At 57.9% G+C, this 47,882-nt stretch carries 38 protein-coding genes (1 of these 38 cut by a window edge); 23 read left to right on the forward strand and 15 right to left on the reverse strand.

Annotation, left to right across the window (positions count from 1 at the left end; translation table 11 throughout):
* Positions 1 to 872, reverse strand: partial view of an ABC transporter substrate-binding protein gene (locus PZA18_RS08500; RefSeq protein WP_284100387.1) — the 5' portion only. The gene continues 199 nt to the left of window position 1, outside the view; only the first 872 of its 1,071 coding nucleotides appear in the window; it begins with the start codon at positions 870 to 872; its stop codon lies beyond the left edge, outside the window.
* Positions 873 to 1,182: 310 nt separating this feature from the next.
* On the opposite strand from PZA18_RS08500, the gene PZA18_RS08505 reads away from it, so the two are divergent.
* From PZA18_RS08505 to PZA18_RS08525, 5 genes are all read left to right on the forward strand, one after another.
* On the forward strand, positions 1,183 to 1,929 hold the full coding sequence (locus PZA18_RS08505) for a hypothetical protein (protein ID WP_284100388.1): 747 nt from the start codon (positions 1,183 to 1,185) through the stop codon (positions 1,927 to 1,929).
* Complete coding sequence (locus PZA18_RS08510; RefSeq protein ID WP_284100389.1) at positions 1,926 to 3,965, forward strand: MFS transporter; 2,040 nt, start codon at positions 1,926 to 1,928, stop codon at positions 3,963 to 3,965. The genes PZA18_RS08505 and PZA18_RS08510 overlap by 4 nt, the downstream gene beginning before the upstream one ends.
* A gap of 329 nt (positions 3,966 to 4,294) precedes the next feature.
* Complete coding sequence (locus PZA18_RS08515; RefSeq protein WP_284100390.1) at positions 4,295 to 4,726, forward strand: CBS domain-containing protein; 432 nt, start codon at positions 4,295 to 4,297, stop codon at positions 4,724 to 4,726.
* Entirely contained in the window at positions 4,727 to 5,437 is a 711-nt protein-coding gene (locus PZA18_RS08520) for a pyrimidine 5'-nucleotidase (RefSeq protein ID WP_284100391.1), read from the forward strand.
* A gap of 61 nt (positions 5,438 to 5,498) precedes the next feature.
* Positions 5,499 to 6,098: a 6-pyruvoyl trahydropterin synthase family protein gene (locus PZA18_RS08525; RefSeq protein WP_284100392.1), complete on the forward strand. Its 600-nt coding sequence runs from the start codon at positions 5,499 to 5,501 to the stop codon at positions 6,096 to 6,098.
* A gap of 43 nt (positions 6,099 to 6,141) precedes the next feature.
* Here the strand turns inward: PZA18_RS08525 and PZA18_RS08530 are convergent, their stop codons facing one another.
* The gene (locus PZA18_RS08530) at positions 6,142 to 7,257 is read right to left on the reverse strand and encodes a VanZ family protein (RefSeq protein WP_284100393.1); all 1,116 of its coding nucleotides are present in this window, start codon (positions 7,255 to 7,257) and stop codon (positions 6,142 to 6,144) included.
* Positions 7,258 to 7,493: 236 nt separating this feature from the next.
* On the opposite strand from PZA18_RS08530, the gene PZA18_RS08535 reads away from it, so the two are divergent.
* From PZA18_RS08535 to PZA18_RS08555, 5 genes are all read left to right on the forward strand, one after another.
* Positions 7,494 to 8,258 (forward strand): adenylate/guanylate cyclase domain-containing protein, encoded by a 765-nt coding sequence (locus PZA18_RS08535; protein ID WP_284100394.1) that lies wholly within the window; start codon positions 7,494 to 7,496, stop codon positions 8,256 to 8,258.
* A gap of 185 nt (positions 8,259 to 8,443) precedes the next feature.
* Positions 8,444 to 9,766: a deoxyguanosinetriphosphate triphosphohydrolase gene (locus tag PZA18_RS08540; protein ID WP_284100395.1), complete on the forward strand. Its 1,323-nt coding sequence runs from the start codon at positions 8,444 to 8,446 to the stop codon at positions 9,764 to 9,766.
* A gap of 155 nt (positions 9,767 to 9,921) precedes the next feature.
* On the forward strand, positions 9,922 to 10,860 hold the full coding sequence (gene hemC / locus PZA18_RS08545) for a hydroxymethylbilane synthase (protein ID WP_284100396.1): 939 nt from the start codon (positions 9,922 to 9,924) through the stop codon (positions 10,858 to 10,860).
* A 1-nt stretch (position 10,861) separates the two neighbouring features.
* Entirely contained in the window at positions 10,862 to 12,808 is a 1,947-nt protein-coding gene (gene hemDX, locus PZA18_RS08550) for a fused uroporphyrinogen-III synthase HemD/membrane protein HemX (RefSeq protein WP_284100397.1), read from the forward strand.
* A complete protein-coding gene (locus PZA18_RS08555; protein ID WP_284100398.1) occupies positions 12,805 to 14,007 on the forward strand; it encodes a heme biosynthesis HemY N-terminal domain-containing protein in 1,203 nt (400 codons plus the stop codon). The genes hemDX and PZA18_RS08555 overlap by 4 nt, the downstream gene beginning before the upstream one ends.
* Positions 14,008 to 14,117: 110 nt before the next feature.
* On the opposite strand, the gene PZA18_RS08560 is transcribed toward PZA18_RS08555, so the two are convergent.
* The 5 genes from PZA18_RS08560 to PZA18_RS08580 form a co-directional block, all read right to left on the reverse strand.
* Positions 14,118 to 14,723, reverse strand: a complete 606-nt coding sequence (locus PZA18_RS08560; protein WP_284100399.1) for a DinB family protein — start codon at positions 14,721 to 14,723, stop codon at positions 14,118 to 14,120.
* Between the two features lie 188 nt (positions 14,724 to 14,911).
* Positions 14,912 to 15,364, reverse strand: a complete 453-nt coding sequence (locus PZA18_RS08565) for a SixA phosphatase family protein (RefSeq protein ID WP_284100400.1) — start codon at positions 15,362 to 15,364, stop codon at positions 14,912 to 14,914.
* Positions 15,365 to 15,384: 20 nt separating this feature from the next.
* On the reverse strand, positions 15,385 to 17,454 hold the full coding sequence (ppk1, locus tag PZA18_RS08570) for a polyphosphate kinase 1 (RefSeq protein WP_284100401.1): 2,070 nt from the start codon (positions 17,452 to 17,454) through the stop codon (positions 15,385 to 15,387).
* A 151-nt stretch (positions 17,455 to 17,605) separates the two neighbouring features.
* Positions 17,606 to 17,878, reverse strand: coding sequence for an oxidative damage protection protein (locus PZA18_RS08575; RefSeq protein WP_284100402.1), 273 nt, complete (start codon positions 17,876 to 17,878; stop codon positions 17,606 to 17,608).
* A 150-nt stretch (positions 17,879 to 18,028) separates the two neighbouring features.
* A complete protein-coding gene (locus PZA18_RS08580) occupies positions 18,029 to 18,286 on the reverse strand; it encodes a hypothetical protein (RefSeq protein WP_284100403.1) in 258 nt (85 codons plus the stop codon).
* A gap of 280 nt (positions 18,287 to 18,566) precedes the next feature.
* On the opposite strand from PZA18_RS08580, the gene PZA18_RS08585 reads away from it, so the two are divergent.
* The 10 genes from PZA18_RS08585 (at position 18,567) to PZA18_RS08630 (ending at position 31,717) form a co-directional block, all read left to right on the forward strand.
* Positions 18,567 to 21,062 (forward strand): hypothetical protein, encoded by a 2,496-nt coding sequence (locus PZA18_RS08585; RefSeq protein ID WP_284100404.1) that lies wholly within the window; start codon positions 18,567 to 18,569, stop codon positions 21,060 to 21,062.
* A gap of 291 nt (positions 21,063 to 21,353) precedes the next feature.
* Entirely contained in the window at positions 21,354 to 21,908 is a 555-nt protein-coding gene (locus tag PZA18_RS08590; protein WP_284100405.1) for an outer membrane beta-barrel protein, read from the forward strand.
* 278 nt (positions 21,909 to 22,186) lie between these two features.
* Entirely contained in the window at positions 22,187 to 24,673 is a 2,487-nt protein-coding gene (locus PZA18_RS08595) for a hypothetical protein (RefSeq protein WP_284100406.1), read from the forward strand.
* A 190-nt stretch (positions 24,674 to 24,863) separates the two neighbouring features.
* The gene (locus PZA18_RS08600) at positions 24,864 to 26,900 is read left to right on the forward strand and encodes a site-specific recombinase (RefSeq protein WP_284100407.1); all 2,037 of its coding nucleotides are present in this window, start codon (positions 24,864 to 24,866) and stop codon (positions 26,898 to 26,900) included.
* A gap of 132 nt (positions 26,901 to 27,032) precedes the next feature.
* On the forward strand, positions 27,033 to 27,587 hold the full coding sequence (locus PZA18_RS08605; protein ID WP_284100408.1) for a GbsR/MarR family transcriptional regulator: 555 nt from the start codon (positions 27,033 to 27,035) through the stop codon (positions 27,585 to 27,587).
* A gap of 5 nt (positions 27,588 to 27,592) precedes the next feature.
* Entirely contained in the window at positions 27,593 to 27,991 is a 399-nt protein-coding gene (locus tag PZA18_RS08610) for a thiol-disulfide oxidoreductase DCC family protein (RefSeq protein WP_284100409.1), read from the forward strand.
* Positions 27,992 to 28,031: 40 nt separating this feature from the next.
* Positions 28,032 to 29,297: an SDR family oxidoreductase gene (locus PZA18_RS08615; RefSeq protein ID WP_284100410.1), complete on the forward strand. Its 1,266-nt coding sequence runs from the start codon at positions 28,032 to 28,034 to the stop codon at positions 29,295 to 29,297.
* 1 nt (position 29,298) lies between these two features.
* The gene (locus PZA18_RS08620; protein WP_284100411.1) at positions 29,299 to 29,784 is read left to right on the forward strand and encodes a DUF2269 family protein; all 486 of its coding nucleotides are present in this window, start codon (positions 29,299 to 29,301) and stop codon (positions 29,782 to 29,784) included.
* Positions 29,781 to 30,224 (forward strand): cell division protein, encoded by a 444-nt coding sequence (locus PZA18_RS08625; protein ID WP_284100412.1) that lies wholly within the window; start codon positions 29,781 to 29,783, stop codon positions 30,222 to 30,224. Before PZA18_RS08620 ends, PZA18_RS08625 begins: the two co-directional genes overlap by 4 nt.
* 14 nt (positions 30,225 to 30,238) lie before the next feature.
* On the forward strand, positions 30,239 to 31,717 hold the full coding sequence (locus PZA18_RS08630) for a TIGR01777 family oxidoreductase (protein ID WP_284100413.1): 1,479 nt from the start codon (positions 30,239 to 30,241) through the stop codon (positions 31,715 to 31,717).
* Between the two features lie 145 nt (positions 31,718 to 31,862).
* Here PZA18_RS08630 and PZA18_RS08635 read toward each other — a convergent pair whose 3' ends face one another.
* Entirely contained in the window at positions 31,863 to 32,261 is a 399-nt protein-coding gene (locus PZA18_RS08635; protein ID WP_284100414.1) for an RHS repeat domain-containing protein, read from the reverse strand.
* A gap of 837 nt (positions 32,262 to 33,098) precedes the next feature.
* Between PZA18_RS08635 and PZA18_RS08640 the strand changes: the two genes are divergently transcribed.
* Positions 33,099 to 34,229, forward strand: coding sequence for a lytic polysaccharide monooxygenase (locus PZA18_RS08640; protein WP_284100415.1), 1,131 nt, complete (start codon positions 33,099 to 33,101; stop codon positions 34,227 to 34,229).
* A 198-nt stretch (positions 34,230 to 34,427) separates the two neighbouring features.
* On the opposite strand, the gene xrtQ is transcribed toward PZA18_RS08640, so the two are convergent.
* Positions 34,428 to 35,804, reverse strand: coding sequence for an exosortase Q (gene xrtQ, locus PZA18_RS08645; protein WP_284100416.1), 1,377 nt, complete (start codon positions 35,802 to 35,804; stop codon positions 34,428 to 34,430).
* Positions 35,805 to 35,808: 4 nt separating this feature from the next.
* The gene (locus PZA18_RS08650; protein ID WP_284100417.1) at positions 35,809 to 37,821 is read right to left on the reverse strand and encodes a VIT domain-containing protein; all 2,013 of its coding nucleotides are present in this window, start codon (positions 37,819 to 37,821) and stop codon (positions 35,809 to 35,811) included.
* Between the two features lie 234 nt (positions 37,822 to 38,055).
* On the opposite strand from PZA18_RS08650, the gene PZA18_RS08655 reads away from it, so the two are divergent.
* Complete coding sequence (locus PZA18_RS08655) at positions 38,056 to 38,523, forward strand: hypothetical protein (RefSeq protein ID WP_284100418.1); 468 nt, start codon at positions 38,056 to 38,058, stop codon at positions 38,521 to 38,523.
* 529 nt (positions 38,524 to 39,052) lie between these two features.
* On the opposite strand, the gene PZA18_RS08660 is transcribed toward PZA18_RS08655, so the two are convergent.
* The 5 genes from PZA18_RS08660 to PZA18_RS08680 all read right to left on the reverse strand — a co-directional run bounded on the left by PZA18_RS08660 (position 39,053) and on the right by PZA18_RS08680 (position 47,399).
* The gene (locus PZA18_RS08660) at positions 39,053 to 41,797 is read right to left on the reverse strand and encodes a TonB-dependent receptor (RefSeq protein ID WP_284100419.1); all 2,745 of its coding nucleotides are present in this window, start codon (positions 41,795 to 41,797) and stop codon (positions 39,053 to 39,055) included.
* Positions 41,798 to 42,351: 554 nt separating this feature from the next.
* Positions 42,352 to 45,096 carry a TonB-dependent receptor gene (locus PZA18_RS08665; protein WP_284100420.1) on the reverse strand — a complete coding sequence of 915 codons (2,745 nt, stop codon included), beginning with the start codon at positions 45,094 to 45,096 and terminating at the stop codon, positions 42,352 to 42,354.
* A 639-nt stretch (positions 45,097 to 45,735) separates the two neighbouring features.
* Positions 45,736 to 46,464, reverse strand: a complete 729-nt coding sequence (locus PZA18_RS08670; RefSeq protein WP_284100421.1) for an aquaporin — start codon at positions 46,462 to 46,464, stop codon at positions 45,736 to 45,738.
* Positions 46,465 to 46,481: 17 nt separating this feature from the next.
* Positions 46,482 to 46,961, reverse strand: coding sequence for an arsenate reductase ArsC (locus PZA18_RS08675; RefSeq protein ID WP_284100422.1), 480 nt, complete (start codon positions 46,959 to 46,961; stop codon positions 46,482 to 46,484).
* Positions 46,962 to 47,054: 93 nt separating this feature from the next.
* Positions 47,055 to 47,399 (reverse strand): ArsR/SmtB family transcription factor, encoded by a 345-nt coding sequence (locus tag PZA18_RS08680; RefSeq protein ID WP_284100423.1) that lies wholly within the window; start codon positions 47,397 to 47,399, stop codon positions 47,055 to 47,057.
* Positions 47,400 to 47,571: 172 nt separating this feature from the next.
* Between PZA18_RS08680 and PZA18_RS08685 the strand changes: the two genes are divergently transcribed.
* Complete coding sequence (locus PZA18_RS08685; protein WP_284100424.1) at positions 47,572 to 47,838, forward strand: hypothetical protein; 267 nt, start codon at positions 47,572 to 47,574, stop codon at positions 47,836 to 47,838.
* Positions 47,839 to 47,882 lie beyond the last annotated feature (44 nt).

Below are 47,882 nucleotides of genomic sequence, written 5' to 3' on the forward strand. Positions count from 1 at the left end.
ATCGTCTCAATCGCCCTTCCCTCATCCAAAATCTGCGCGGCCTTGTATGCCGCAAAGCGCCCCACGTTGGGGCCGGCACTGAACAACCCGAACAATGCCCTGGAGGTTCTCACCGCACTTTCAGTTGCCGAGAAAGTCGGCAGATTGACCTCCAGAGCCGTGGCGGTAACCACGTCACGGTTGGTTAACGAAACAAAGGTATCCGGACCCATATAAAGAAAATCTGCCTTTTCAGCCGCAATCTTGCGCACCAGATCTGGCAACACCTTCGGGTCTGGCTGGCCATCAGGACCAAGCGCCACGGGTTCGGACAACAGCACAAACTGGTTTTTTGCGGCTTCCTTTTCGAGTTCCTTCTTCACATTGACTGCATTGGGCTCTTTGGGGTTGTAAATAAACCCCAGGCGACTGAACTTGCGATAGGTCGCGATGGCCTTCAGCTGAACCGGAAGCGGCGCCAGATGGCTGGCACCCGTTAAGTTGCGCCCCGGCTTCTCGGCACTATGCAGTAACTTGCTGCCTATCGGATCAGACACTGTCGTGAATACGATTGGTATGTCCCGAATATATTTCTGTGGTGCATCAGTATCGTAGGTACCTGCAATAGCCAGCGTCGTTGGTGTTCCCCAAGTGTAGACAAGGTCCGGCTTGGCAGCCCGTACATCACTCACCAGCTTGGCACTGTCCTCGGCCTTACCACTCCAGCGAATCGAAACATACTCAATCTGCAAGCCACGTTTCTTGAGATAGTCTCTAAACGCTGCTTCAATCGTGTTTTCGGCACGCGGCACCGCAATCACAATTCGAAACTGGCGTGCGCCTTCGGCCCAGGCAGACTGACTGACAATCAGACCTGTCAGCAAAAACAGCACGAAATACCTCGCGCGTCGGGCAATTTGTACAATTGACAACAAAATCACGGCAAACTCTCCGGTTTCCTGCTTGGCGCCGTTTGGCGCCATAAGCAGGGGCAAACTATAGTCACATCGTTATTATTTACCCTCCAGTATAAGCAGGGAACCCAATCCCCGGAGACACATCCCCACTATGAATGCCGCGCAAGCTGTTTCAGCCCCCGCACGCGCGACTGGTCGCAAAGGTATTTTGCTTGCCATCTGCTTCGTCGCACTGGTATGCCTTGGACTCGCTACTCTATTGATTTCATTAAGAATAGAGAAAGCCATGGATAACCTGACCGAGTCGCGTCTCAACATTGTTGGCGACCAGCTGGAAGACTCGGTTGAAGCTGGATTTCGTCTAGGTCTAAAGTTGCAAGATATGACCGAGTTACAACGTCTCGCCATCGAGCAGATCGGTAACGACCCTCATCTGACTGCCATCATGATTCTTGACGACAGTCTGTTACGCGCTTCGACTGACCCCACCAGCAAGAAAATTCGCGCGATTACCCAGGCAGATGTCATCCAGAGCCGCAAACTTTCAGTCGGAAACTCGCAAAGCCTCGACAGAATCCCACCCGATTGGCTGTTGCGGCTATCGAAGGACAACGCCGAAAATGCCACCTTCGATAAACGGATCGGCAATCTCGCGGTTCACGGTGCCTTGGCGCGCGATGCACAAGGTAGGCCCGCAGCGACCATCTGGCTCATATACGACCGTATTGAAACCGTGAGCTCTGGCAATGCGCTGGCTACCCTGCTCTGGAAAGACAGCTTGATTGGCGTTGGCGGTGTCGTGCTGGTCGGCGCAGCGGTCGTGGCCCTGTTCAGCGGACTGATGCGTCACCTGCTATCAACGGCTCAAGCCGAAGTACAGCGTGATGAAGGCCCCGCCGAATTACCCGCCATTCCGGGTTTGCCGCTATCTACCGCGCTCAATCAACTTGATCACGCTGAACAATCTCTTGCTGAAGCCGAGGCTGAAATCTCCCGACTGCAAAACAGCGCCTCGACGGGCAAAAAAATATGACGAGACAAATCCTGCTTTCCATGTCCAGCCGTCTTCTGCTTGCCACCTTATTAGCCAGTCTATTGGGCGGGTTGATATTCCTGGTAATCGAAGCGCGCCAGGCAGGTAGCCCCTTAATCGCAAACTCCATCGAGAAAAACTCGCTGGTGATTGGCCGGTCACTACAAAGCCAGCTCAACCGGGCCTTGAATCTGGGCATTCCGCCAGATCAGCTGTTTGGTGTAGAAGAATCCTTCGCCCACGAACTGGAGTCGCGTCATGAGCTCGAATTCATCGCGTTGACAGGCTCCGATGATCGCCAGCTCGCTGTCATCGTGCGCTATGAGCGAGACGTTGCTGCAGTGAGGGAATACCTGTCTTCGGGACAGGAAACCCGTAGCCAGTCGCGTTACCGTCATCTGACGCTACCGCTGATCAGTGGAGACCTACAGCTGCAGATCGGCTTTCCTGCCGACTACATCGACCGGCAAGTCGGTGACATCATGTTCGATCTGGCGGTTGCGGTATTAGTAGCGATAGTGCTGGTACTGGAATGCCTGCGCTTTTTCGCCCGCCGTTGGCGCAAACAGCCGCTGACCATCTTGGGCTCCTTGCTGCGCTCGATTAAACGCGGCGATTTGAGTCGGCGCGCCAATCTGTCCGGCAACCATAGCGTTGCCCATATCGCCGCCTACTTTGATCAGCGCCAGGACCAGCTGCGCAAACGCTATGAAGTGCTACGGCATAAAGTCTCCCTGCTGGGAGAATCCGGACACCACGCCACCGATCAAGCCATGGCACGGCTTGATCGCCTGGCGGTCCAATACAGCCTGGGATATCGCGGTGCGCTCGCCCCACCCGATGCCACCATAGGCATACGCCTGATCATTTTTCTGATCGCTCTCTCTGAAGAGCTGAGTCGTCCCTTCTTTGCAGTCTTTGCTGGTGAGCTGGTGGGGCCAGACGCTCCACTCTCCTCTGCCGCCATGATCGGCATCCCGATTACCGCCTTCATGCTGGTCTGGGCACTGTCCCAGCCGCTGGGGCCGATGCTGGCCCAAAGGGTAGGTTTACGAAAAGGCATGCTGCTATCCGGTCTGCTGGCTGGCGGCTGCCTCGCCTTGACCGGCTTCGCTCAGCGTTGGGAAGTGCTGGCCGTTCTACGTGGGCTGACGGGGTTGGGTTACGGTCTGATGCTGATCTTCGGCCAGGCAGCCGTTATTCGCGCCACATCGCTGGAAACGCGCGCCAGAGGGCTGGCTGAAGTCGCTGCCGCCGTAGTGGCTGCCGGGGTCTGCGGACCAATGCTGGGTGGTGCCATTGCCGACAAGTTTGGTTACGAAGCGGCCTTTGTCGCTTGCGCGTTGTGTGCCATCTCTGCGGCCATGCTGACGCTTCGGGTTCTGCCGCCGCAGCTGAGCCAAACCGAGCTTTCGTCCCCGCCCGGACTGCGCACAATCTTGAAATACCTGAAAGACCGCAAATTCGGTGGCTTGATTGTGTTCTCTGCCGTTCCAACCAAATTTGCCGCGACAGCGATTCTGGTAGTGCTCGCACCACTTGCCATGGCAGATGCCGGGGCCTCCAAAGCCGCAACAGGCCGGATGATCCTGCTGTACTTCCTCAGCTTCATGTTGGTCGCCGGTTGGGCAGCCCGCATGTCGGATCGCATGGGGCGTCGCAAGCCCTTCCTGTTGCTGGGCGGCATTGGTTCAGCTTTGGGATGTATCGCAGCAGTCATGATCGATGGCCAGCTGGGCATTGCCTTGTGTTGCGCCTTGCTCGGAGCATCACAAGCGTGTATCAGCGCACCACAGCTGGCGCTCGTCACCAGCCTGGTCCGACGCGATAGGGATAGAAGTGAAGCGGAAATGGGCCTGGGTGTATTCCGTCTGCTGGAACGCATCGGCAGTGTACTGGCGCCTTTTGCCGCAGCATTATTGGCCACGCGCTTTTCCCGCATGGAAGCGATCGGTGCCATTGGCGCCATACTGTTCGTCTGCGCCATCCTCACATCGCTAGCCCTGATACGCCATCGGGAAGGCCGACAGGCCTGATCCAGCCCCCAAGCCATCAACAATGGCCTTCAAGAAATCAAGGATAACGGGGCGGTGCCTATACCGCCCCCCCTGCCCCTGCAGACCACACGAGCCAGAGCTGCCTCTATACCCACTCGACAGGTCCAACACCGTGTACTGAACATCCCCTGCCGTGCAAGCCAGAGCGTGGCTGCTATAGTGAAGCTGTAGTGGCTCGCCTGACATTTGCCTTGAGTACACCGGCAACGACTGGGGAGCACACCGTAAGCCCACTGCATCGCCACGCTTAGGGCAGGCGTCGCGACGCTGACTCTGATCTGCCAGCCAACACACGGAGGACCTAACGAATGAAGACCGCGCGTCAACTATTGCAAGAAAAGCACAGGCAAGGCGTATTCGCGGTGCGCCCGGAGGCGACGGTCTACCAAGCCTTGCAGCTGATGGCAGAAAAAGACATTGGCGCTGTTCTGGTTATGGATGGCGACAAACTGCTAGGTATTTTTTCGGAGCGCGACTATGCGCGTAAAGTGGTACTGCAGGGGAAAACCTCAGCCGGAACGCCTATCACCGAAATCATGACCCGGCGGGTGGTATTTGCCAAACCATCACAAACTGTGGATGAATGTATGGCCATCATGTCGGAGAAACGCTTCCGACACTTGCCGGTCATGGATGGCAACACCGTCCTTGGCGTACTTTCGATCACCGATCTGGTGCGTGAAACCATTGCAGAACAGCAATTCCTGATCGCCCAGCTCGAAAACTACATCATGCACTGAATGCCTTTACCTTCTCGCACCAAGCGGCAGACTCGCCGTAGTCTGCCGCCCGTCTGGCTGTTCGATCTCGACAATACCCTGCACGACGCCAATACCGATATTTTCCCCGCCATCAATCGGCAGATGGTCAACTACCTCGCCGAGCATCTGCAAATTGAAGAAGCGCACGCCGACAGGCTGCGACTCGAATACTGGCAGCGCTTCGGCGCCACCCTGCATGGTGTGGTGCGTAGCCATCGCCACATTGATCCAGAACACTTTCTGCGCCACACCCATGTGCTCCCACATCTCAGGCAGCAGATCCGGCCGATGCACGGCGTGCGTGCGGTGTTGGACCGGCTGCCTGGCCGCAAGCTGCTGTTCACGAATGGTCCGTTGATCTATGCCGTGTCCGTCCTGCGCGCCCTGCAGATTGAGGACATTTTTGACGGCATAGTCGCCATTCAACACTCGGCCTACCACCCCAAACCCCAAGCGATTGCTTATCGCCGCCTGCTCAAACGGTATCGACTAGACCCGCGTCGCTGCATCATGGTGGAAGACACATTGGAAAACCTCGAAACCGCGAAGCGGCTGGGGATGCGCACTGTCTGGATCAGCCGGGAACTGCGATCGGGCACCTGGGCAGACCATAAAATCCGCCATCTGCGAGAGCTGCATCAGTTGCTTCCCCATACCCGGAATATGGTTTTTCCAGAAAAAACAAGGTGATAAAGTTGTATCCCTTGCTATTCCGTGCTAAAAAGCGCGGCCCTTTTCACAGACTATCGCCATGCTGATCCGTAAGCTCTTTCGTTTTGAAAACGCCCACATTGTCCGCAACTGCAGCACTGACCGCTGCCGACGGTCGATTCACGGCCATAGCTACAAGATTGAAGTGCTGCTGGAAGCCCATGCCTTTGATCAGGGGCAGATGGTCTACGATTTTGGCCTGATGAAGGGAACGATACGCGATGTCATCGACGGTTTTGACCATGCGATCTGCTTCTGGGATCGCGACGATGCCGAGTACATTGCCTGGGCCAAGCACTACTCGGCACGCTGGATTTCGCTGCCAGTGTCACCGTCAGCCGAGCAGTTCTCGCGCATGTTTTTTGTGATGATCGATGCCATTCTCAAGAACACCGACATGAGTAATGGCGAAGCCGACGTGCACCTGCATTCGGTCATCGCACATGAAACCGAAACCGGCTATGCGCAGTGCTTTCGCGAAGATGCCTACAACCCGCGCATGGGAGAGATCAGGTTGACTGATATTGTTTTTTCCGAGCAGGTCAAAGCCGAATGGAAAGACCCCGCCATGCTGGACCGGCTTTTGCGCGGCGACCGTTTTGTAAACCCTGCCCATCCCTTACAGATCCCGCCCCAGTAAACCTCTGCACCGGCTCCTTGGCGCGAAATGCGGCGGGGAGCCATCAATCGAGAATCACTTCCTTACGGCGCCACTCGCTGACGGCAAAACTCAGCAAGAAGCAGACCGCCGCATAGGGCCACCACTCGGACACCATTTGCGTCAAACCAGACAGATGCAATAGATGGCCATAGTTCCAACGAAACAGCTTGAGAGTTGCCGACAGCACCTCGGTCAGCGGCCAGATCGCCGCAACCATCTGAGCCGCCGCCAGCGACAAAGCCGCCACTAGCGCCCGCCAATTGCGACGGAGCCGGGTCAAAGGGACAAGGATCAGCAAACCCAGCAACGCCCCGGTCACCACATTCAGATTCAACCAGGCCATGAATTCACCTGGCTTGAGCATCAGCCCTGCCGCAGCAACCTTGATCGTCAATGACCCCAGCAGCAGCCCCAGAACCGTCGCCCAGGGATGGCGACGGGGCCTCACCAGCACCAGTCCAAACAAGGATACGCCAACCAGATTGAGCGTGACGCCGCCAGCTTCCAGCAGGCGCAGGAAGATCTCCGGATCGTGCAACGGAGAGACAAAAGGCTGCGGCAGCCCAGCTGGCTGCACCACAATTCCCAGTATTGGCACCGATGGATCCAACTGCGTCAGAAACCACAGGGCAAACAGCACAATACCCAGATCCGCCAACCCACCCGCCACAAACCACTGTTGACGCAGAATCTGCCAATGTCTGACCCACTGCGCGCGGTGCATCCAATACGCCGCCAATCCACCCAGAAATGTTCCGGCAGTGTTGGTCAGCATGTCCAGATTCGAAGCGATGCGACTAGGTAGAAACTGCTGGGCAAACTCAATCGAGCCACTGAGCATGGCCCCAGCCACCACGGCCAGGGCCAATGAATACCAGCGCGCGCGCAACAGCATGACCCAGGCGTAGCCGATCGGCATGTAGGCCAGAACATTCAAGGCATTGTCGGCAAGGGTCTGATAGAAAGGCAGCGGGTAAGCGAGAAAGGCCAGCACCGGCTCGCCGGTAAAGCGCCAGCCGGAAAACGGGTACAGACTGACCACCAGCACGACCAAATGGTACGCAACCAGAAAGTAGCGCGACACTAGAGACGTCTGCTCGCCGCGCGCAAGGTAGGAGATGGAGAACCGCCAGCGCATGGGGCCACAGCTTAGCACGGGCCGACAGGCTGGCGGGTAGGTCGTCCCATCCTCCGCTTGTCCTGGCCCGACACACGGCAGGCCAGCCGCCCACATTTGTCAGACACGGCTGCTATCCTGAAACATCGACACTGTTGATGCTATGGGTCAGCGGCCATGTGCCTCCCCAACATCACCAAGTTCGTGGCAATTCGCCCCTCTCCCAGCGTTTCTGCTTGATTACCCAGGAGTGCTTGATGAACGAGCGTAAAAGAAGAGCCCTCCTCTCCCCCACCATCGAACGCCTTCTGCAGCAGCACAACCCATCTATTGATGAGGGCTATCGAAGGGTGTGGGAGACCGAAGCCAAGCGCAACGCCAATTTCCTGCGTAATATCCTGCCAGATCGAATTGCCAGCCGACTCAAAACACCGGATTCCATCGTGGCGGAAGGACACCCGGATGTCAGCATCCTGTTTGCGGACATCGTCAATTTCACTCATCTGTCAGGCGAGCTGACGCCACAAGCCGTGGTGGAAATGCTCGATGGCTTTTTCACGCCTATCGATCTGCTCTGCGAACGACATTCGCTTGAGAAAATCAAGACTGTTGGCGATGCCTATATGCTGGCAGGCGGCCTGGAAACCGACCCTGCTTTCACCCATACCCAGCGCGTTCTGGATGCCGCTTTCGACATCATCACCCTGGCACAGCAACACCCCCCGGTGGCCGGTGCCCCCTTTGGTGTAAGGGTAGGCATTGCCACCGGCCCGATCATTGCAGGAGTGATCGGCCGCAAAAAGGTGACCTACGACCTTTGGGGCGACACCGTCAATATCGCGTCACGCATGTGCAGCGAGGCCGAGCCGATGCAAATCGCCATGGATGAGCTGACCTACCTCAGCCTCTCCGATCAGATTGGCCAGCTGACAGCGGAGCAAGTGGAAATCCGTGGCAAAGGGTCGATGAAAATCTATCGAATTTCTCCTCCCAGCAGCCCAGGCTCGATTGCAACCGGCTAGATTCCGTTGACGCCAGGTTTGCAGATTGTGTTTCGCCGGAAAACGGCCTGGCTTTGCATTGCAGCACCCAAGTGCTGGTGAGTCTTATCCGGAGTCGCGCAAAGGCGGATTTTTGTCGTGAAGGCAGCCCTCACTTACCATTGCTGGCCGTACACGCAACAAGAGGCAGAAATATGGCAACCCGGATGAGTTGGGAACGTTTGCTATCCGCCGACCGGCTCGGTATACCGCGCCGCACCGTCGCCGAGCGCTCGGACAGTAGTCGTACCGACTTTCACAAAGACCATGATCGCATCGTTTTCTCCAGCCCGTTTCGCCGCCTTGGCCGCAAAACCCAAGTCCACCCGATGACCGAAAACGATCATGTCCACACCCGTCTGACCCACTCGATCGAAGTCGGCAGCGTCGGGCGCAGTCTGGGCATCATGGTTGGTCAACAAATTCAGGATCGTCTGCCGGGCCATATTACCCCCTACGACCTGGGCGCCATCGTCCAGGCAGCCTGCCTGGCCCACGACATTGGCAACCCCCCGTTTGGCCATGCAGGCGAATATGCGATTCGCGACTGGTTCCGGCGTGAATCCCATGCCTATCTGCTGCAAAACCTGTCCACTGCCGAGCGCAAGGATGTGCAGACCTTTGAAGGTAACGCCCAAGGCTTTCGCGTGGTTACCCAGCTGGAAAACCATCGCTTTCAGGGCGGCATGCGGCTCACCTACGCCACACTGGGTACCACCCTCAAATACCCGTGGACCTCAGAACATGCTGGCCGCAAGGAAAAATTCAGCATCTATCAGGCAGAAAAGCCCTTGCTCGAAGAAGTCGCCAACGAACTGGGTTTGCCCGAGCGACATGCCAATCGCTGGTCCCGCCATCCACTGTCTTACCTGATGGAGGCGGCCGACGACATCTGCTACGCCATTCTGGATCTTGAAGATGGCATCGAAATCGGCATGTTGCCTTATCAGGTTGTCGAGCCCATCCTGTTCAAGCTTTGTGGGGGCGATGATGATCTGCTCAGGCTGGAAGTCGCTGCGGCGCCATCTTATCGCCGCAAGATTTCGCTGCTGCGCGGCAAGTCGATAGATCGATGCGTGCGAGAAGTTTCCTCCGCCTTCCTGCGCCAACATGACACCCTGCTCAACGGTGAATTCGAAGGCGACTTGCTCGCATCCTGCCCAGGCTTCGTGATCGAGGGTATCAACACCGCCAAGAAGCTAGCTCGGGAACAGATCTTCAAGAATCGCCGCAAAGTCGAGATTGAAGTTGGCTCGTTCACCTGCCTGGATATCCTGCTCGACGCCTTCTGCGACGCCACCTATCAGCTAAAGAACGGGCCCCAGCTCAGCTTTCGTAACCGCCGCATCCTCGACCTGATGGAATACAACGCCCCCCAACCGGAATGGCCGCTATACCACTCCTATCTGCGGGTGCTCGATTTCATTGGTGGCATGACCGACAACTACGCCACCTACCTGGCACAACAGGTCGGTGGAATGGGTCGTTGATCACCTCGCAACCCAGGCCCTGGCCACCCCGGATCAGCCAGTGCCGGATGCTGGGTGCTGTTGCGTTGATTAGACAGCCGGGCAAGCGCCAGATGCGACGGCAAGGCGGCGTGTTAGAATCCGGCGATCATGCTGAAACCTAAGGACTGCGCGCCGTGCCCGCCCATTCGCTCCCTCGTCGCCTGGTAATTGCTACCCGTGAAAGCGCACTGGCGCTGTGGCAAGCACGCCACATTCAAAACCGCCTGCAAACGCTGTACCCCGCTCTTGAAATCAAGCTACTGGGTATGACCACGCAAGGTGACAAGATTCTCGACCAATCACTCTCGAAGATCGGGGGCAAAGGTCTGTTCGTCAAAGAACTCGAAACCGCACTCGCCGACGGCCGGGCCGACATGGCCGTGCACTCGATGAAAGACGTACCGATGCGTTTGCCTGATGGCTTCATCATTGCCGCCATCACCGAGCGTGAAGACCCGCACGATGCGCTGGTATCCAATCGCTACCAGCGCCTGCAGGATCTCCCTCCCGGCGCCATTGTCGGTACCTCCAGCCTGCGCCGCGAAAGCCAGCTGCGGGCGGCGTTTCCTCACCTGCAGGTACAGCCTTTGCGCGGCAACGTGCAAACCCGTCTGGCCAAGCTGGATGCCGGACAGTACGACGCCATCGTGCTGGCTGCTGCCGGATTGAAACGCCTGGGCCTGTCAGACCGCATTGCCTGCATCCTCAGTTCGGACGAGAGTCTACCGGCTGTAGGCCAGGGGGCATTGGGTATCGAAATCCGCACCAACCGTCCCGAACTGGCCAGCCTGCTCGAACCCCTGAATCACCCTGCCACGGCCGACTGTGTTACGGCCGAACGGGCCATGAGCCTTCGTCTGAACGGCTCCTGCCAGGTACCGCTTGGCTGCTTTGCCGAAGTCGTTGAAGATCACTTTCTGCGGGTACGCGGCTTTGTAGCCAAACCCGATGGTTCGCAGATACTGCGGGCCGAAGCCAATGGCAGTCGTCAATCCGCCCCAGCCCTGGGTCGCCAGGTTGCAGACCTGTTGCTGACCGAGGGCGCACAACCGTTAATTCAAGCCCAGGACTGATATGCCAGCCCCGACCGAATTACCGCTCACCCATCGACGTTTTCTGGTTACCCGACCGGCCGCTCAAGCCGAGCATCTTGCCGGGCTTATCCGAGCCGCTGGCGGGCAGGCCATCATCCTGCCGATGATCGAGATTGCGGCGACCGAAGCCCCTGCCGCGCTGGATTCGGCTCTGGCAAGACTCGAAGAATTCGACTTTGCCGTATTCGTCAGCACCAATGCCATTGCCGAGGTCGGACGCAAGTTACCTGATGTCTGGCCAGCCAATGTGGTCGCCGCCGTGGTCGGCCCCGCCAGCGCTGAAGCCGCACGGGAACTGGGAATCGGGGGGGTCATCGAACCCACCGAACGCTTCGACTCGGAAGGTTTGCTGGCAAGGCCAGAGCTGGCGGACATGAAAAACAAGAAAGTTGTGGTCTTCCGGGGCAATGGCGGACGGGAACTGATTGTCGAAGAATTATCCGCCCGTGGTGCGATCGTCGAAGTGGTGGAAGCCTATCGCCGCCTGCCACCCAAAGTGACCGCAGCCGAACTCGAAGCAGCCCTGAGTGACGGATGCGATGGCATCATCGTGACCAGCAGCGAGTCGGTTCGTAATCTCTACCAGATCAGTAACGACCACACCCGGCCGCAACTTTGCGCCGCGCTCACCTTTGCCCCCCACTCCAAAGTCGCCGACACTGCACGGGATTGCGGGGCTGGCCGCGTGGTACTGACCGCAGCGGGAGATGCAGGCATCGTCGCCACCCTCGAAGAATTTTTTGCAGCACCCGATATTGAGACTGCCGTATCCGGGCCTGATTTGCCGCCGGTGACCCTACCGGCCCCCGCCCTTAGTCTCGACAAGGTCAGCAGCACCGATACGTCGGCCACGGATTCGCCGCACAGCTATGCGCCGCCCCCTCCTCGCTTCGACAAACCGGCAGACGAGGCCAAGGCCCAGCCGACGGCGGATAAGCTGTCCCGTCGCCGGGTGCAGCTACCCCTGTATGTTGCAGCTGGTGCGGTCGTACTGAGCGCGGGCTTGTCGGTATGGCACCATCGCAACCAGACCGATTTGCGACTGGAAACCGGCACCCAACTCAATCAAGTCAGAAAATCCATTGCCGATGGCCAAGCCACCGCTGGCATGCACGAAAACCGTGAACGTGCGCTGGAAGCCCGCATCGCCGCCCTTGAAAGCCGGCTGGCCGAGTCACAAAGCCAGCAGGTGGCACTGGAGGCCATGTATCGCGACCTGACAGGGGATCGCGAAGACGCCGTCCTGGCAGATGCCGAACAAACATTGCAACTTGCCAACCAACAGCTGCAACTCGCCGGCAATGTCAGCCTGGCCCTGACTGCGCTGTATGGCCTGGATGAACGGCTGCAGGGTTTTGGCAAGCCCAACTTCATCGCCTTGCGCAAAGCACTGGCACATGACATCGACGCTCTCCGGCGCCTGCCTTACGTCGATACGGTTGGCCTGGCCGCCAAGATCGATACTTTAGCCGGCACGATTGACGCGCTGCCGTTGCAGATTGATCTACGCAGCGAAGGGGGTGAGCCACCCAGCTCCATCGCTGCCGATGCCAGCTTCTGGCAGCGACTGAAAGCCGACGTAGCACGGGAACTGCACCAGATCATCAAGATCCGGCATATGGATAAACCAGACGCGATGCTGATGACACCTGAGCAGAATTTCTCTTTGCGGCAGCACGTCAAACTGCGCCTGCTCAATGCCAGGGTAGCCTTGCTGCAGCGGGACGAAACCAGCTATCAAGCCGACATCAAGGCCGCCGAACGGTATCTGAAGCAATTCTTTGATGGTCGTGCACAATCGACCCAGGCCACGCTGGCAGGAATCAAGACCCTGCGCGAGACAAAGCTGGTGGTCGAGTACCCCAACCTTGCTGATAGTCTGGCCGCCGTGCGAGACAGCCGGCCCAAGAGCGGAGGGAATCAGTGAGAATCCTGATCTGGGCCATTGCCCTATTCGCCATTGCCGTCGGTCTGGCGCAATTTGCCCAGATCAACACCGGCTATGCCTTGCTGTTTGTCCCGCCCTACCGCGTCGAGCTGTCGCTCAATACCTTCGTATTGTTGATTCTGGCGGTCATTGGCCTTGGTTACGGCGCCTTGCGCCTGGTGGACTGGGTCTTGCTGCTGCCTAACACTGTCCGCCGTTATCGTGGCGAGCGCCGGATCAAAGAGGCTCGCGCACTGCAGCAGGACGCGCTGCTAGCCTGGTTTGAAGGCCGCTATATCCGCGCGGAGAAGTCGGCACAAAAAGCACGCGAGCTGGAGACCGAACCCCGCGCACAGCTGGTGAACTCACTGATTGGCGCCAAGGCAGCGCACGCCTACCGCAACTTTGAAACCCGCGACCGTTATCTCGAAGAAGCTCGCAGTGCCAGTAAGGACAATAGTCTGGCACTCGCCATGATTGAGGCAGAGTTGCTATACGAACAACGGCGCAGCCAGGATGCGCTGGCGGCCGTCGAGCGGGCATTGGCCATTTCGCCCAGACTGACTGCGGCACTGCGATTGGAGTTGCGCATCCGGCAGCAACTAAACCAGCCGGAGCGCGTACTGGAACTGGTTTCCCAGCTCGAACGCAGCGACGCGCTGGATACTGAGCAGTCATCGCGCATCCGCATCTATGCCCGGATAGCCCAGATTGAACGTGGCCAGATGAGCCCGAGCGAACTGAAGGACTGGTGGAGCAAGATTGACGAGAAAGAACGGGTGGACCCTCGCCTCGCCTCGACCGCAGGTCGTTGTTTTGCAGAAATCGGCGAAGGCAAAATCGCCCTGGAAATCGTCGCAGAAGCCATCCAAGCCAATCCCGATAGCGGTTTGATTGAACTATATGGACGGCTGGCCAATCTGGGTGGGCGCGAAATCGACACGCTGGCCCAGCTGCAACAGGCGGAAAGCTGGCTAAAGACGCGGCCCGATGATCACGTCCTGCTCCTGGCGCTAGGCCGTCTCTGCCGTGCTCGCGGATTGTGGGGCAAGGCCCAGAACTATCTGGAAGCCAGCATTGCCGTACAACCTTCGGTTGTAGCCCATGCCGAGCTTGCACAGCTGCTCGAGCACATTGGCCAACCAGATCAGGCAGACCGCCATTTCCGGCGTAGTCTCGCTCTGGCGCTTGATCGCTGAGCGACAGGCAGATGACCTGCGGAGAATGTCACCTCCGCCCAGTTATCGGTTGCACACTTAACAAAGGCTCCATCAGGAGCCTTTGTGCCTATTCGGATGACAGACCTGCTTCACGGCGCAACCGCTAAGGGTTTGGTAGCAAATTCGGTAAGGATCACCACCATTCTCTGGCGATGATCGCGGTCATGCTCGATCAGCATCTCTGTCAGATCAAACACATCCACCTCCTGCCCGAGTGCCAGCAACCTGCCTTTGCGTGCATAGCCTGCGGCATTAAGCCGCCCTAGACGGGTCACCAAGGTCTGACGGACATCCACAAAATCACGAATCGCTGCAGGTGCAGGCTGACACATATAGGCACGCTCTGTCGGCCAGTTGCTGACATCAACGCTGGCGAATAAGGGAATGTCCTCTGCCAGGGTTCTTGCAATACGCAATCCGTATAACTCGCAGTCGCAATCCCGTACATGCCATAGATGTTCGAGCAACGTCAGATCGTCGTGCTCAGGCTGACGCGACAACAGATGGCCGGGTAGCGAAAGATAAATACTTTCGATAAAGCCAATCATCTCTGCAAGTTGATTGACAAGCCGCAGCCGCTGGCTTTCAAAGCCCTTGTCCGGGCATAAATCGTTGTGCAAATCTTTGGCCTTGAAAATAGGGTTGTCGCGGATTTCGGCGGATAAAACAGCTGGCCAGCTCGCCGACGTACTCACACCGAGACCCTTCTACAGAAACTGACCAGCCTCAAAGCCTGGCATGGCACAGCATGAAGGGCCGGGTCGAGTTTTGGGTCATGGCGTCGTTAGGGGTCGTTTATTTAGCTCGCTAAACCTCACTCACCCTGCCTCGCCCTGCCCCAAAACTCGGCCCGGCGCGACCGGAAACAAAACGTCAACTGAGCCTAGAGTTGATCGGGTGTCATCAGCAGTTTGAGCACCGTCTGCCGCTCGCCATCACGCAGGCGGCTCTGTAACCACCAGATTGAGCCCTTTTTTACACTCCAGTCCGCCTCCAGCCCGGTCAGCAAACGTGACGCAACCCGGCCGATGGTGGGTTGATGACCCACCAGCACCACCTGCCCCCCGGCATGTGGCCAGTCCGCCACCGCCAGATAATTGGCGGCGGGCACATCCGGGTTCAGGCGCAGATCAATCTTGAAGTGCTCTGACAGCCCTTCTGCGGTTTCCTGCGCCCGCAGAGCCTGGCTGGCGATCAGGCGAACATCCTTCGACAAGCGCTCATCCAGCCAGGCACCCATGCGTTCTGCCTGCTTACGGCCTTTTGGGGTGAGGCAGCGCAGCAGGTCATCGCTGCCATCTTCCGCATCGGCGTGCCGCCACAAGATCAAATCCATTGGCTTTTCCCTTCTGCGATTCAGTCGCGGTCATGCGCACCGAGATCTGCAAGCAGGCTGGCCTGCGCCGAACGCACCTTGCCACCGCGTGACGCCTTGCGCTTATAGCGGCCATCCGGCTGCATTTCCCAGGCTTGGGTGTTATCAACCAGATACGGCCGAACCCCTTCACGCAGAATGCGGCGTTTGACTTTGGCGTCCAGAATGGGGAACGCCACCTCTACGCGCCGGAAGAAGTTGCGACCCATCCAGTCGGCAGAGGCCAGATAAAGGTCTTCCGCACCATCGTTGAGGAAATAGAACACCCGCGTGTGCTCCAGAAAGCGCCCAATAATCGAACGAACCTGAATATTCTCGGACATCCCGGGCACGCCGGGGCGTAGCGTGCAGACCCCCCGCACGATCAAGTGAATGGTGACGCCCGCTTGCGAGGCATCGTATAGCGCCTGGATCAGCGCGGGCTCCAGCAAGGAATTCATCTTGGCAATGATGATCGCCCGCCGCCCGGACCGGGCAATGGCCGCTTCGCGCCGGATGCCAGCCAGAACCGAGCTATGCAGGCTGAAGGGTGACTGCCATAGCCGCTTGAGCTGGCTGGAAGTACCCATGCCCGTCAGTTGCACAAAGATGTCATGCACATCTGAGGAGATTTCCTCGTTGGCCGTCATCAAGCCAAAATCGGTATACAACTTGGCCGTGCGGGCATGGTAGTTGCCCGTCCCCAGATGCACATAGCGCCGCAGGCGGCCTTCTTCCCGGCGAACAATCAGCAGCATCTTGGCATGGGTCTTGTAACCGTACACGCCATAGACAACATGCGCCCCCACCCGCTCCAGCTTGGCCGCCCAGTTGATGTTGGCTTCCTCGTCAAAGCGCGCCATCAGCTCAACGACGACTGTGACCTCCTTGCCTGCCGACGCCGCCTCGATCAGCGCCTCCATCAGTGCGGAATCGTTACCCGTGCGGTAGACCGTCATCTTGATCGCGACCACCATCGGGTCTTGCGCCGCTTGCTGCAGCAGATCAATCACCGACGTAAAGCTCTGGAAGGGATGATGCAACAGAATGTCACCCTGCCGGATTGCCCCAAAAATATCAGACTGCTTACGCAATTGTGCCGGCACACCTGGCATGAACGGCTTGAACTTGAGGTCAGGCCGGTCCACCTGATCAGGCACCTGCATCAGACGCACCAGATTGACCGGGCCATCCACACGGTAGACATCCGACCTCGCCAGACCAAACTGGCTCATCAGGAACTCTTCAACATGGTGCGGGCAGTTGTCTGCCACCTCCATACGCACCGCATCGCCAAACTGTCGTTGCGACAGCTCCCCTTGCAGTGCCGCGCGCAGGTCTTTGACATCTTCGTCATCCACCGACAGGTCGGAATCCCGTGTAATCCGGAATTGATAGCACCCCTTCACCTGCATGCCGGGAAACAGCTCTCCAACATGCGCGTGCAGGATCGAAGACAGGAAAACAAAGCCGTGCTCGACGTCTGAAATCTGCGCAGGCAACTTGATGAAGCGAGGAAAAATACGCGGGGCCTGTACGATCGCAGTCCCCGACACCCGGCCAAAGGCATCGCGCCCGTCCAGTTCCACCACAAAGTTCAAGCTTTTGTTAAACAAGCGGGGGAAGGGATGCGCCGGATCCAGACCTATCGGTGTCAGCACCGGCATCAGTTCACGGAAGAAATAGTCCCGCACCCAACTGCGCTGCGCTTCGGTCCAGTTACCGCGCCGCAGGAACTGCACCCCTTCTTCTTCGAGCGCAGGCAGAACAACCTCACGCAGGATGCGATACTGGCGCTCAACCAGATGATGGGCCTCTTCGCTGATGCGATGGTAGGCCGCCAGCGGCGACAGGCCATCCGGCGCAGGCCGGGCTGTATTCAGGCGTATGGTTTCCTTGACCCAAGCCACGCGCACCTCAAAAAACTCATCGAGGTTGGACGAGACAATGCAAAGAAACTTCAAGCGCTCCAGCAAAGGGTTGGCCGGATTTTCTGCCTGGGCCAGTACACGGCGATTGAACTCCAGCAGGCCCAGCTCACGATTCAGGAACAGATCGATAGACGGCGTCATCGTTACATGCTTGCGAAGAGGAAGGACGGATCTCGGCTAGATGCTGTTGTGTTTCACTCCCAAGCCACAATCATGGAAGCAAAAGACCACACCAGCACCCAGCAAACCCGCCCCATCAGATAAAAACAGGGCCGCATGAAGCGGCCGCTTATCAGGCAGACGGAGGTACGTAGCCTGCGGGCATTTCCGCCCCACCGCCGAAGAAATAACTTTCCAACTGATGCTGAAGATACTGGCGGGCTGACTTGTCAGCGAGGTTCAGCCGGTTTTCGTTGATCAGCATGGTCTGGTGCTTGATCCACGCTTGCCAGGCTTCTTTCGACACGGTCAGATACAGCTTGTTGCCCAGCTCTCCGGGCATAGGCGGGAAATCGAGCCCTTCGGCCTCGCGCCCCAACTTGACGCATTGAACCATACGGGTCATGGCTACTCCTTGAATTGTAAGACAGGACAGTGACCGTTCTGTGACGGCCGCTCAAGCCGCAAAGCGGCATAACTCAGCATTATAGCGCCGGCAAGGCGGCACGGCCGGTCTGCCATGTCGTATTCGGCAACCCGCCAATGAAACAAAAGGTCAGACCAGCCATGGCACTGGGCCGGATGGCAGATCTGGCACAGGCTGCGGGTTCTGTCGCACTTGCCGGTATTCCGCATGCTGCAAATCTGTTGCAAACCGGAAACGGACAATGGTTTCAGCAGCGGTGACGGCGCTTTGTTCAAAGTACTTTTCGACGGACAGCACTTCAAGCAGTTCAACTACCCTGCCACGCCAGGCGCTACGGGCGGCAGCAATACAACAACCCTCCGCTCGATACCCTGCCCAGAAAGCCAATCCGACTGGCCGGCAGCGACCAGGAGAATTTCAAATTTATGCTGATTAATCAGGCAGATGGGAAACGCTCCTCCCCTTCGTCCCGTCATTGCCCCGTGGTAAATCCTTCAGCAAGGCTTACATCAGACCTTTCGCCGTAGACACGCAGGCCGCACCAGCTTGTATCCTCCTGCGCTGCGGTTTGCGTTCCCGATATTCCTGAGGTCCGGACAACCGGCCCCACCGCCTGACAAACCCGCTAACAAACCAATAACGCTATTTATTTCTACCGAGGCACTCTTTGAAACGCGATCTTTCCTTCCCGCTCCGTCTAGGCACCCTGGCCCTCGCTACCCTCACCGTCTTCACTCTGACTGCCTGCAGCTCGGGGGGTGACAGTGGCAGTTCTTCCGGCAGCCAGTCGGGCGGACAAACCGGCGGTACCGCAACCTATCGTTCTGGCGACCTCGACCGTAATTTCGCCACTGCCGGCACCTTGCAGACGCAATTTGCCCAAGCTCCGGTGCGGCCGCTGGCCAGCCGCGTTCTGGCCGATGGCAAGCAAATCATCGTCAGCGAATCCAATGACGGCAGCGGACTGCTGATCCAGATCACCCGCCTGCTGGCTGATGGCAAGATCGACACCGGCTTTGGCAGCGAAGGCCGGCTACTGGTGCCCCCGACTGGCGACACCAGCGAACTGAGCGCCCTGACTGCAGCTTTCCAGACTGACAATCAGATTATTGTTGCGACCACCAGCACCCGCGTCGGTCGGGAAGTCCCCCATCCCGTCACCTTGCATCGCATCAAGCTCGACAGCGGTCTGGATCGCAGCTTTGCCAATAGTGGCAGCCTGCTGGTACCCAACAGCCACAACGTGGCAGCCCTCGCTATCGATAGCCAGAGTCGCATCCTGGCTTTGAGCCGCGACACGCTCTGGGTGAAAAACAGCCTGACGCGCTTCAGTCGTGACGGCGCCATCGACACCGCTTTTGCCTCTGGCGGTACGCTTGAATTGGCTACAGAGCAACAAATGGGGGTTAGCACACGCAGTCTGGCGCTGGATGCCAGCGGAAAAATCACCGTTGCGGGTCTAGTCAAAGGTAGCAGTGGTAAGCGCGATATTTTGCTGGTCCGCCGCTATCTGGCCGATGGCACGATCGACGCCAGTCTGAATGCCAGCGGGCAGATCCTGCTCGACAAAACCGGCCTGCATGCCGATTCGCCGCTATCCCTGCTGACGCAAGCAGATGGCATCTATCTTGCAGGACATCGGGATGGCGACAAGCTTGGTCAGCTTGCGCTGCTGCGCTTTAATGAAGCGGGCACCCAGGTCAAGACCTTTGACACCCCCTTCAGCGACAGCAATCTGACCAACGCCAGCCCACCAGCCCTGCTTGGCAGCCCGCAAGGCGGCATCATTATCGCTGCCCCCTATGTGACCTCCGCCGGCACCACCGAGGCAGGGGTGGTCAAACTCTCGGTACAAGGCGCAAACAGCGAGATCATCACCGGCATAGGCCGTGGCCTGAGCGGACTGGATGCCACCAGCACCGGCCTGACCATTGCCAGCAGCCGTCGCACCACCATTCTGCTGGTACCGGTCAATGACAAATTTCAGGTACTGGCCAACGCCGGCAACGACGATCTGGGCATGACCCGTTTTGCCCAAACTGTTTTGGTAGACACCAGCTATGGCCGCAACGGTACCAATTCACTGGAATTTGGTGCAGGTACCTACTTCAAGCAGGCCAACGTCACCAGCAATGCGGGGGATCGCGTGTTCATGAGCCTGAGCAATGCCTACAGCGCCAATCTGGCAGCGCTGGACAGCATCGGCCGCCGGGTGGGTGCCTTCGATAGCGTGACGCTGGCCAATGAACTGTCAGCCGCCGCCATCTACAGCATCGCCGCCACGGCCGATGGCGGTCTGGCGGTAGTCGGCGCTCGCCGCAATGCCGCCAACTTTAGCGTGAAGTTATGGCGGCTCGACAGCAACGGCCGGCGAGTCAGCAGCTTCGGGCAGAGTGGTGAAATGGACATCAGCCAACTGAACGCAACCAATCTGGCCAGCCTCAGTGATGGCAGCCTGCTACTGAGCGGCCGCACCTACCATCGCATTTCCAGTGCTGGCAAAGTCGTTGCCAGTGAACCCCTGCGCGGCAATCCCGTCCTGCAAGGCGGCACCCCACTGGCCTTGCCGGATGGCGGCTTTGTGACACTGCTTTGGGATAGTAATCAAGCCTGGATCAAACGCTTCAAGAGCGATGAACTGGAAGACACCAGTTTTGGGCAGGGCGGCACAGCCATGCTGCAACTGGCGCAGTCAGAAAGTGCAACCGGCTGGTCGATGATGCGGCAGAGCGACGGCAAGTTGCTGGTCAGCGTTACCCTTAGCTATGGCAGTCAGGATCAACGCTTGCGATTGTTCCGGTTGCAGGCGAATGGGCAGGTGGATACCAGCTTTGGCAGCAATGGCTCGATCGAGATTCTTGGCAACAACCGGCAGCAGGCAGGCTTCAACCATCGCCCCCGCCAGTTGGCCGTCAACACTGAGGGGCTGATCTATGTCGTCGCCAACCGTAGCGATGCCCAGACCAGCCACAGCAGTTTGCTGCGCTACCAGACCAATGGTCAGCTGGATGCCCGCTTTGGCAATGGCGGGGAGGTCGTGTTGAATCTGGGGGAGAAGGATGAGCCTTTAGGCTTGGCCTTGCAGGCAGGCCGTCCCGTCGTGCTTGCTCAGGCCACCATCAAAGGTAAGCCCTGGCAGGTGGTCAGCAAAGTGCTGCCGTAAGCACGCTGTCAGCAGGCGGGGGTCTGTAAAAAGCAGCAGATCGCCCTGCTTGCCACCGATCCGAATGGCCGATTGACCGGGTCAGGCAGGTGCCGGAGACACGCTCCGCACTGCCTGACCACTGCGCGATCAATTCAAAAAATGAATGAATAATCATAGACATAACCCTAACCAAACCATTCAGTTAGTCTCTGGTTAGTGGCGTTAGCCTCTTGTTAGTGGGCGATCTGACAGCAAGCTTTCAGAATGCGGCTTCTTTCGATTACACAACAACGATCCACGAGGATAGTCATGAAAAAGCAAAGCATTCTGTTCGCACTTCTCGCCACCATCGCCGCCCCGGTTTTTGCTGATGGTTTCTACGCAGGCGCCGATCTGGGCCGCAGCAAGCTGGAAGCCGATATCGATGATCATTACTCTCTGAGCGCAACGGATACCACTTGGTCGGTATTCGGTGGCTATGACTTCAACCAGTATCTGGCAGCTGAAGTGGGTTATCGCGGCCTGGGTTCGAGCAGCGAAACCGACACCATTTCTGGCGTTAAATACGATGCCACCCTGAAGGCACGCGCTCTGCAGTTCTCCGTATTGGGCAAGTTGCCGGTCAACGATCGCTTCGACGTGTTTGCTCGCCTGGGCCTGGCTTCCATTCGCGCCGAACTGGACGCCAAGGTAGGTAACCGCACCGTAACCCACCACGAAACCGAAACCAAGCCCCTGATCGGCCTGGGTGCACGTTTCGCCGTTACCAAGAATGTCGGCCTGCGCGCCGAATGGACACGTTTCGCCAAGCTGGAAGATGCCAAGCTGTCCACGCTGACTTTCGGCGCCGACATCCGCTTCTAAGCCAGCTTTCAGGAAGCGGTAGCCTCTGCTCTCACCGCAAAGGCCGCCTCCCCCAAACGGCACTCTGTTATCAGGGTGCCGTTTTGCTTTTTAACGACCAGATCACAACCCAACACAGCCAAATCGGGGAAGTTGCAATATTCACAATTCAATGAACTATTTCGAATGACGCGAACCTTATTCAGCGTGTATCTAGCAACAACCCTGCTAAATACTCGCTAAAAATCAATCAATTATTTCGGCAAAAGTCGCCGAATCGTCGCTTTGAGGTAGTCATTTTGGAATTTCGTCACCCCTCCCCGCTTCGCCTTAGCCATCTTGCCCTGGCCACACTTACCGCACTTGCCCTGACTGCCTGTAATTCAGGCGATAGTGGCAACTCCAACGAGCAAACTGCCCACAAGTCCGGATCACTTGACCCGAGTTTTGGCGAGAAAGGTAAATTGATTGAACAGGTCGGCCAGCCGACCAACTACGCGGTCGCCAGCCGGCAATTGGCCGATGGCAAAGTGATGCTGCTGCATAGTGTGGCCGATGGCAGCCCACGAATGATCCAAGTGCTGTTAAGCCGGCTCTTACCAAACGGCCAGCGGGATGACAGCTTCGGCAATCAGGGCAGTGTGGTGGTATCTGAGCTCAATTCCCTGGATGGCATCGGCATTTACGCTGCTGCCATACAACCAGATGGCCAACTCGTGTTTGCCATTCAGGAACAGCGGGTAAGAGGCCCACGCCCCCCACTGCGCTTGATACGGATCGGCCTGGATGGTAAACGCGATACCAGCTTCGGCAATCAGGGCGAATTGACGATTGAAACCGTCGCCTTTGTCAAATCAATGACCGTTGATGAAGCGGGCAACATTGTCGGCGCAGGATGGAGCACGAGGGTTGCCGGCAGCGCTTCAGCGGTATTCCGAGTCAATCGGTACGGCAAGCTGGATACTGGCTTCGGCCAGGGAGGCACAGCCGTGATCATGGCCAACCGCACATCACATTTACAGACCGACAGTTTAAGCATCGACTCACAAGGGCGAATTCTGGTCGCCGCCATGACGGAGGTAGCCAGCGACACCAGCGCCCAGCTGGTGGTCAGCCGACTGAATCGTGATGGTAGCCCCGACACCAGCTTGAACAATAGTGGCGAGCTGGTACAAAGCCAGACTGGCGGACATAGCCATTCGTCGCTGGCCATGACCCCTGAAGCGAATGGTGGTTTTGCCGTTGCCTACAATCGCCGGGAGAAAATCAGAGACCCCATCAATGTCCTGCGCTTCCGCGACGATGGTAGCCTGGCGGCCATCATAGAAACCCCACTCTCCACGCCATCCAATGGGATTGGGGATCGGATCGGGCTGGTTCCCACCTCAGATGGTCGTCTGTTGCTCGCCAATAACTCGCCCTCCAACCAGCAAAATGAAGTGGCCTTGGTCCGCCTGGGTCGAGGTGGTACCAGCGGCGATTACGGTCGCGATTTCAGCTTTGGTAAGGATGGAGTGCTGCAAACCGGCATCACTGGCGTGAGCTTCGGCACCAGCCTGGACCTCAGCCGTACCAGCAATGGCATTCAGCTTTTCGCCAGCGGCAATAAATCCGAGCTGACGGCCCTGAGCTTCGATAGCCTCGGCAACCCGGATAGCCGTTTTGGCAAGAGTGGGGTCAGTGAGCTGAACTTCGGTCTGGGTAGCGTTCCCCAACAAACCGCCATGGCCGCCAATAACGCGAACCGGCTGTTTGTTGCGACAACCGCTGCCTCCCGCACCAGTCTGCTGATGCTCGATGCCAATGGGCGACGGGCCAGCCTTCCAAGCGGCACCCCCAACCCCTCCAATACGACCGGCATCGACCTGCTGCAGGACATGACCGCGCTACCGGACGGCGGTATCGGCCTGATGGGCACCCGTTGCCAGCTTTCCGATGATTGCAGCTTGCCCGTGGTAACCCGGCTGGATGCCGATGGTCGTCGCGTCAGTCGCTTTGGCAATGAAGGCGAAGTCAGCCTCAAGGGCGACGCCATTGCCGCAATGCCGGACAACGGACTGGTCGTCAGCCATTTCAGCGGCTACACCCGACTCAATGCAGAAGGCAAGGTGCAGTATCAGGTTGGTAGCGATAACCAGTGGCTGACCGGCGCCCCGCTTTACCTCACAGGCAAGCTGACCAGTGCCCAGGATGGCAGTTTTGATGCGCTGGCCTGGCGCTACGATGTGGTCGGCATCATCCGGCACCTGCCGGACGGCAAGCTGGACGAACGACTCGGCAACAAAGGCGTCGCCAGTCTTCCGCTTGGCGGGGCCCAGAGGCTGGATAGGTGGACGCAACTGCGCCAGAGCAACGGCAAGCTGCTCTTGGCCGGGGTGATCAAATATAGCGATGATGACCAGCGCCTGCGGATCTACCGGCTGACTGCGGATGGCAAGCCGGATACCAGCTACGGCAGCAACGGCATGCTGGAAACACCGCAACGCAGCCACCCCGTCAACTTCGACAACAGCAGCCGTACCCCGCAGCTGGCCCAGCAGGAAGATGGCAAGCTCTATGTACTGGCCCGCAGTAGCGAGAACGGCTCAAGCCATACCCGCCTGTTGCGCTACACCGCAGACGGCCAGGTGGATTCCAGCTTCGGCAATCAGGGTGAAGCGGTATTGAACCTGGGTGACACTGAAGTCCCGCTGTCGCTGACCATGCAATCCGGCCGGCCCGTAGTCAGCAGTCAGATTACGCTCAAAGGCTTTAACCGCCTGGCGATTGCACGGGTTCTTCCGTAAAACCCCCTCTGAAATTCCCGAAACCGCCTTGCAGCGAGGCAGTTTCGGGGCCTGCGAACTTTTCTGGCGTGAAAGAGCCTCTATAACGGTTGCAGTCACCCAAGCAAGCCGGCGGCACGGCAGTTTGTGGTGACTCGCCCTCCCCTGCTTGGGTTTTGACCCAATTTCATCTTCCCGAAACGAGAGGCCAATGAAACTGGACGCCCCACTATCCCCCGGCAACCCATCGCTTGCGGCCACCGCCTTCGACACGATCCTCGACCAGCTCATCGTTCGCCCGGACGATGCAGGCACCGACTCACTGGCCCGTTTGATTGATCTGATCCGCCCAACCCGGTTGTCAGCGCTCGATGCCAGCATCAACGCCATCCGCTCGCTGACCTTCCTGCTGAGCCAACGTCCCGACTACCGGCAGGCGCTGCGCAACCACCTGATGACCGTGATCGGCAGCCGACGCCAGCTGCAGCTGTATACCGACAGCGGCATCCTCAGCAATGAAGGCATCTGGAGCGCCTTTCGTAACCGGCTGGGCGCCAAGCTGCTGCCCGCCGAGTACCGCGATGGTTATCTTAAAGATGTGCTCGGCAAGCTGTTCGACCGCCAGGATGACTACGAATGGGTCGCAGCACTGCCTGACGCCGTCTGGCTGGATCTGTGGCAGGTGCTGGAAATCGACGAACACGCGCCGGCGATTCATACCCGCAACAGCCGGCTGGAAATGCTGGAAGCCGCGCAGGTGCTGTCGTACCGGATTGCGGCCATCGGCCTGGAGCCGGAGCTGGTACGCAACCATCCGGCCATTGAGCAGTTCGAATCGCCGTTTCTGACGCAGAACGTGGTGCTACGTGATTATCTGGAGCAATACAAGGCGCGCTTATTCGACCCAGCGCAGGCACATGAGGATGACCGCCATGTGCGGGTACTGCTCGACCAGTGTGAAGACGTCGTGCGCAAGGTCCGCAAAACTGCTGCCCGTGAAGGCGTCAGCGTCAGCCTGACTTACCTGATGGTGCGTCTGCGCCAGCATCTGGATCGCCTGCGCCTGCTGCTTGATCTGCTCGACCCGGAAGGCGTCGCCGATCTGCCGCAGCGCTCGCTTGCCCTGTTCAAGACTCTGGTCGAAGCGGAAAACCGTCGCACCAGTCTGGTTGATCTGTTCACCACCAATACCGACTTGCTGGCTCTGCAGGTCACCGAACACGCTGGCCGTACCGGCGAACATTACATCGCCAGCAATCGTGGCGAATGGCTACAGATGGGGCGGTCTGCCATGGGGGCCGGGTTCATCGTCGGTTTCATGGCCCTCGTCAAGATCCTGCTGGCCAAGCTCAAATTGGCACCGCTGATCGAGGCGTTTGCCTTCAGCATGAATTACTCCCTGGGCTTCATGCTGGTTCATATTCTGCATTTCACAATCGCCACCAAACAACCGGCCATGACTGCCGCAGCCATTGCCGCCAGCATGGAGCAACACGACAAAGGCCGTGGCGATGCGCTCGATGGTCTGGCAGAGCTGATTGAAGCCGTTGCCCGAACCCAATTCGTGGCGATTCTGGGCAATGTGTTGGTCGCCATTCCCACCGCCCTGCTGATTGCCGTAAGCGTCAAATACGGCCTGGGCGAAGTCTGGATCAGCCCTGAAAAAGCCCGCCATCTGCTGCACGACCTCGATCCAATCCACAGTCTGGCCTTGCCCCATGCAGCCATCGCCGGAATCTGCCTGTTTCTGGCCGGTTTGATATCTGGTTATTACGATAATCAGGCGATCTACAACCGGGTGCCAGCCCGATTGCAGCAATTGCGCTGGCCGCGTCGTTTGCTGGGTGAGGCGCGCTGGAGCCGCGTCTGCGCGTATGTCGAGAACAATTTGGGCGCACTCGCCGGTAACTTCTTTTTCGGCATCATGCTGGGTTCGATCGGCACCATCGGCTTTCTGCTTGGCCTGCCTATCGACATCCGCCACATCACCTTTTCGTCGGCCAATCTGGCCTATGCCGCCGTTGCGCTCGACTTTCAGCTGCCTTGGCAAACCTGGCTGCTGTCGGTCGCCGGCATTGCCTTGATCGGCGCCACCAACCTTGCCGTGAGCTTTGGCCTTGCCCTGTTTGTTGCCTTGCGTGCCCGCCGCACCAGCTTTACCCGTAGCCGCGCCTTACTGGGGAAACTGGCCAGCCGCTTTATGCGAGGCCCCCGCCGCTTCTTCGTCGCCCCAGCCGAGGAGAGTTAGGCTCTGTTGAGGTTTGGTTCTGCTGACGCCCTCTGCACGAGGGCGTTTTTCTTTGGCAGACGATAAGCGGCATTGCTTGATTTCTGTCTTTGCATTAAATTTCAGAAAAGTCAGAAATTAAAGGAATTAACGATGCAACTCTCTCCCACCGCCCAGCGTTTTGTTTTGCACTGGGGTGAAATGGGTACCCGCTGGGGCGTCAACCGCACGGTGGCGCAAATTCATGCCCTGCTGTTTCTGGCCGACCGGCCGCTGAATGCCGACGAGATTGTCGAGACGCTGGGAGTCGCCCGTTCCAATGTCAGCGTCAGTCTGAAAGAGCTGCAAGGCTGGGGGCTGGTGCGCGTAGTGCATGTGATGGGCGACCGCCGCGACCATTTTCAGACCTTTGAGGATGTCTGGGACATCTTCCGTGTGGTGGTGGAAGAGCGGAAACGGCGTGAGATCGACCCAACGCTGACGGTGCTGCGCGATTGCACGCTCGAAGCCGAAAGCGACCCGATGCTTTCTGACTCGGCCCGTCGCAAGTTGCAGATGTCGCTGGATTTTATGGAGTCGATGGCCGAAGGCTACGATGAGTTGAAGCGCCTGCCCCCGGCTACCCTGATGCGCCTATTGCACTTTGGCAGCAAGGTTCAGCGCTGGTTTGGCCGCAAGGATGAAGCCCCCGACAACGAGAGGAAGTAATGAACATGCAAACCTACCCCTTGATGCTGTTCTATGACGGCGCCTGCCCCCTGTGCGTTACCGAGATGACTCGTCTACACCAGCGTGATCGGGCTGGTCACCTGCAGATGGTCGATATTGCCAGACCCGATTTTCAACCCGAGCGCTACGGTGCCAGCCTGGACGCCATGCGCACGGAATTGCACGGGCTTACGGCCGATGGCCGGTTGCTGGTGGGTATTGATGCCATCTACGCCAGCTACGCTGCAGTAGGCTGGGGCTGGCTGGCTGCCCCACTCAAAATCAGCCCGCTCAAGCCCTTCTGGCGCCGGGCCTATCGCTGGTTGGCACGGAATCGTTATCGGGCCAGCCAAGTATTGGGCTACCGCTGCACGGAGGGCGTTTGTAGCGCCCGCTTCAAGTAGTTTTTGGTTCACTAATTTCATTTTTTACTGAAATTTCAAAATGAACACTATCCATCCCCATCGCAAGGCACTGGTGCTTGGTAGCTGTGGCACCCTGGGCCGAGCCATCACCCAGGCGCTGACTGCTGCTGGCTGGCAGGTGTGCGGTGCCGGTCGCCAACCTTCACCACACTGGCAAGGCGACTGGGTGACCCTTGATCTCGCAGCGGCCGACCTCGGCCCTTGGGTGGAACAACTGGCCGCATTTGATCTGGTTGTGAATTGTGTCGGCATCTTCACCGAAGCCCGGGCCGGTGACTTTGACCGGCTGCACCGGCTTGGCCCCGCGGTGCTGGCTGAAGCCTGCCAACTCACCGGCTGTCGCCTGATCCATCTTTCTGCCCTGGGTAGCGCAACGGATGCCCCAACCGCCTACTGGCGCAGCAAGGCAGCGGGAGATGGTGCGATCCTGGCCAGTGGGGCGGATGCGGTGATTGTGCGGCCGTCGCTGGTTTTCAGCCCGGAGGGTGCCAGCAGCCGGCTGTTCCTGACGCTGGCCAGCCTGCCGGCCTTGTTATTGCCCGGCGCCGGTCAGCAGCTGGTGCAACCACTGCATAGTGCCGATCTGGCAGAACTGGTGTGCCACCTGGCCGAAGGGGCACAGCAAGGTATCGTCAACGCGGTGGGCCCGCGGCCGCTACGTCTGCGCGACTATCTATCGGCCCTGGCACTCGGCATGCAGTGGCCTGTCCCCCGGATCGTGCCGATACCAAGTGGTCTATCGAAAGGGCTGGCGACACTGGCCGGGCTTCTTCCCGGCAGCCTGCTCAATCGCGACAGCCTGCGTATGCTCGACAGCGGCCACAGTGCCGACCCGGCCCCGGTCGTCCAATGGCTGGGACGACCTTTGCGCGAGGCGACCAGCTTCGCCAGCCCAGACAACCGGGCAAGCGCGATATTGGGCTGGAGCATGCCGCTGTTCCGCTTTGTGATGGCTTTTGTCTGGTTGTGGACGGCGTATGTGTCGTGGTTCGCCTACCCACACGGCCCCAGCCTGGGCTGGCTCGCGGCCTGTGGCATTCCTGCAGACTGGCAGAAACCCACGCTGGCCGCCGCCAGCCTGACCGACGCGGTGTTGGGCTGCCTGCTGCTTTGGCGCCCCCCTCGCTGGATCTGGTCGCTGCAGATTGCACTGGTGGCCGGCTACAGCCTGCTGCTGACGCTCTTTCTACCGGATTTCTGGTTTCACCCCTTTGGCCCCCTGAGCAAGAACCTGCCAATCCTGGCTGGACTGCTACTGGCCTGGGCCCATTATCGGAGGCAATGACATGGACTACCTGACCATGAAATGGCTGCACATCCTGTCATCCACCATCCTGTTCGGCACGGGTATCGGAACTGCGTTTTATATGTTTGTCGCCAACCGCAGTGGCGATCTGCGCGCCATCAGCGTGGTGACGCGCTGGGTGGTACGGGCGGACTGGGTATTCACCGGCAGCACCGTGATTTTCCAGCCACTGTCGGGCTGGTGGATGGCCCAACAGGCCGGCTTTGAATTCGGCTTCGGCCTGGCCAATACCCCGCTTAACTGGCTGGGCCTGACCGTGCTGCTCTACGTCATGGCCGGTGCCTGCTGGCTGCCGGTGGTGTGGCTGCAGATCAGGATGCGTGACATGGCAGCCAGCGCCCTGGCCAGCGGCCATGCCTTGCCTGCACGTTACTGGCGGTACGAAAAGATCTGGTGCGTCCTGGGCATTCCCGCCTTCACCAGCCTGGTCTGGGTATTCCACCTGATGGTGGTAAAGACCATATGAACACCCCACGCTTTCGCCAGGTCTGCTGCATCTGGCTGGGCATCGCCTGTATCAGTCATGTGCTGATTGGTGCCCTGTTGCCAGTACTGGCCCAACTGCCAGCCCTGCAGCCCTATCACGAATCCATCGAGCGGGCGTTCTGGGGAACGATTGCCCCTGCCGCTGCCCGCCAGCAGCAGATCTGGTGGATCAGTCTGTTTGGCGCCACGGTACAGGGCGTAGGCATCTGGATGCTGGGCCTGGTGATCTGGGGCTGGCGTAGCCGTGCGGTGGCAGCATGGTGGTGGCTATTGGCAGGTCTGCTGTGGTGGGCGCCGCAGGATATGTGGATCTCCTGGCAGATCCGCAATCAGGCGCATGTTGTGGCCGATCTCTTCGCACTGATCACCCTCTTGCCACCCTTGCTCTGGCTAATTCGTCATGATCGAAACACTACTTGAAAGGAGCTGAAGCCATGAGCACAGCGATTCTTTATCTATTAGTTGTCCAGGGCCTGCTCGGCGCTGCCGATGTCCTGATCAACCATGAATTGCGCGAGGGCTTGCCCGCTCGCGCCAGCGCCCGGACCGAGCAAGCATTGCATGGTGTGCGCGAGCTATTGTATGCCGTGGTGTTTGCCGGGTTGGCCTGGTTTGAGTGGCGCGGCATCTGGGCCGCCCTGTTCGGTGGCGTGCTACTGATAGAGGTCGTGCTCACCGCCTGGGATTTCGTCGAAGAAGACCGTACGCGCCGCCTTTCCGCCACTGAGCGCGTCATGCATCTGGTGCTGAGCATGGGCGGAGGCGCCTATGTGGCGCTGCTCGTGCCGATTCTGTTGACCTGGGGGCAAGAAGCCAATCAATTATTGCGGGTAGACCACGGCATCGCCAGCCGCTTGCTGAGTCTGCTGGCCATCGGCGTGTTTGCCTGGGGAGTCCGGGATCTAATCGCCGCGTTGCAAACGCACCGCACGCCGACGACTCCGCCGCTCGACTTTGGCCCCGAGCCTCGTCACGTGCTGATTACCGGCGCCACCGGCTTTATCGGTAGCCGTCTGGTAAACAGTCTGCTGGCCGCAGGCCACCGCGTGACGGTCCTGGCCCGGCAACCGCTGGCAGCCAGCATCTTGTTTCAGGGTCAGGTACGGGCGGTCGCCACTTTGGAGGAGATCGGCGATGCCGAACGGCTTGATGCCATCATCAACCTCGCCGGCGCCCCCGTCATCGGCCCTCGCTGGACCCCTTCACGCAAAGCCACGCTGCTAGCCAGCCGTGTCGTCACTACCAACGCCATCGGCCAGCTGTTACGCCGGCTGACCCACGCGCCGGAGGTATTGATCAATGGCTCGGCGATTGGCTATTACGGTGCACGCGGTGACGAGGCGATCAGCGAGAATGGTGCGCCCCAGAATGTGTTCATGTCCGAACTATGTCAGCGCTGGGAAGCCGCAGCCCAAACCGCCAGCCAGGGCCGCTGCCGCCTGGTGATCTTCCGGCTCGGCATCGTGTTTGGGCAAGGAGGGGCACTCCCCAAGCTGCTGCTGCCTTTCCGCCTGCGCAGTGGTGGTCGCATGGGTAACGGTCAGCAATATATGAGCTGGGTGCATGTCGAGGATGTACTGGCCGCCTTCGCGCTGGCCATGCGCGACACCCGTCTGCTGGGCATCTATAACCTGACAGCACCCGAATCAGTCCGTCAGGCCGAATTTGCCGACGTCTGCGCCCGCCGTTTTGTGGGCGGACGATCGTGGTTCCATCTGCCGGCTTTCGCCTTCCGCAGCCTGCTTGGCGAGGCCGCCACGCTATTTGTCGAGGGTCAACGCGTGGTACCACTCAAACTGCTCCGGCATGGGTTTCACTTCCGTTACCCAACCCTGGTCAGCGCTTTGGATGCACAGCTCGGCCATCGCCGCAGCCCCTTGCCCGTCACAACTGCACACCAGAAGGCTCACTGATCCGGAATAAAAAAATGCCCCATCCGTGGTGATGGGGCATTTCGCTTGACGCTGTCGTTGTTTGTTTTGCGATTCGGCTTTGGTATTTGTTTTTGGAGTCACATCCGTTTGTGGGTGTGACGCCTGAGAATGCCGGATTCTCGGTTCAGTTCAGTACAAAAGGCATCTGCTCGCTGGCACCATCCAGCACCGCAGACAGCCACTCTTCTTCAAGCCGGCCAACCGCCGCCTGCAAGATGCCGTCCGGGTCATGCATGGTTTCAGTCAGCAAATTACCCCGGCTGTCAAAGGTGTACTCAATGCTGTGGCCTGCGCTATCCCGAATGTGAACCAGGCGCTGTGAGCAGTCGTAGTCGTAAGCCACCCAACTGCCATCCGGCCAGGTAATCCGCTCAATCTGGCCAATGTCGCCATACTCATAGCGAGTGACTTCAATGCCGGCGGGTAGCTGCCAGTTCGGGCAAGCATGCGTCACGCTATGGTTGGGCTGCGTCTCGAATACTTCATGGCCCTGCAGAATCATTGCTTCTTGGTTGTTACACATGATGTTCGTTGCGTTGTCTCTTGTAATCATCTGTCTGCAAGCCACACCGCCATCGGCACCTGGCACTCCCCGCCCGACCATTGCGACGCAGTCGCAAGACAGCCAGACAAACCGGCATGGTTTTGCAAAACGAGCCGCAGTCTATCGAGAGAAACCCTTACTTCCACTGCCGTTCGTCTGATTCACTGAATATCTTTGTCGGATTATTAGAATATGTGTCATATCCGCAACACACCAAGAACACTGTCATTACCATCAGTCGATATTTGATATTTCCCTTAAAAATCAAACAAAATACAACGTCATACGGCATGCCGATATGCCAGCACCCATGCAATTTCATCAAGTTTTTCTTGACACAGCTTGATAACGTCATAAGCGCATACTGCATCAGCCTTTTGTCCCGATTTGAAGATCTGGAATTCCGACAATACTTAGGCTGCGAAAGCGAAGTCATGCTTCGCAGCTTTCGGTCATTAAGAAACATTAATCAATAGTTCAACTTTTTCTAATTAATATTTTGACTTCCCGAAATTTTCATGCAAACATCATTATGTCTTTTGCATAAAGGCTTGAGGCTGTATGCAAATGTGCAAGTGCGTATCGGAAGGACGTCGCAAACTCGTGACGCGGAACAGCTAGGCGGCCAGAAAGACCGTAAGGAATGGTGCCCAGGCAACGCCGACAAGGTACCGAGCCTTCACCACCACGCCTGACACATCAACAGCCGCTCAGAGCCTGCCCAAGATCTGCCATTGTCCTAAACCGGCAACGTCAGTCTTTGAGCGGGCACCCAATACTGGTTGGCCCTTTCACATGCTTCCGGGAGAACACCCCATGAAAAATCTGCTTACACCCGCCCTTTTACTGCTAGGCGCCTCGCTGCCTGGAATTGCCCTGGCACACGGCACGCTGGAAATACCCGTCAGTCGCGCACTGGGTTGCTACAAGGAAGGGGCGGAAAGCCCGAAGTCGGAAGCCTGTAAGGCTGCCGTCCAGCTTGGCGGGTCACAGGCGCTATATGACTGGAATGCGATCAACCAGAACCCGAATGGCAACCATCAGGCCTTTGTGCCGGATGGCCAGCTGTGCAGCGGTGGCAAGTCACAGTTCAAGGGGATGGATCTGGCACGTAATGACTGGCCGGCAACTGCCATCGCGCCAGATGCAAACGGTAACTTCGAGTTCGTCTATCACGGCACCGCCCCGCATGCGACGCAGTATTTCCGCTTCTATATCACCCGTGATGGCTACAACCCGCTGCAACCACTGAAGTGGTCAGACCTCGAACTGTTTGCCACATCGAAAGGTGGTCAGGTAGCCAACCAGCGTTATCGTATGTCGCTACCGCTGCCCAAAGGCAAGACTGGCCGCCATATTCTGTACACCGTGTGGCAGCGTTCAGATAGCGCCGAAGCGTTCTACTCCTGCTCGGATGTGAAATTCTCGGACGATGGTGGCAAACCACCGCAACCCACCAACTGGAAGGAAGTCGGTCAAGTCATGGCACGCCAGGATCTGGCCGCCGGCAGCAAAGTGACGCTGCGTCTGTTTGATGGCGCCGGACGCGATGCCGCCAAGCACACCATTACGGTCGATGCCGCATCCGGCAAGGCCAATCAGTGGCCGCTGGCGCTGGCGCAGAACGTCAACAGCAATTCCAGCTTTGCTCGTATCGGTGTTTTTTCGAACGGCAATGTCAGCCCGGTTGCCGATGCCACTGCCAACCGTGTGTATGTAGACAAGGCGCATGGCGACCACACCTCGCAGATCGACATCAGCGCACCAGACACCCCTACCCCCAACCCTGGCGGCAATGAGTGGAAGGAAGGCGCCTCGTATGTCGTTGGCCAGGTGGTCAGCTATCGTCGCGGCAGTTACCGTTGTCTGCAGGCCCACACGGCCTGGGCAGGTGCCAACTGGAATCCAGCTTCGTCACCAACATTGTGGGAGCCGTTGAGCAAATAACGGCTCATCGGCGAGCGCCTCTGCAACGCCATGCCCAACAAAAACCACAGCCTAGGCTGTGGTTTTTGTTGGGCATGGCATCCTAGGCCGCACTCATCCAGCCTTGCTCTATCCCAAATCCCGATCCTGCCCACAGAGTTTCACCAGAACACAATCTGCAAACCTGACGTCAACAGAGCCTAGATATCGGCAAGGCGGTCAAATCGGCCGGGCGGTCGTCACCACCTGCCATGGGCCAGTGGATTCGCCAGTCTGGGCAGACCAATACCAGGCCGAAACATCTGTGAAAGTGCGGCCCTGCCGGTCTTCGATCAACTCACACACGTGCAGCCTCCGGTCACCCTTGCGGGCAATGAAGCAGCGTTGCAGCTTGGGCGCACGCAGATGGCTATCTGGCCGTTGCAGCAATCCGATCGCTGAAATCTGATAGCCCAGGCCACGAAAGCAGTCGCTGGCAGGGTGCAGCTTGCGGGTGGCGACATTCACCTGCCGAAGCGTGACGACTTGCTCGCCGTTGTCGAAGCGGCCAATCGCGCCGGGAAAGCTTGCCAGGAAGGCACGCTCCACACTGCTCAAGGCCAGCGGGCGTAAAGGGCGGCCATCGAAGTGGCTCGGCCATTCCACCATGACCGGGCCGACGTGATCTGGCATGGCATTGGCCCGGCCTGTCCACGGGCTCAGGCAGAGTACCGCGGCAAAGCCAACTGCCAGCGCGGCCTGCAGGCGGGGATGTGAGCGATCTTTCCAGCCAAGCGGCAAAGCAGCAGGCATGACCCTATGCACCTGGCTCACCGCCCCAGCCATCAGGCGCAAGACCAGACCACAGACCCCCGCAAATACCACGAGGCCCGTGGCTTCGTGCGTCCAGGCGGGCCAGGCCACCAGACCACTCTCTTTCACCACCAGCACACTGTTACGCACAATATTGCCGCTGAGCACGATGACGCCCACCCAAGGCAGGCGCCCCAGAAACTGCCGGTCTGCAAGCCGGAACCAGCCCGCCGTCGCGCAGGCGGTAAAGTAGGCCATCCAGCCCATCTGTACGCCAGAACACGGCGCATCCACCATCACCAGCTGTCCGGCCAGAGCCAGTGCGCTGCCCTGACGCTCAACCGCGATGCCAACCAGACGCAGCAATTGTGCTGTCGCCTCTGCGGTCAGCACCCGCAACGGGTATCCGGCAAAGAATTGCAGCGAAGAGATGATCGGCAAGGCGAGCCAGCCCAAACCCAGCCACGGCAATACGGCCAGACCTGTCGGGCGGATGGCCAGTGCGGTCAGCAGCACGGCCGCCACCGCCCATACCGCACGGATCAAGGGGGGCAACAGGTTGCCACTGGCGGCGGTCACCACGGTCAGCAGCAACGCCCCGGCCAGTGCCGGCAGGCGCGGTGAGCGGCGCAGAGCCAACCGATCCCGCCAGACCAATGCCAGCAAGACCAGTAGCGCGACCAGGCCCAGCGGGTCATCCGAACCATCCCGCATTCGCGCGAATGCCCAAGCCCAGATCGGCCATAGTGGCAACACCGACAACAGTAACCAGCTCCAGCCGGGCAAACGGTTGAGGCCTTGCATGGCTTCAGCTCCGCGCCTTGGCTTGTCGGCGAGCCACATAAACCATACCCGCCAGGGCCATCAGCAACATGGCCCAGGTGGCCGGCTCAGGCGTGCTGCTGACTTGGTTGGCAATCGCCGGATTGGCAATGGCTTGATTACCGACCCCTTCCGGCAGAGGCTGGGGCTGGTTGACGGTATCACTGCTACCGTTGGGGTTCCGCACGCGCTCATCAATCGCAATGAACGAGGTGTAAGCCGTGAGCAGGTTGTAGCCCAGTCCCAGATCCAGGATCTGCTGGCGATAGGTATCGCCGCCCTCGATGGCCTGTTGGTCACTCAGGGCCGCCACCCGATGCCGAGCCCACAGATAGCGCAACGCCTCGTTGGCGGTGCTGACTTGTTCGGCTTTGATGGGCAACTCGGCCTTGAAAGGGCCAGTTGCCGCCCGCCCTTCCAACACCAGACGCCCCTTGGGCTCGCCACGCCATTTTCCGAACAGGATCACCGGCCGTTGGGCGAATACATCCGGCAGCGTCAGCGGCTCGACATCGTAGGCCTCAAAGCCGTCGAATCGTGCTTTCAGATGACTGAGAACCGGAGAATCGATCACCCGCCGAAAACGCTCGGCCTGCTCGGCGGCCGAAGAAGCATCCAGCACGATATACGGCTCCCCCTGTCCGGCGCGGGCGATGCCTTCCATCAACATCCGGTTCACCGACGTACCAATGCCGAACGAAAACACATTAGCCTTGTTCAGGTTCTGCCGGATCAACTGAAAAACCTCTTTCTCGACCGTGACAAAGCCATCAGTTACCACCACGAAGGTGCGGGCGCGTTCGCCATCGGCAGGCATCGCCAGGGCATCCCGCAGGGCAGGCACCAGCTCCGTGCCGCCACTGCCCATCTGTTCATTCAACAGGGTCAGCGCACGTTCAATCGCCTGTGGCGTGGCCGGCACTGACTTCGGGGCCAACATGGTGTTGCTGCCGGAAAACAGCATGACATTGAAGCTATCGGCCGGACGCAGATTACCCAGCAGCTTTTGCATCAGTACCTTGGTGGTATCAAGCGGAAAGCCATGCATCGAGCCAGAAATATCGACCACAAACACATATTCACGCGGGACGATCTGGCTATTGGCCACCTGCTTCGGCGGCTCCACCATCGCCAGGAAGAAATTTTCCTTCTTGCCGCGCGACAGCAGTATGCCGCTCTCGATCTGCTCGCCAGCCAGCCGGTAGTTCAGGATAAAGTCACGGTTGTTCTCGTTCTGCTTGCCAGGCGCCAGCCTGACCAATGCCTCTTGAGGCCCCGACTTCTGCACCTCTACTGAATGGCTGGGCGATCGGATCTCCTTCGCCTCAGCGGGCGTTGCCAGTCGGACATTCATAATGAAACCCGTTCTGGAAACCTCACCGGCGGGCAGATGCGCCGTCGCCGCCCACTTCTCTGCCCCCCCTGCTGTCGCGGCCTGGCCGTTGTAGCGAGGCCCGACCACCGTTGGAAAGACAAATTGATAGACGCCGTCAGTTGGCACCAACAGTTCGGTGTAATGCAGTTCGACGTTGACCTCATCGCCCGGCAAGATGTTGGCAACATTCATTTCGAACACATTGGCACGTTGCTGCTCCAGCAAAGCAGCTGTCTTGCCCTGCTGTTTTGCCTGGTTGTAATCGGCCTGCGCTTGTTGTTTCTCGCGTATCGCCGCCGTCAGCACGCGCTGACCCAGCCGCACCGTCATGCCGTAAACCGCAGCACGGGTCGAACCCGGAAACACATAGCGCGCCTCCAGAGCCGATTTGCCTTCGTTGCGATATTGCTGGGTGACCGTGACATCGGCGATCACCCCGACAACACGCACATCGACCTTGGTGTTCTTCAAGGGCAGGCGGTCGGTTGCCGGATCACTACTATTCACCACAAAGTAAGGGCTGTCGCCCTGTTCCCCCAGCACGGGGCCAGGGTTCGCCCAGGCCCACCAGGGCAACAAGATCACACAGCCCACCAGCCAGCGCCAAAACAGATTCAGCGTCATATTGCTTCCCCAATCCGTAAAAGATTTGCACAGGGTCAGCATCCACTAGCCAAACGAGAACCGTTTGAGATTTGCGAGAGAAGTATGAAGATCAGGTGAAGTCGCTACACCACCGGGCTACAGCGTCTGAACACTCGCCCGAAAAGGGACTGAAACGACAAGATTTAACGCATCAATTAGCAGGCTTATCTAGAATGAATCCATGCACCATCAGCATCCATTCAGGGGGGTGACATGATTCGTACCGTTCCCGATCGTCTAGAGAACGCCAAGTGGCTGGCGGTGGAGGGGCACTATGCCGAAGCGATCGCGGACATCGACGCCGTATTGGGTGAAACCGACTCGCCCAGCCTGGATGCCCTGCGACTCAAGGGCAATACCCTCGAACTACAGGCCAACGACCCGGCCACTTCGGCAGACACCCGCGCCCGCAATGCCTGCCGCCAAGCAGCGCTGGCCTGTTATCAGCAGATTCTGCAAATCAACCCGAATTATCTTTACGCTCTGCTGGATCTCGCCGATTACTATCAGGCCGAAAACGACCACGCCAGCGCCATGCAGTATTACAACCGCGCCCTTGCGCTACTCGAACAGGACAAATCCTTTATCGACCCTCAGGTAGAGGTGGATGAAATCCGTCAAAGTCTGGCGACATCAGCCGAAGCCGCCGCCCGCCAGGGCGTAAGGCCCAGCGACAATTAGGGTCGCAAACGCAATACCCAGTTTTTAATAGCCGCCGTATCACGAATATTGCCGCCATAGGGTATTCGGGGTCGCAAGCTTTCGTTGCTTTTCCTGTAGGGATTGGGCTTATAAGCCATTGGATAAATCAAACTACCATGACCACTGGGCAATTCAACAATGGCATTTTCCGAATAATGCGTATCGGCGTCTGTTTCAGTCCCAATATGAATTGCCCCCAAACTCACCACCTCGGCGATCAGATTCAGGTAGAAACTCGTACAGTGCGAGTCCTTTAAAATAAAAGCTGGCGCCCGTTATTTTCGAATCCCTGAGAAATATCTCAGCAATAGAAATCTCTTTTTTTTATTTTTAATATGCGATAACCATCTACCAACCACTGGCCGATGAATCTCAGATCATTTAAATACAACATATCGATTTGCATCTTAAAAAAACAAACCCTCCACCAGGGAGGGTTTGTTGATTACGCGATGAGCACCCCGTTTATACAAGGTGTCTGCATCTTCCAGCTTCCGCTGGCTACAAATTAGAACTTGTAGCTGGCAGTTGCGTAGAAGGTACGCAGCATCATGTCGGCGTAGCGAGCATCGAAGCCAATCTGGTGGCCCGAGCTGTTACGCAGTGACAGAGGAGGTTCGCGGTTAAACAGGTTCTTGATACCGGCACGAACTTCCATCGACTTGTTGACTGCGTACTTGCCTTGCCAGTCGATCGTGCTGTAAGTCGGCACTTCCAGACGGATGTTCTCGTTCTTGCCAGTGCCAAGGTTACGCACAGTGGCTTCAGCATCGGTGTAACCCGAGCGGAAGTTCACGGTCAGCGAGTTGGTCAGCGCGCCAGTCTGCAGCGTGCTGGTGAACTTGGCGATAGTCCGGAAAGTAACGTTGTTGTTGGTGCCGAAGAAGCCCAGGCTGTCTGTCCATTCGGTGGTACCTGGCTTGGTGTAGTCAGCCTTGATCATGTAGGTACCGTTGAAACTGTTGGTCAGCGTGCCGAAGTCAAACTTCATGCGGCTGCTCATATCCCAGTCGATACCACGATTGTGTACTTTACCGATGTTGACCGATGCGAGCTTGTACGCCCAGTAGACGTTGCCGGTTGCCTTTTCTTTCCAAGGCATGAACAGCTCTTTGTAACGCTCCGGATCAGCAAACGCGAGTTGCTCGTCCACCTGCGAAACGGCGTCCTTGATCTCGACATCCCACAGATCCAGACCACCCGAGAACAGCGGCGAAGGCTCGAAACGGAAGCCCAGTGTGTATTGCGTGGACTTTTCAGGCTTCAGCTTGTCGTTACCCACTGACAGGCGCTGGTATTGAGCTTTGCCAGTCTTGCACAACTCTGCCGATCCATTCGGGAACGGGCATGAGTAGTTCGATGCCGTCACACCACTTTCGTTCAGCGGGCGAGCGATTTCCAGCATGGAAGCAGTCTTGAAGCCGGTGCCGTACGAACCACGCAGCAACAGGGCTGGCATAGGCTGATAACGTGCCGAAATCTTGTAGGTGCTGGCGCTCTCACGACCACCCAAAGTCTCTTCTTTGGAGCTGTTATCTGCTTGAACCACACGGCTCTTCACACCAGAGATGCTGTCAAAGCGCGTACCAATCGTCACTTCCAGATCCTTGACGACAGGCAGCAACAACTCGCCGAACACACCGTAGTTCGAGCGCTTCATGTCGTACTGATTTGGCGCGGCGAAGTTATAGATCATGTCGTTCTTGGCAGCATCGGAAGGATCCTGCTGGAACTGGACTTCACGGTAATCGGCACCCAGACCGAGGTTGGCCATGCCGCCAGGCAACTTGAACAACTCGCCGGAAGCACGGGCATCCACACCCTTGGCGGTGGTCGAAGAGGTACGAACCGAACCGTTGTAGATGCTCTTGGCGATCTTGGCACGGGTCGCTTCACTTTGCTGGCCGATCGGCGCAAACGGATCGAATTCGCCCTTGGCCAGCATGTCGCGGAACTCTGCGTCGAGCATATAGCCACCGACATAGCGCTCGTCGAGCTTGTTCTTCGACCAGGTCAAAGCACTGTTGAAGTTCCAGCCCGCCAGATCGGCTTCGCCACCGAAGACGAAGTGAGACGAATCGGTGATGGTCTGGCTGGCGCGGCCGCCCCACTCATAGGTACGGTAGCTACCAGCAACGCGGGTAACACCCTTGGCTTGCTCGGCTGTCAGGTACGGCAGAATGTACTTCTTGTACATTTCCGAGTTGGTGGCGATATTGAACGGCGCGTTATTAGGGGCGATACGCGCAGTCAGATCAAAGCGGGTCAGCGCCAGATCGGAGAACAGCTTGAATTGGTCGTTCAGCTTGTAGCTGGCGGTAGTAAAGAAGCTGTCGCGCTTGTTCTCGGGCAGGATCTCAACGGTTGCGCCGAAGTCGAAGTTACAGTTCTTCGAATCGGTAATGCTCTCGTAGGTCAGCTGCGGGCACTTGCCATTGTTGGCCGCCTTGTAGGGGTTGAAGCTGATGCCCTGGGTCTTGCCGGCAGCATCCTTGTAAGTCACAGTGGCGTTGGCCGGGATCGACGCGGCGGAGGTACGGTCGTAAACGTAGTTGTTGCCGTTGAAGTAGAACGGAACGTACGCGGTCTTGGCGAACTCGCGGTCGGTCGCCTTCATCTGCTTCTGTTCTTCGTGGCGATACGACACCACCATATTGAAGCGGTCTTCCATCAGGTTCAGACCGTAGCTGGCGTTGAGGTTCCAGCTCTCGCCACCACCTTCTTGTGGGGCATCGAAGCCGACTTCAACGTTTCCGCCGTCCTGCTTCTTCTTCAGGATGAAGTTGACCACGCCAGCGATGGCGTCAGAACCGTACAGCGCCGAAGCACCATCGGTCAGCACTTCGACACGCTCAACGGCGCTCAGCGGAATCGAGTTCAGGTTAACCGAGCTACCGGATTCGAACGGCGCAACGCGACGGCCATTCAGCAATACCAGTGTGTAGTCTTCGCCGATGTCGTGGATCGAAGCACTAACGCGGCCACCAGAGTTACTCCCGGCAGCAATTGCCGAGATGGTGAATCCCTGCATGGCAGGCAGTTTCTGGATCAGCTCAGCAACTGTAGTTGCACCGGTACGCTGAATGTCTTCGCGCTTGAGTTGCTGAACGGGGATCGCACCTTCCTTGGCGATACGTTTGATACTGGTACCGGTTACTTCGATCTTATCGACCGACTCGGCACCCATAGCCACCTGGCCGATGCCTACGGCACCGATCAGCATGACTGCCTGGCTAATTCTCTTCAGCTTCATTACGTTTTCCCTCGATAACATCTGGGTTTGTAGAAATCATGGATAGCCGAGCAGCAATGCAGACCCGAAACCTCATCCAGTATTCCCGTCTTCAGATAGGTCGCCCTGCTTGTCTGGGCGGCCCTTCTCTTCGATATGTAAAAACTGCTTAAAAGCATTGTTTCCCGCCGTCCCTGGCGACGAGAACTGCGGAAGTAGACTTGTTCTTGTAGTTGTCCGTCAATCCCCCTACGTCATTGTCAATCAGGGATAGCGCTTGCTGACCGTTCGGTCAGCTACATTAGGGAACGCTGATGCTAGCCCTGACAAGTGTTACAGGCGTGTAAATCTTGCAACTTCTCCTGAATTGACAGCAATAATTGGCTTGACCTTGTGTTGCATCTTCGCCACTGCACAATTCAAACGGAATATCGCGAACAACCTCATCTAATTAAGAAGAGGCCTCTCTTTGGGCAGAGGGGGTCAGCGTCGGCTGTTGGATTCTGTCTACATTCATCAAAAAAACGCCCCACCGAAGTGGGGCGCTTTTGCTACGGCAACAAAGTAACCCGCAATTAGAACTTGTAGCTGGCCGTTGCGTAGAAGGTACGCAACATCATGTCGGCGTAGCGTGGGTCAAAGCCAACCTGGTGGCCGGAGCTCTCACGCAGGGACAGCGGAGGTTCGCGGTTGAACAGGTTCTTGATGCCAGCGCGCACTTCCAGCGACTTGTTGACGGCGTACTTACCCTGCCAGTCGATCGTGCTGTAGGTCGGCACTTCCAGACGGACAAACTCGGTCTTGCCGGTGTCAAGATTGAGTACCTTGGTGCTCGCATCGGTGTAACCCGAACGGAAGTTGACGGTGAACGAGTTGGTGAACGCACCGGTCTGCAGCGTGGTCGAGAACTTGGCCACGGTGCGGAAGGTGACTTGATCGTCAATCCCGAAGAAGCCCAGGCTGTCGGTCCACTCTTCCGTGCCGGCCTTGGTGTAATCGGCCTTGATCATGTAAGTACCGTTGAAGCTGTTGGTCAGCGTGCCGAAATCCAGCTTGATGCGGCTGCTTACGTCCCAGTCGATACCACGGTTGTGCTGCTTGCCGATATTGACCTTGGCATCCTTGAACGCCCAGTAAACCCTACCAGTTGCCTGCTCTTTCCAGGTGGTGAACAGCTCGCGATAGCGCTGTGGATCGCTGAAAGCCAAGTCTTCCGACACCGAGGACACGGCATCGCGGATTTCAACATCCCACAGATCCAGACCACCCGAGAACAGCGGCGAAGGCTCGAAGCGGAAGCCCAGTGTGTATTGCGTGGATTTCTCTGGCTTGAGCTTGTCGTTACCTACAGACAGCTGCTGATAGGTGTTCAGGCCTGGCTTGCAGTAGCCGTTCGGATCGTTGCCGGCAAACGGGCAGGAACGCGGTGTAGCGGTAACGCCGTACTCTGTCAGCGGACGAGCGATATCGAGCATGGTGGCGGTCTTGAAACCGGTGCCATACGAGCTGCGCAGCAGCAAGCTCGGCATAGGCTGGTAGCGCATCGACACCTTGTAGGTACCCGAGCTTTGACGTTCGCCGACGGTTTCTTCCTTCATGGCACCCGCCTGCTCGAAGCGGCTCTTGACGCCAGAAATGCTGTCGTAACGCGCCCCGACGGTCACTTCGAGGTTCTTCACCAGCGGCAGCAGCAATTCGCCGAACATGCCGTAGTTACTGCGCTTGAGGTCATAGGCATCCGGCGCAGTCACGTTGTAGATCATTTCCTTCTTGGCAACATCCGAAGGTGTCTGCTCGAAGGCCAGCTCGCGGTAGTCGGCACCGATACCGAGATTGGCGGCACCGCCAGGCAGCTGGAACAGTTCACCCGACGCCCGGCCGTCGATGCCCTTGAGCGTGGTGGACGCTGTGCGCAAAGAACCGTTGTAGATGCTCTTGGCGATCTTGGCGCGGGTGGCTTCGCTTTGCTGGCCGATCGGCGCAAATGGATCGAATTCACGCTTATCCATCATTTCGCGGAATTCTTTGTCGAGCATATAGCCGCCAACGTAACGCTCGTCGAGCTTGTTCTTCGACCAGGTAATGGCGCTGTTCAGGTTCCAGCCCGCGATATCTGCTTCGCCACCAAAGACAAAGTGTGCGGAGTCGGTAATGGTCTGGCTGGCACGGCCACCCCAGTCAAAGGTCCGGTAGCCACCGGAAATATCGGTCACGCCCTTGGCTTGCTCGGCCGTCAGGTAGGGCAGGATGTATTTCTTGTACTGATCCGAACCAACGTCCACGCTGAACGGCACGGCGTTCGGCGCAATCTTGGCAGTCAGGTCAAGACGAGTCAGCGCCAGATCAGAGAACAGTTTGAACTGATCGTTGATCTTGTAGTTGGCCGTCGCGTACATATTGTCACGCTTGTTTTCTGGCAGGATTTCAACGGTCGAGGCGTAGTCGAAAATGCACTTGTCCGGCTCGTTGTAGCTCTCGTAAGTCAGCTGAGGGCATGCGCCATTGTTTGCCCGCTTGTAGGGGTTGAAGCTGACCGATTGCAGGTTGCCCTTGGCGTCCTTGTATTCCACATCGACGTTGGCAGGAATCGAATTGGGCGAGCTCTTGTCGTAGCGATAGTTGTGGCCGTTGAAGTAGAACGGGAAACGTGCCGACTTGGCAAACTCGCGGTCGGTCGCCTTCATCAGCTTCTGCTCTTCGTGGCGGTACGACACCAGCACGTTCAGGCGATCGTCCATCAGGTTGAGGCCATAGCTGGCGTTGACGTTCCAGCTCTCGCCGCCACCTTCCTGAGGGACGTCGATGCTGACTTCAGCGTTGCCACCGGTTTCTCGCTTCTTCAGGATGAAGTTGACTACCCCGGCAATCGCATCAGAGCCATACAGCGCCGAAGCACCATCTGTCAGCACTTCAACACGCTCTACGGCGCTCAGCGGGATCGAGTTGAGGTTGACCGATGCACCAGACTCAAACGGCGCCACCCGGCGACCATTGAGCAATACCAGTGTGTAGTCTTCGCCAATCGCATGGATCGACGCACTGGAGCGGCCACCCGAATTGGTGCCAGCTGCCAGCGGCGCAATCGTGAAGCCCTGCATGGCAGGCAGCTTCTGGATCAGTTCGGCAACTGTTGTGGCACCCGTGCGCTGAATATCTTCGCGCTTGAGTTGCTGTACCGGGATGGCACCTTCCTTGGCGATACGTTTGATACTGGTACCGGTCACTTCGATCTTCTCGATCGACTCCGCCGCCATAGCCATTTGGCCGATGCTCACCGCACCGATCAACATGACAGCCTGGCTGATACGCTTCAGCTTCATTTGTTTTCCTTAAAAATAACTACGCCGGATCACCTATCCCTACATGACCATCCCGCCCGGAATAAAACCTTGGCCGGGAATCAAATCAGGCCGGAAAGGCGATGCCCTCACAGCCAAAAGCATGCGAATAAATGGAATATCCGGACAAAATTAATAGACAAAAAATAAGGGCATAGCGCATTCGTCAAACCCCCTACGAGGGTTTGCATCACTCACTACAGTAGACCAGCTTGAATACCGGATTTCTTGGCAGATTTCTTTGCCTTGACGAGATTCCCGACAAAGACAGCCCTGCTCAGCCAACACGCCCATAGAGGCAAAAATCGGCTGCAATATGGCTTACAGCTTGAAACTCACCCTTCTGCACCCATCCAGAATCAGCGCAGGACCGGGCAGCCCGGCAGACTTTCCACCCCCTTACATGTGAAAAGGTCGCAGCAGTTAACTGCTTACAGACTGAATCGTCAAGCGCATGGCGTGGAAAGTGCTTTCTGGATGCACAGGATCGAAGGGCATGGTCAGATTGATTGGCACCCGCCATGCCCTTGAAAAGACATTTCAATAATTCAAACCAAACTGGCAATTTAAAAAGTAAGCTTTTATTTTAATTACCGTTTTATCACTCCAGCGCGAAGGCAATTAGCGGCTGCCTTTCTTCTTGCGAGGCTCGTATTCCCGCTGCGTATCGTTATCGGGTGTCCGAACGGCTACAAAACTATTTTTCTGCATCCAGCGCCAGAGGGGGACCGCGCACGCAACAGCCAGACCCTGCGCCACCACAAAACCCGGCACATCCAACGGACGGATGCCAGCAAAGGTATCAGTCAGCGAACGCGCCAGGGTGACAGCCGGATTGGCAAACGAGGTCGAAGCCGTAAACCAGTAGGCCCCCACGATGTAGGCCGCAACGGCAAAAGGCGTGGCCGTTGGCCGGTTTTGCGAGCAACCGAAGATCACCATCAGCAGACCAAACGTTGCAACAAACTCACTCCACCACTGATCAGGTCCGGAGCGCACATGCTGCGACAGCGCAAACAAGGGTTCGTTGAACATGCCATGCGCGGCGGCGACGCCACAAACAGCCCCCAGAATCTGTACCAGGCTATATGCCAGCGCAGACCGGGCACTGAGTTCACCACGCAGATGCGCAGCCAGCGATACCGCCGGATTGAAATGTGCGCCAGAGATCCCTCCGAACGTCAGAATCAAGGCCACCAGGCCCCCTCCGGTTGCCAGCGCATTGGCCAGCAATGCGAGGCCGACATTCCCGCCCGACAAGCGGTCGGCCATGATGCCGGAGCCAACAACTGTTGCCAGCAGGAAGGCCGTGCCTAACCACTCGGCCAGCAATCGTCTGCGTAAATCCATTGGCTTTGCCTCCATGGTCAGGCACCCAGCAGACCGATGCGATCCAGCTCAGCCTTGAATGCTGCGCGGTCCTGAGACAGTTGTGTCAAAGGCAGCGCCAGGAAGGCTTCGATCCGCGCCCGCAGCGTGCGGTAAGCCAGTTCAAAAGCAGCGTCGATGTCCGCCTCGCTGCCAGTGGCTTTCGCCGGGTCTGCCACTCCCCAGTGCGCACGTAATACTGGCCCCAGGTAGGCTGGGCAAGTCTCGCCAGCGGCATTGCCACAAACGGTGATCACAATATCAGGCGTCACGGGCAGGCCTTCCCATGACTTGCTGTGCAAGCCTTCCGTGGCAATGCCTTCCTTTTCGAGCAGCGCCAGCGAGCGTGGATGCACATAGCCTGCAGGCTGGCTACCCGCGCTAATGGCGCGGATGCTTGCCGGAGCCAGCGCATTGAATGTTGCTTCCGCCAGAATCGAGCGGCAGGAGTTTCCGGTGCAGAGAATCAAGATATTCATCAGATTTTCCTTCTTTAGTAACAAGCAGTTATTGAAATTCGCATCGGGGGCCTATCTGCTCTGGGCACTGCCGGCATTTTCCCCGTCACTTCCTTAGCAGTCTTTGCAAGCAGCGGGGATCGGCAGGACCTCAGCGCAGAGTTCGGGCTGGCCAGCGCAGCAACGCTCGGTCAGATAAGCAATCAGTTCACGCATCTGTGGCAGATGGGCGCGGTAGCGCAAATAGCGACCTTCCGTTTCGACGGTCGTCAGCCCGACCTCGGTCAGCAGCTTCAAGTGAAACGACAAGCGCGAAGGCGCAACATCCAACTGGCTAGCCAGATCGCCAGCCACCATGCCAGCCTGCCCTGCTTCGACCAGCAGACGATAGGCATCCAGCCTGACCGCTGAAGCCAGCGCTTCAAAGACATGCAGGGCCTGCTCTCTTTGCATATTCATTTCAATTTTTTTTGAAATTAATGTCCACAAAAAAGCCCGAAAGGGCCTGGGCTCTGCTGACGTGTTGTTCATGGAGCGCGCGCATTGTTGCAGATGACCGCCTCTATGCCAATCATCCCGGCCTCGGGGTATGCTGGCCGGGTTAACGCTCACTCCCCCGCCCCAGCCACTTATGTCGTCACCCGCTATTCCTTATCCCCGCTTGAGCAGCCATCTCAATGTCTGGAACAGCTGTCTGCATCTTCTGCAACGGGCTGGTTATGCCCTCTCGACCGAGGAAGTCAGCGCGGACGGCGACGTCCTGTGGCTGGCACGGCGCGATGGCTACACCCTGATGGCAGATAATCCGATCGAATTGCTAGGCTCTGTTGACGTTTTATTTTCGGATCGCGTTTCGTCGGATTTGGGCCTGATGCAAGGCGAAAAGCGCGCCGCTTAGTGGGCTAAGCAAGCGATTTTCAACACCGCAGCAGGCCCAAATCC

It is taken from the genome of Parachitinimonas caeni (assembly GCF_030129945.1).
Classification (GTDB): Bacteria; Pseudomonadota; Gammaproteobacteria; order Burkholderiales; family Chitinimonadaceae; genus Parachitinimonas; species Parachitinimonas caeni.

Coding starts and splice junctions, on each gene's coding strand:
- PZA18_RS08625 (WP_284100412.1), top strand. CDS start 29,781: ATGAACACCCCACGCTTTCGCCAGGTCTGCTGCATCTGGCTGGGCATC.
- PZA18_RS08530 (WP_284100393.1), bottom strand. CDS start 7,257: ATGCGCTGGCGGTTCTCCATCTCCTACCTTGCGCGCGGCGAGCAGACG.
- PZA18_RS08650 (WP_284100417.1), bottom strand. CDS start 37,821: ATGACGCTGAATCTGTTTTGGCGCTGGCTGGTGGGCTGTGTGATCTTG.
- PZA18_RS08670 (WP_284100421.1), bottom strand. CDS start 46,464: ATGGATTTACGCAGACGATTGCTGGCCGAGTGGTTAGGCACGGCCTTC.
- PZA18_RS08655 (WP_284100418.1), top strand. CDS start 38,056: ATGATTCGTACCGTTCCCGATCGTCTAGAGAACGCCAAGTGGCTGGCG.
- PZA18_RS08590 (WP_284100405.1), top strand. CDS start 21,354: ATGAAAAAGCAAAGCATTCTGTTCGCACTTCTCGCCACCATCGCCGCC.
- PZA18_RS08505 (WP_284100388.1), top strand. CDS start 1,183: ATGGATAACCTGACCGAGTCGCGTCTCAACATTGTTGGCGACCAGCTG.
- PZA18_RS08665 (WP_284100420.1), bottom strand. CDS start 45,096: ATGAAGCTGAAGCGTATCAGCCAGGCTGTCATGTTGATCGGTGCGGTG.
- PZA18_RS08615 (WP_284100410.1), top strand. CDS start 28,032: ATGAACACTATCCATCCCCATCGCAAGGCACTGGTGCTTGGTAGCTGT.
- PZA18_RS08620 (WP_284100411.1), top strand. CDS start 29,299: ATGGACTACCTGACCATGAAATGGCTGCACATCCTGTCATCCACCATC.
- hemDX (WP_284100397.1), top strand. CDS start 10,862: ATGCCAGCCCCGACCGAATTACCGCTCACCCATCGACGTTTTCTGGTT.
- PZA18_RS08565 (WP_284100400.1), bottom strand. CDS start 15,364: ATGGATTTGATCTTGTGGCGGCACGCCGATGCGGAAGATGGCAGCGAT.
- PZA18_RS08575 (WP_284100402.1), bottom strand. CDS start 17,878: ATGACCCGTATGGTTCAATGCGTCAAGTTGGGGCGCGAGGCCGAAGGG.
- PZA18_RS08600 (WP_284100407.1), top strand. CDS start 24,864: ATGAAACTGGACGCCCCACTATCCCCCGGCAACCCATCGCTTGCGGCC.
- PZA18_RS08610 (WP_284100409.1), top strand. CDS start 27,593: ATGCAAACCTACCCCTTGATGCTGTTCTATGACGGCGCCTGCCCCCTG.
- PZA18_RS08680 (WP_284100423.1), bottom strand. CDS start 47,399: ATGAATATGCAAAGAGAGCAGGCCCTGCATGTCTTTGAAGCGCTGGCT.
- PZA18_RS08525 (WP_284100392.1), top strand. CDS start 5,499: ATGCTGATCCGTAAGCTCTTTCGTTTTGAAAACGCCCACATTGTCCGC.
- PZA18_RS08535 (WP_284100394.1), top strand. CDS start 7,494: ATGAACGAGCGTAAAAGAAGAGCCCTCCTCTCCCCCACCATCGAACGC.
- PZA18_RS08520 (WP_284100391.1), top strand. CDS start 4,727: ATGCCTTTACCTTCTCGCACCAAGCGGCAGACTCGCCGTAGTCTGCCG.
- PZA18_RS08640 (WP_284100415.1), top strand. CDS start 33,099: ATGAAAAATCTGCTTACACCCGCCCTTTTACTGCTAGGCGCCTCGCTG.
- PZA18_RS08515 (WP_284100390.1), top strand. CDS start 4,295: ATGAAGACCGCGCGTCAACTATTGCAAGAAAAGCACAGGCAAGGCGTA.
- PZA18_RS08675 (WP_284100422.1), bottom strand. CDS start 46,961: ATGAATATCTTGATTCTCTGCACCGGAAACTCCTGCCGCTCGATTCTG.
- PZA18_RS08660 (WP_284100419.1), bottom strand. CDS start 41,797: ATGAAGCTGAAGAGAATTAGCCAGGCAGTCATGCTGATCGGTGCCGTA.
- PZA18_RS08510 (WP_284100389.1), top strand. CDS start 1,926: ATGACGAGACAAATCCTGCTTTCCATGTCCAGCCGTCTTCTGCTTGCC.
- PZA18_RS08605 (WP_284100408.1), top strand. CDS start 27,033: ATGCAACTCTCTCCCACCGCCCAGCGTTTTGTTTTGCACTGGGGTGAA.
- PZA18_RS08685 (WP_284100424.1), top strand. CDS start 47,572: ATGTCGTCACCCGCTATTCCTTATCCCCGCTTGAGCAGCCATCTCAAT.
- PZA18_RS08635 (WP_284100414.1), bottom strand. CDS start 32,261: ATGTGTAACAACCAAGAAGCAATGATTCTGCAGGGCCATGAAGTATTC.
- ppk1 (WP_284100401.1), bottom strand. CDS start 17,454: ATGACGCCGTCTATCGATCTGTTCCTGAATCGTGAGCTGGGCCTGCTG.
- PZA18_RS08540 (WP_284100395.1), top strand. CDS start 8,444: ATGAGTTGGGAACGTTTGCTATCCGCCGACCGGCTCGGTATACCGCGC.
- PZA18_RS08630 (WP_284100413.1), top strand. CDS start 30,239: ATGAGCACAGCGATTCTTTATCTATTAGTTGTCCAGGGCCTGCTCGGC.
- xrtQ (WP_284100416.1), bottom strand. CDS start 35,804: ATGCAAGGCCTCAACCGTTTGCCCGGCTGGAGCTGGTTACTGTTGTCG.